A 57,671-nucleotide genomic window follows, 5' to 3' on the forward strand; every position below is an offset into this window, starting at 1 on the left:
ATAGTTGCAGGGCTACCAGTTCCCTTATTGGCTACTCAATTATTATGGATTAATCTAATTACAGATACTTTACCTGCGGTTGCCTTAGGTATGGATCCTGGAGATCCTTCGGTGATGAACGAAAAACCTAGGAAAACCAATGAAAACTTTTTCTCCCATGGGGGTGCAAGAAAAATAATCGTAGGTGGTGTTTTGATTGGTCTATTAACGATTATAGCTTTTTTAATAGGTTACTATGAACATGGCTATGACCCCTTTAAAGACGAAATTCCGGATGAAATTCACGCTTACGCAAGAACGATGGCATTTTTAACAATTATCGCTTCTCAATTATTTTATTCCTTATCCTTTCGAAATGAGAAAAAAACAATTTTTAATTCTGGAATATTTTCAAATAAATATTTAATCCTTGCAATTATACTTGGATTTGCATTACAATTACTTGTTTTATTTATACCCGTATTGAGGGAGTCATTTAAATTACATCTTATAGGACTCTATGATTGGTTAAAAGTTATTGGTCTTGGCCTTATTCCATTAATGGTAAATGAATTTTTCAAATTGATTTCAATAAGAAAAAATTAATCAGCAGCCTGTTTTTTGGATTTTTGAATTAATCTTTTCTGTTTTCTAAATTCCCAAGGTGCAGTAGGGTTTTTTAGGGACCAAAGGTTTTTTTTATTAATTCTTGCTTGCATTTCAGCGAAGGCATATTCTTCTGAATTGTCGAATTGGGTAAAATGCCATGCTAATCCAGCATTTAATAATTCTTTATTAATTTCCAGCGAGTCAGAGTAAACTTTCCCTATTGCTCTTTTGTAATGGTCGTATTTTAAAATATATATTATTACCTGCTTTTGAAAACATAATCCTCCCAGGTAATCTTTTGCAACTTGATAATAATCTTGACCTTTTTCGGGGCAATCTATACCATGCAGCCTGATTTTAAGTTGTTGATTTAAACTATCCAATACTGTGATTGTATCTCCATCTGAAATACGGACTACTTTACCCTTTAAAATTTGTTGGGCGATTAGGGAATGGTAAAGTAGGATAGAAAAAGATAATAGTATTAGTTTTTTAATAATCATGGCGCAAATGTAATCATAGAATTGATAAAAATTTTACTGGATTTCAAAAGCTATTATAATTGATTATTACATATCATTCTAAATATTATAAATGTTAAAATATGTTAAGCCAGCCATAGGTTTGAAGCGAATTCTTTTTTGCATGCGTTATACTAACATTATAAAAAATATAAGTAATTATATTTCATAATTTAGGTTAATAATTGGTTTAATAAAATCCTAAGGCTCCCCGCCTTGGGATTTTTACGTTTATGGGTATCTTTTAAAACATTTTAAAATACTCAATACTAAATACTAATTTCGTCTTATGCTAAAGAAAATACTTCTTATTGATGACGAAGAAAAACTTCGTCAATTATTGGCCCGCATAATTCAGTTTGAATGGCAAGATTTGGAGATATACCATGCCTCCACATTGAAATCGGGCTTTCAAATTTTAAAAAGCAAATCAATCGATATTATTTTATGTGATGTAAAATTGCCTGATGGGAATGGGGTGGAGGCCGTTTTAGAGATAAAGAAAATACAGCCATTTTCTGAGGTGATATTAATGACCGCTTACGGTCAAATTTCCGATGGAGTTCAAGCGATGAAAAATGGAGCTTTTGATTATATAACTAAAGGAGATGATAATAATAAGATAATTCCTTTGTTAAATAAAGCATTTGAGAAAGTTGATTTGGTTCAAAGGCTTCAAAATCTCGAACGTGCAATTGGAAAGAAATATTCATTTGATCAAATAATAGGTAAGTCAAAAGAGCTTTTAAAGGTTATTGATTTAGGGAAAAGAGTTTCACAGACTGATACAACGGTATTATTGTTAGGGGAGACCGGTACAGGTAAAGAAGTTTTTGCCCAGTCAATTCATTTTGAGAGTAAAAGAAGAGGAAGGGCATTTGTTGCCTTAAATTGTTCTGCAATTAGTAAAGATTTGTTGGAATCAGAATTATTTGGTCATGTTTCAGGATCATTTACTGGAGCTCTAAAGGATAAAAAAGGATTATTCGAAGAAGCGAATAACGGAACGTTATTTTTAGATGAAATTGGGGAAATGCCTATCGAGTTACAATCGAAATTATTACGTGTTTTAGAGACAGGTGAATTTTTGAAGGTTGGTGAAAGTAAGCCTACAAAGGTTGATGTCAGAATTATTGCAGCTACGAATAGAAACCTAGAGCTTGAGTCCGAAGAAGGAGGGTTTCGGTCAGATCTCTATTATAGGTTATCAGTATTTACTATAGAAATTCCATCCTTAGATAATCGAAAGGATGATATTCCCTTTTTGGTTAATTATTTTGTCGGATTACATTCCGTAAAATTGAATTTACTACCTCCAAAAATTTCAGATTCATATATTAATTTACTAGTTAATCACTCTTGGAAAGGAAATATTAGGGAATTAAAAAACATCATTGAACGTAGTTTAATCCTATTAGACGGAAATGTTTTGGATGAAAAGTCTTTGCCGTATGATTTTGGTATTAGCAATTTTACTTCAACTAGTAATTCTGAGACGTCTTTGTCAGTAATTGAAAGGAGGCATATTCTGAAAATTTTATCACATACAAATGGAAATAAAGCAGAGGCTGCAAGGTTACTTGAAATTGGAGTTGCTACTTTATACCGAAAATTAGAGGAGTACAGTATAAATCCTTAAACACTATTTACTTTTTCTCAAAAAGATAATAACCCTATCAAAATGATAGGGTTTTTTTATGGCCTAGATTTTAATAAAATGTATATCTCTCATATAATCAGTTAGTTAGATGTTGAATTTTCTGTTTGGAATAAACATTGGCAATTGGGTTAAAAATGAATATTAAAAAAATGGAAAAGATTACATCCCAAGAGATTAAACATTGCCTGTCAAGCATGGAGCATTTGTGGACCATTGATCATTGTAAAAGGGGAATTTCAAAATTACCTATTGAATTAATAAAAGTATATATCATTCAACCGAATAAATAACATGATTCTAACCTTGATTTTAATAGTAGTTGGACTGCTAAGTTTTGCCTTGTTAATTAAATGCGTTGATTTTTTCAAGGACATTTAGAGGAATGAGAAGGATAATACAATTATTTCCAAAGGATTTGCCACTTATACATATGAACAATTTTAGAAAATTAACGATATGATCCCATTATTAATAATCTCAATCTTGGTATTTATTTATACCATGTATGTTTTAATAAATCCCGAAAAATTTTAGAACAATGGATATGAACTCAGAGGTTTGGGGAATTTTTGCTATGTTTTTTATAACTATCCTCATAGCGATCCCCTTAGGTAAATATATTTCGAATATTTTTTCAGAAGGGCCTAATTATTTAGATAAATTATTTGCTCCATTGGAAGGGTTAATTTTAAGAATATCAGGAGTTAACTATCAGAAGGAAATGACTTGGAAGGAGAATTTGGTGGCTCTGTTAACAATTAACCTGGTTTGGTTTATTATTGGAATGTTAATTTTAATGTTTCAAGGGTATTTACCATTGAATCCAGATGGGAATCCTAATATGACACCTGATCTAGCATTTAATACGGCTATTTCATTTGTGGTGAACTGTAATCTTCAACATTATTCTGGAGAGTCAGGAGTAAGTTACCTTTCCCAAACAGGTCTAATGTTCCTACAATTTGTAAGTTCTGGTATTGGAATTACAGCAGCAATATTGCTTTTCAAGGCATTTAAAGGAAAGGGTGGTCAAAAGTTGGGTAATTTTTACACGATTTTTTTGAAGTCTTGTACTCGAATTTTGATGCCAATATCCCTTCTTGTTGCCATCATACTTTTGTGTGAAGGCACACCGATGACCTACTCTGGGAAAGACAAAATGATTAATCTAGAAGGTGACAGCATTGAAGTTTCTAGAGGACCAGTTGCAGCCTTCGTTGCGATTAAGCATGTAGGTACTAATGGAGGTGGATTTTTTGGAGCGAATTCAACCCATCCATTGGAAAACCCTAGTTATCTTACAAATATGGTTGAAATGGTTGCTCAGTTTATCATTCCAGTAGCCATGGTTTTTGCCTTTGGATTTTTTATCAAGAAAAAGAAGCTGTCATGGATGATTTTTTCAGTCATGACAATTGGATTTCTATGCTTAGCCATACCAAATACGATCATGGAAAGCCAAGGAAGTCCAACGATTGAGAGGCTTGGGCTTAATCAATCAGGAGGAGCGATGGAAGGGAAAGAAGTTAGAATTGGTGCTGCGGCATCTGGATTTTGGTCAATTGTCACTACAGTCATTTCAACAGGATCTATCAATTCTATGCATGATAGTAGCATGCCTCTATCGGGAATGAATCAAATGTTAGCGATGATGATCAATGGATTTTATGGAGGTAACGGAGTAGGTTTGTTAAATTTCTTTGTCTACATTATTCTAGCTGTATTTATATCAGGTTTAATGGTTGGCCGAACGCCTGAATTTTTAGGAAAAAAAGTTGAAGGCAGAGAGATGAAGATTGCAATGCTTGTAGCGCTCCTACATCCATTTTTAATACTGATTGGTACAGCAATAACAGTATCCTTTCCTTCGATAGGTTCTGATACTACAAATGATCCAGGATTTCATGGGTTTTCAGAAATGCTGTATGAATTTACTTCAGCATCAGCAAATAATGGAAGTGGTTTTGAAGGATTAGGAGATAATACATTATGGTGGAACATAAGTACAGGTATTGTCCTTTTATTCAGCAGATTTATACCGATAATAGGGCCAATAGCAATTGCAGGACTATTATCAGAGAAAAGATTTATTCCCGAAGGATCTGGAACATTAAAAACTGACACCGTCAGTTTTGGCTTCATGGTTTTTGCCGTGATAATCATTATTGCTGCACTTGCATTTTTCCCTACTCTTACTCTAGGGCCAGTTGCAGAATATTTTTCAATTAAAAAATAACAAGATGAAATCAGAAAATCCATTTTTTGATAATGAGCTATTAAAAGCTTCATTCAAGGAATCCTTTATCAAATTGAATCCAAGAATACTGATTCGAAACCCAATCATGTTTACTGTTGAGGTATGTGCAGGGATTATGGCTGTAGTATGTTTGGCTATATTAATAGGTGATCAATCACAAGGTAGTTTTACATATAATTTTATTGTTTTTTTGGTTTTACTATTGACTTTATTGTTTGCAAATTTTGCGGAATCAATAGCAGAAGCAAGAGGAAAAGCACAGGCAGATAGTTTACGAAAAACAAGAGAAGAAACCCCTGCTAAATTAAAGGATGGAAGGACAATATCTTCATCAGAACTTAATAAAGGCGATGAATTTATCTGTGTATCAGGAGATATAATAGCGAGTGATGGAGAGATCATTGAAGGATTGGCAACGATTGATGAAAGTGCAATTACGGGGGAATCTGCGCCAGTAATAAGAGAGGCTGGAGGTGATCGAAGTTCCGTTACCGGAGGCACAAAAGTCCTTTCGGACCGGATTATAGTGAAAGTTACAGCGGCATCTGGTGAAAGTTTTTTGGATAAAATGATTTCCTTAGTGGAAGGCGCAAAGCGTCAGAAAACACCTAATGAAATTGCCTTAACAATTCTGCTTTCTGGATTTACTTTGGTCTTTATCATAGTATGTGTGACCTTAAAACCATTTGCAGATTATTCCAATGTTTCAATTAGCATAGCGGCCCTGATTTCATTATTTGTATGTCTTATTCCTACTACGATTGGGGGACTATTATCTGCGATAGGAATTGCCGGAATGGATAGAGCATTAAGAGCGAATGTTTTGACAAAATCTGGTCGAGCAGTAGAAACTGCAGGAGATATCGATGTATTACTTTTGGATAAAACAGGAACGATAACCATAGGTAATAGAAAAGCAACCAAATTTCATTCGATATCAAACGTTGATTCTATAGAATTAATAAAAGCAGCAAGTTTATGTTCCCTGTATGATGAGACCCCAGAAGGAAAATCCATAATTGAACTTTCGGGATTAGGTAAATCTTCTTTTGCATTAGAGCAATCGAAGGTCATAAAGTTTATTGCAGAAACGAGATGTTCTGGGATAGATATCTCAAGTCAGAGGATTCGCAAAGGAGCCACCGATTCCATAAAAAGCTTGGTAGAGTCTGCGGGGAATATATTTCCAGAAGAATTGAAGAGCATCGTAGAGGAAATTTCCGGTAATGGCGGAACACCATTAGTTGTGTCTGTAAATGAAAAGGCTTTAGGAGCAGTTGAATTGCAGGATATTGTAAAACCAGGTATAAAAGAACGATTTGAAAGGTTGAGAAAAATGGGTATTAAAACGGTGATGGTGACTGGTGACAATCCATTAACTGCGAAGTATATAGCGAATAAGGCTGGAGTTGACGACTTTATTGCAGAAGCAAAACCGGAGGATAAAATGAATTACATCCGAAAAGAGCAAGAAGAAGGGAAATTAGTTGCGATGATGGGTGATGGAACGAATGACGCTCCAGCATTGGCACAGGCGGATGTGGGCGTAGCGATGAATAGTGGGACCCAAGCGGCAAAAGAGGCTGGAAATATGGTTGACCTTGATAATGACCCAACAAAATTAATTGAGGTTGTTGAAATTGGGAAACAGCTATTAATGACACGAGGAACCTTAACGACCTTTAGTATAGCAAATGATGTTGCTAAATATTTTGCCATCATTCCGGCCTTATTTGTTGCGTTTATTCCGGCATTATCTCCATTAAATGTTATGAAATTGCACAGTCCAGAATCGGCTATTTTATCTGCAATTATTTTCAATGCAATTTTAATTCCGTTTCTCATACCATTGGCGCTTAAAGGGGTGACCTATAAACCCATTGGAGCAACAGCCTTGTTAAGGAGGAATATAATGATTTATGGTTTTGGAGGTTTGATCATTCCCTTTATAGGAATCAAAATTATTGATTTGATTATTACATTATTTATTTAAAAAAATGAGAGCACATATAATACCGGCGATAAAATTGAGTCTATATTCCTTTTTATTATTAGGGGTCATTTATCCATTTATTATTTTGGCAATTGCACAGATAAGTCCAAATCAAGGTAAAGGTTTATTAATTGAATCAGGAGGAAGAACGTATTATAAAAATATTGGACAGAATTTTACGTTAGATGGATATTTTTGGTCACGTCCATCTGCAGTTGACTATAATGCAGCTGGTTCTGGTGGGAGTAATCTATCGAGTAGCAACCCTGAATATATAGCCGGAGTGAAAGCAAGGATAGATAATTTTTTAACCAAAAACCCTGATGTTGAATTGGGAGAAGTTCCCTCAGAGCTTGTAACAGCTAGTGGAAGTGGATTGGATCCTCATCTTTCAGTATCGTCTTTGGTTATTCAAGTTCCTCGGATATCAAAAGTTCGGGGATTGGCGGAGAAGGATATTTTTGAATTAATTGATAAAACAACTGAAAAGCCATTGTGGGGATTGTTTGGTCCGGAAAAAATTAATGTATTAGAACTAAATATACGATTGGATCAATTTTCTAAGGAGAAGGGAGTGAGGTATGCTAAGTAAATGGTTTTATAGTATGAGTTTTATTGTAGGTTTCGGGATAGCTGAAGGGCAAGAAATAAAGGATTCTGTGAGTGGTAAAATAGGTATAACAGGATACGTTGAGACTTATTATAGTTATGATTTAAATAGTTCTGAAAGGCATAATAAACCATCATTTATTTATAGTCATCATAGGACAAATGAATTTTCCGTTAATATGGCTATGTTAAGTGCAAAATATCGTTATGAATGGGTGCGAAGTGATTTAAGTATGGCTGTAGGGAGTTATATGAATGCCAATTATGTCAATGAAGAGGGAGTTTGGAAAAATGTTTATGAAGCAAATTTGGGTTTTAAATTGATGAAGAAGCAGAATTTATGGCTGGACATAGGAGTATTACCCTCTCATATAGGTGGCGAGAGTGCTATTTCTATAAACAATATAAGTTTGACACGGAGTTTATCGGCAGAAAATTCACCTTATTTTGAGACGGGTGCAAGGTTGTCATATACATCGGAAAATGGCAGACTTTATATTTCTGTTCTGGCCTTAAATGGTTGGCAGAGGATACAACTTCCCAATACAATTAGGAAGTTATCTTTTGGAGAACAAATTCAATATAAGCCAAATGAATCTATTATTCTTAATAGTAGTTTATATATTGGGGATGAGGGTCAGGATAGTACAAGATTGTTTCATGACTTTTATGCTCAACTTAACTTAAATAAGAAGCTGAATATTTTGGTAAACATAGATTATGGACTCCAAAAACAACCATCTATAGATAGAACAAATATTTGGTGGAATACAGGTATTCAGAGTAGTTATTTAATTAATTCAAGGATTAAATTAAATGGGAGGTTTGAATATTTTGGAGATGATGATGGAGTAATATTTGGTCAATTTGAGAATAAAGGTGTAAATATGTATGGGTATTCAGGCGGGATAGATTTCGAAATTTACAAGGGTTTGATTTTTAGGACGGAATTTAGAAAACTAAAATCCTGCTATTCCCTTATTGAATATGAAGAAGGAAATCGGAGGGATTTTACCTCCATTACTACATCATTAGGGTATCAGTTTTAAATATTTAGTCATGGAATTTCAACGGAAATCTGCTGAGCATTTTTTAGAACTTATTAAGCAATCTAGACGTGGTAAGTTTAAAATATATTTAGGAATGTGCGCTGGAGTTGGGAAAACCTATAGAATGCTTCAAGAGTCTCATGATTTGATAAGAAATGGTATTGATGTTGAAATTGCATACGTGGAAACTCATGGTCGTAGAGAGACAATTCAAAAATTGACAGGTTTACCATTACTACCCAGGAAAAAAATATATTATAAAGGGAATGAATTAGAAGATTTAGATGTTGACTTGGTATTACAGCGTCGACCTGAAGTCGTCATTGTTGATGAATTGGCCCATACGAATGTTCCTGGCAGTAAAAATGAGAAAAGATGGCAAGACGTCGTGGAGATTTTGGAGGCTGGAATCAATGTAATATCAGCTGTAAATATTCAACATTTAGAGGGGTTGCAGGCAGAAATAGGAGATTTACTTTCAGTACCAATAAACGAAAGAATACCTGATCAGGTTCTACAAAAGGCAGACGAGTTACTATTTGTTGATTTATCAGTTGAAGATTTAATAAATAGATTGAAGGAAGGAAAGATATACTCGTCAGAAAAAATTGAAACTGCATTAAGGAATTTTTTTCAACCTGAGCAGCTTTTATTTTTACGAGAGTTGGCGATCAAGGAAGTTGCAGTACATGCAATTAAAAAACATGAAAATGGTTCATATTCAGATTCAAGACGGAGGTCAGAGCGATTCATGATATGTATTGGCACAAATGAGCAAAAAGCGAAACGATTGATCCGTAAAACTTCCAGACTAGCTAGCTTTTATCAAGCAGATTGGTTTGTATTATATATTCAGACACCTAGAGAAAGAATGGATAAAATCCCTTTAGATAAACAGCGACATTTGATTAATAATTTTAAATTGGCAACGGAATTAGGGGGACAAGTTATTCAGGTTCAAAGCCAAGACATACCTTCAAATATAGTTAGCCAAGTAATAAGTAAAAAAATTACAACATTATGTATTGGTCGTCCACGAATATCTTTCTTGAGGGTAATTTGGTCGGTAAGTATTTTTCATCGCTTAATTAAGAAGTTGGATAAAATTGAGGTTGATTTAATTGTATTATCATGAAAATTAAAACGAAGTTATATTTAGGGATTGGGTTATTGTTTTTGATGATATTGATCCTCGCATCGGTTAGTACCTTGTTTTTAAATTCTTTAAAGAAAGATACGGAAAATGTATTGGCCGCTAATTATAATTCAATTGAATATGCTAGGAATATGTTGAGGGCATCAGACCAGATTAATTCGGATAAGGAGTCACTTAATGAATTAGAGTCAAATTTTAATAAGCAAAAATTAAATGTTACTGAGAAAGGAGAGGAAGGAATTACAGATCAACTTTCAATTAGTTTAGCAAAATTGAAAGAAAATCCAAATGATTTAGGTGCAGTTACAGCATTCAGATCAGATTTAGTGAGGCTAATGACAGTAAATATGGAAGCAATCGTTAAGAAGAGTGATCATGCTAAAGAAATGGGAAATCATGCATTTGTGTGGATTTCAATCATTGGGGCATTATGTTTTTTAATAAGTTTTGTACTATTTGTTAATTTGCCAAATAACATTGCTAATCCTATAAAAAAATTGTCCGAAAGCATTGGGGAAATTTCATTGCAGAATTATCATCAGCGATTATTTTTTGAAGGAAAGAGTGAATTTGCTGATTTGGCCAGGTCATTTAATATAATGGCAGAGAGATTACAAGAATATTCAAACAGTAAATTAGATGAGATTTTAGAAGAGAAAAAGCGGGTCGAAACATTAATAAACAGCATGCATGACCCGGTAATAGGGCTAGATGAAAATAATAATTTGATTTTTATTAATGATGAAGCTTTATTAGTTGCAGGATTAAAAAGATCTGAACTCATAAATTCTAACATACAAGATATATTAAATCAAAATGATTTATTGAGAAATGTTTTGAACTTAAATGGGTCTGATTCAACGATGAAGATTTTTTCAAATAATAAAGAAAGTTATTTTGAAAAGCAGATTATTCCTATGGAAATTACCCCTACAGGAGAGTTTGAAAGTCAGAAAATTGGAGAGGTTATAGTTCTAAGAGATGTAACCATGTATAAGGAATTAGATGTAGCAAAAACAAATTTTATTGCTACAGTTTCTCATGAATTGAGAACACCAATTGCATCCATACAATTAAGTTCAGAGATATTGAAGCATCCTCGGACAGGAACATTGACAGGTGAGCAGAAGAAATTATTAGAAGGAATAGAAGAGGATAGTTTTAGGCTTTTAAAAATTACGAGCGAGTTATTAAATATTTCCCAGGTTGAAACAGGAAATATTAAATTATACTCTCAAATTTCAAACCCAGAGCCAATCATTGAATATGCATTAAATTCTACACGGATGCAAGCTGAACAAAAACATATAGATATACAAACTTCAATTGGAGAAAACCTGCCAAAAGTTTATGTTGATGAAGAAAAAACAGCGTGGGTATTAACAAATTTTATAACAAATGCCATTCGATATTCACCAATAAACAGTGAAATTTTAGTGAATGTTAGGAAAGAGCATGATTTTTTAATATTTTCTGTTCAAGATCATGGGAAAGGAATAGATTCAGCGTATAAGAAAAAGGTATTTGACCGGTATTTTCAAATTCCAGGAAGTTTAAGGAGTGGTACAGGATTAGGCTTGTCAATTTCTAAAGAATTTATTGAAAACCAAGGCGGAAAAATAGGGGTTGAAAGCGAATTGGGTATTGGGAGTACCTTTTATTTCCGTTTACCTATCGTGAATGCCTAATCAATAATGTAGGTTTCAAAATGTGTTACAAACTCTTCAAACTCCAATAAGAATTTTTTATCTTCCTTATAATATCTAGCTTTTTCAAATTTCTCACCTGCAAATTCTTGGATACTTTCATAAGAATTCCATTCTGTAACAGTCATAAAATGGCAGATATCATGGTCAATTCTTCTTAGGACTTTTGTGGACAAATTGCCCTTAATACTTCTGTAATCTTTTATTCCCGTTTCAAAAAGATAGTTTAAATATGCATCTGCATCTTCTTTTTTTGTTATTCCATGCCAAATCCTAGTTATTATTTTCATGCCTTGAAAGTTAGGTTCAAATTATTAACATGTTCTAATTTAACAATAAAAAAATTGAACAACATTTTTTCAATTGAAAAAGCAGTTTTAAAAGGGGCATTTATTGTTGAAATCCTCTATTACCAAGCATCATTTTCTTGTTAAATCCCTATCAAAACTGATAAAATTAGCCTTAAAAAAATTCTGCAATTTCATAGAGGTTATTAAATAATTGTTAATTGAATTTTAAATTAAGTGTATAGCAAAAATATATGGATGTATCATATGGTGGGGGTATAATTAGCAGATCAGGCTCTAAAGACTAAGCTAAAATTTTTAATTTTTTTTGAATAATTAACCAATAATTTATGGGTTGAAGTGTCGTGTAATTGGATTACTTCATAACTGAATATATTAAATAATAAGAATAAATGTAATATTTCTATGCTATAAGTTTGCATCGGTATTTGATAACAATTTATTATTATTTAATGTTTAAATCATTAACTAAAATGAAGGGATTGACGGTTAGTCTTTTCATTCTTTCAGGAGTTCAGTGTTCATTCGCTCAAGAGATTGAGATTAAGAAAGATACGCTAGTAGTCCAAAGTAAGGATCCTTCGCAGTTGATCCTCAATCCATTTAAGGACAATTGGTTTATCACCGTTGGTGCTGGGGTTCAGCACTATTTTGGTGATCACAACAGGCAGGCAAAGGTCGTCGAATTAATTACACCTTATTTTGGATTTAACGTTGGGAAGTGGTTTTCTCCAAATATTGGAGTCCGAGCTGGAGTAGGCGGATTTTCAATCAATGGATTAACACAAAATAATGCTCATTCTGAAGACGAGGTTTATGATGCCTCTCAAGGTTAGGAAATTGAAAAGTTCAATTATTATCATCTGAGTGGAGATGTTATGTATAATGTGAGCAATTTAATTGCTGGCTACAAAGAGAATCGGATTTATAATTTAAGTCCTTATGTTGGATTGGGATGGATGGTTGCTACAGACGAACCAATTGCGAAAGAAATAAGTGCAAATATAGGATTATATAATTCCTTCAAGGTTTCAGATGGATTAGATGTTGTTTTGGATTTACGAGGAGCAATGGTGAATGACCGGTTTGATGGGGAATTAGGCAAGCGAAAATATGAAGGGGTATTATCTGCAATGGCTGGTGTGACCTATAAATTTAAGAGAAGGAATTGGGAAGGTCCGAAAACCAGGATTATAAAATATGATGAAGAACAACTAAGAAATCTAATAGCTCGTGTTGAAGAATTGTCTAATGATAATGAATCATTAAAGAAGCAGTTGGAAAATGCAAAAAGTCAAACAATAACCGATATACAAGTTGAAAATAAAGTATTAGCGGCACCAGTTTTAGTTACTTTTCCAATCAATCAAAGTGAAGTACCAAGAGAAACTAGGGTTAATTTAGGATTTTTTGCAAAAGTAATCAAAACAGGCAGTCCTGATATCGTATATAAAATTACTGGATATGCTGACATGGGAACTGGAACTGAAAAAATTAACGAAGAGTTGAGCAAAAAGAGAGCTCAAGCTGTTTACAATATCCTAGTAAATGAATTTGGTATATCAGCATCCCAATTGAGAGTAGTTCATGCCGGTGGTGTTGAGAATATGTTCTATGATGACCCAAGATTAAGTAGGGCAGTAATTACCATGGCGGAACAATAAAATCTAATAAAAATCATGAGAAATAAAGGAAAAATTAAATACTCTGCTCCACGCATAGTTGAGTTTTGTATTGAACTTGAGCAAGGTATTTTGGCTTCATCAGCAACTTTTACACCAGGAAATGGTACAGATGGAAATTCATATCCATCGGTAGAATCTTGGTATGATGATACAGAACGTCAAGAAATGGATCTATAAAATCATATAAAACATTCATAATGAAAACAAATTATAAAATAAATATTAGGATTCCATTAGCCATATTAACAATCGGATTTTTTTTAATGGGATGTAAAAAGGGTTCAGAAGATGTTGTTGAAAATCTTTCAGGAGATGCGTATTTAAGTATCAAAGTGGAAGGAATCAAGGAGGTTGCAGGCGATCCGGCAATAATGTCAGCAACAGGAAGAACTGATGAATTAAAAGGAAATTCTAAAAGAACTGCTGTTGTTAAGAATAATTTATTAAGGAAATCTTTTCAAGGATTTGATGCTAATATCCAATTAAAAAATGAAACTCTTGAGAATAAGGTTGTGTCAACATCGAAAAGGTCAAGTTCTTCAAGTGATATAAAAGCTGCCGCATTAACGAATATTCCAATGGCTCAAGGGACCAAATATAAGATCTTATTATATAGAGCAGGAGGGTATGTTAAGACTGTTTCAGCAATTGCGGGTTCATTAATTAAGGTTGAAGTTGAGAAAAATGTTGAATATAATTGGTATGCCTATACCTATAATACAGCAGATGATTTGCCTGATGTGGCTAATACAGCAAATCCAGTTATCGAATCATTAACTGATAAGGCATTATATTACGCAAGTGGCACAGTCATGGTAACTGGTGAAGGTGTTGTTAATAAGCCCTTGAATTTAGAATTTGACCATAGAACGTCTAGAGTAGGAGTAGAAATAAGTGCTAGAGGTATGTTTGCGGGTATTCAAACTATTCAAGCAACCTTGGCAAATAATACTTATGTTAAAAAAGGTGTTTTGAATTTGTTCACAGGTCAATATGAAAGTACAAATACAGTTGACGTAGGCCCACTTACATTTTCTAGTATTTCTGGGGCAACGAAGGATACTATTAAAGTAGCTTATTATTATACAGCAGGTCAAGAAGCCATCACTCCATTCGTTGTCAATGTTCAGTCTATTACATTAAAACTGGATAAAGGTGATACAAGAACATTTTCTAGTGGATTTCAGTATTCAAATAATTTAAGTACCATGACCTGGGGAAATAGGATGACTTCAGCCATTGACTTGGTAGAATCACCCTTGACAGTTGCGGGTGTTGAATGGGCTAGAGCAAATTTATACTTCAGTTCAGCAGATAAGGCCTATCGTTTTAGACATCAGATAAGTTCTTCATATGGCAGAGTGGATGAAGAATATTGGAATTTTAAAGCACCTTTTCCGAATGGGGCAATCGGTGCACAAGATCCATGTACACGTGTCTATCCATTAAACACTTGGAGAATGCCTAGTCGTAATGAGACGGAGGCTTTAATCAATGTTACTTCAGGAAGAACCTTAGATCCTGATTTTGTAGAATATGCTGCAACAGGAACAGGAGCTCCTTATCCAAGCAATAGGCTTCGTATAAATAAAATGGGATATTTTAATCTTGTATTAGGGATTTTCGGTGTCAATGAAGATGGTGTTAATGGATATTTCTGGACTAGCGATACAGGTATTTTTGGAGGTTTAGTTACGGGTGTATATTGCTATAGGGTTAGTGATAATAAGGAAAATGGGATTTTTGGAGGAGATAACGTTTGGTTGCATACCGCTTTATCCTCTTGGGGAGGTAGTGAGAACATCCGATGTGTAAGAAATAATTAACAATAGTCATTTATGGGGAAAGGTTGTCCAATTGGACAGCCTTTTTTTGCGTTTAATAAATTGAGAATTTTGATTCAATTTATAATGAAATTGCACTGTAGATAATCATTTACAAATTATTTTTATGTCAAACTGAATTTATTGTTAAATAAAAATGTTATGAGTAAATTTGTATCGTTAAATGATATATTTATTTCACAGAGATGATATAAAATAAATAAATTTTAAAAAATTGATGAAAATATATAATATTGACGTTTTCTAAAATTAATTAAAAGTAAAAATTTGCTATTCATTTAAATTTGCAGCTGATAAAATAGGATGTATATTCGTATTGTTGTTCAGAGAGATTTGAAAAGTAAATAAAGGATCACACTAACTATTGATTTTTCAAAAATATATTTTAATTATTTAAAAGTCAGTTCGTTGCCTTTAAATAGTCTTAGATTCAGAAGCGAATAAAAAGAAGCGATTAAAAAGATTTTATCAATTATGAGTTATAGGTAAGATCAACTTCTTTTTGAAACATAAAACAACATTAATGAAAAAGTTAAGTAGTATAATTTTAGCAACATTGTTTGCATTAGTAGGTTTCGCGAAGGAGCCTGGAGACAAAGAACCTTGGAAAACATCTTTTATAGCGAAAAAAGCTTTCCAAGAAAACACAGAATTAAAGCACTGGTTTGTTGGAGCGAATGTAGGTGGCCAAATATATTTTGGAGATCATGACAAACAGCTTTCTGTAGGAAAAAGAATTGCTCCACATTTTGAAATATATGGTGGAAAATGGTTGAACGAAAGGTTTGCAGTTAGATTAGGTTTGAATGGTATTAACTATAAAGGTGTTACTCAAACTAAGATGTATAGCACTGGAAAGGTATTGAATGCTGCTCAAGAGCTAGAATATCAGAAATTTAATTACATAAATGTTCACGCAGATTTTATGTTCAATTGGACAAATGATGCGTTAGGATATGATCCAGGACGATTGTATAATCTTATTCCTTATGTAGGAATTGGTTTTGGAGCTGTTTTATCAGATCCAGGTTCAGTAAAATTTAGTCCAAATTTGGGATTATTGCAAACGTTTAGATTGACAGATGCATTAGATCTTACTTTAGATGTCAGAGGAAATCTTTATGGAGATGAATTTGATGGCGAAGTTGGAGGAAGAAATTTTGAAGGAGCTGTATCCACTTCGGTAGGAGTGAAGTACACCCTTAATAGATAAGCTTAGATTCACTAACTATTAATAATTAGCCTTGGTATCGCCCGATATCAAGGCTTCTTTTTTTCTTTAATAAACGCAATACTGTATAAAATTCTATTCTATTATTTACATTTTCTTTTATTTAACTTGCAATGGTATGATTTTTAACAACCATAATTATCATTTATAATAAATATGCAAGTAATTAAGAATTTTCTTTTGATCTTATTTTGTGTTAGTATAATATCCTGTCAACAGAATAAAAAAACAAGTGAAGTAGCAATCACTGATAGTACTAAAGTAAGTTATGCTCCTCCGAAAGCCCCCACTCATATTGAAGGGGATGAAGGGAAGATTAATTATGTATTTAATCATTTTTGGGATAACTTTAATTTTAGAGATACTGTGAAAATATTTGATCCTCAGTATGGGGAGCAGGCTATTGCAGATTATATAGGGTATTTTCCATTAGTTCGTCTTGATACGCTAGCAGAAGGAATTGAATCTGTATTTAATGAAGCGAAAATTGAACCTTCTGTCTTTGAATTTTTTAAATTTCAATTTGAAAATTATCTCTCAAATCCGAATTCTCCAATGCGGAACGATGAATATTATGAAAAAGTAGTTGAATATTTGATTTCTTCAGGCAAAGTTACTCCGGACGATAAAATTAAATATGAGACCTTATTACCGCTTTTAAAAAAGAATAAACGAGGATCAATAGCAACTGATTTTAACTATCTCTCTGTTGATGGCAGCAACTCAAAATTTAGTACGATTGAGTCTCCATTTACTTTATTAATATTTTATGAGCCAGGATGTAGCAATTGTGAGGAGACGATTGAACAGATTAAGGCTAATCCAGGATTTAATTCAGTTGTTGATAAAGGAGCTTTAAAAATAGTAGCTATTTATCCCGATGGAAATATAGATATCTGGAAAAATTATCAAAAAAATATTCCTTCAAATTGGATCAATGGTGTTGATGTTGAACAAGAAATCTTAAACAAAGGATTATATATTATAAAAGCTACTCCTACCATTTATCTGATGGATAAAGATAAGAAAGTCATTCTGAAAGATACTAATTTGAATCAGGTCATTCAATTTTTTCAAAATATATAAAAAGATTAAACGGTATTTTAAAGAAAGGGGTTAAAGAGGTAGCTCCTTTCTTTTTTATGAATATTCGAATTAAATACTATTTTTTGGTGGTTACTGTATATGATTTGTAGACAGCCAAAAAAGTTATCGTATATGTTTTGTTCTCTTGAGAATGCATGAATTAACAAATCAGCTATCGATCTTTACCATATTATTAAATTTTAAAATATTATGATGAAGAACAAGTTTAATTTTCTGATTTTATTATTCAGCATACTGATAACTGCAGCATGTACTGGACAAAAAGGAGATATGACAAAAGATCCTAAGTATGCAGATATTGCGAATAATATATTTCTTACAAAAAGTCAGACCTATTATTATCATTACACTCATTCTGAAGGAGGTAAATCTGGAAATTTTTTATCCGCAGAAAGCGAAATGCCAAATGCCGAATTAAAAGCTGAATTTCCCGCGGGGAGTCATGTGAAAATTTCACAAGTTTTAGAAGTACCCCAAAAGGATGGTAGTTTTAAGGTAATGGTTAAAGGGAAAGTATTTAGCGATAACGGAAAAGAGGAGATGGACTACATGGCTATGTATGATGATATAAAATCTGCATTGCAGTTAAAATAAAAAACAATTCTTTAAGCTAAATTTTATTTCAGTCCGAGTGACCGTAGTATTGAACCCAAAGGCAAGCGGAATTTTATCCTATTAGAATGGACTAAATTCCGCTTTGTCTTTTCGGAAAAGTGTAACTCTTGAATCTTGACATTCCAATGCTTTAACGTTGGAAACAATTTTTAACAGAAAACCCGTAATTATTTGGAATGATAATAATTCTTGAAATTATGGATGAACAAAATTTTAACCATTACATTTGTTCAGTAAAATGCGGATTCCAATAATCACATTGATTAATTAGATACTTCGTATTTTGAATCATTATCAAATGTATATGCCACAAAAATCATTTACTTACGATCAATCGAAAACTACCTATCCAATATTAATAGCAATCGCGCTAGCACATATGTCCAACGACATGATTCAGGCCATAATTCCGGCATCGTATCCAATGTTGAAGGACAATTTTAATTTATCATTTGCCCAAATTGGAGTAATAACATTTTGTTTTCAAATTTCTTCTTCTTTGTTCCAACCCATAGTCGGGGCATATACAGACAAATATCCAAAGCCATATTCTCAAATAATAGGCATGTTTTTCAGTATTATTGGGGTTATTGGGTTGTCATTTGCGAATAATTATTATTCAGTTCTCTTTTCAGTTACAATGGTTGGGGTTGGATCTTCTATTTTCCATCCGGAATCTTCAAGAGTTGCATATTTATCTTCCGGGGGGAAGAGGAGTTTAGCACAATCTATTTTTCAAATCGGAGGAAATACAGGATCTGCACTTGCACCATTACTATTGGCATTATTTGTATTGCCGCATGGGCAAAGGTTTATCCTTTGGTTTCTGCTTATTGGGGTATTTGCTCAAATTTTATTGTCATATATAGCGATTTGGTATAAAAAAGTTCTTCACTCGGTTAAAGGGCAGGCAAAAAAATTGATAAAGATTCCGGATCTCTCGGAATCGACAATAAATTATTCAATTGGGATTTTATTGCTGTTGATTTTTTCAAAATATGTCTATATCGCCAGTATAACCAGTTACCTTCAATTTTATTTGATGGAGAAATTTGCAATTTCAGATGTACAAGCGCAGGTATATTTATTTTATTTTTTGATAGCAGTAGCATTAGGAACACTCTTTGGGGGTTTTCTGGGAGATTATTTGGGTAGGAAATATATTATTTGGTTATCAGTATTAGGCTGTGCTCCATTTACTTTGTTACTTCCATTTGCGAGTTTATTTTGGACAGGTATTTTAGTATTTATAATTGGATTAATCATGGCATCTGCCTTTCCATCTATCCTTGTGTATGCTCAAGAATTGTTGCCACGGAAATTAGGGATGGTTTCTGGTTTATTTTATGGATTTGCCTTTGGAATGGGAGGATTAGGAGCAGCAATTTTAGGATATTGGGCAGATTATACCTCTTTGGAAAATATTTATTTGGTATGCTCTTATCTTCCTTTGATTGGAATAATTGCTTATTTTCTTCCCGATATGAAAAAGGTAAAATTTTTAGAAGTTAATTAACACGTTGAGCTAACCAGATTGTAGCACCACCACACAAAGGGTCTTCAACAACATGGTTAATCACGTGGAAGTTATTATTTTGAAGAAGGATTTTATAATCGCTTTCCGACATTGAGGCATGGAATAAATCTTGACCATTAATTTTTCCCCATGAAATTCCATTCTCCGGCCCAGAAGTAAATAATAATAATCCATTTGGGTTTAATAGGTTAGATAATCTAGGAATTAATTTTTCCTGGTCATCAACAGGTAAGTGAAAAAAGCTATGCCAGGCAATAATTGCATCAAATTTCCTTTCTATATTCAAGTCCCTCATATCCATCAGGTAGAATTCATTATTTGGAAAGTTTGATTTTGCAATTTCTAACATTTTCCAACTTGCATCGACCCCAGTTACGCGACAATTTTGAGAAAGAAAATACTCCATAATTGGTTTTCCTGTACCACAACCTAAATCTAGAATTTCCGATCTCTCCGGCAAATGGGATAATAATTCCTGTAAATATTTTAATTCAATTAGATCTTTACTTCTGTTTTCATTATACCATTCACTGACATTGTCATAAACTTTAAATACATTTTTATCCTCACGATTCATTTCAAAGGTTTACCTGAAGGTCAATTTTACTTTAGTATATCCCAATCCTTCTAACAAAGGTTTTAACACATGTGTTGCATTATTCTGTGTTTGTGCCAGGATGTCTGATTTTTTAACTTGATTTGTAATTTCTTCTTCTGCCGCTTTAAATGCTTCATCAACTAAAGTAGCTTCTCTAAAGAATGCCATTTTTGTATCATAAACTTTTGAGTCTTTATGATCAATTTTAACATAACAAATTTCTGCTTTTGGAAGATTGATCGTAACAGAATCATTAATGACTTCAACATCATTAGCGTTTAATTTTGTTAAATCAATACATCCCACAGCATCCGCTTTAATAATTAAAAGCACACTAGCATCGGGTAAATAAGCAGTCATGTTTTTATGTTCCACTACATCACTGAAGCGATATTTAACCAATTCAAGTTTACCCATAGCTTCAATCTTTTCAACAAGAATTTGATGATTGGTCTCTTTTGTAGGTCCTGGTTTAATTCTTTCCCATACAAACCATGTAACACCTATTAATAAGGCAAGGACGATAAAAACTTTAAGTAATTTTGTCATAAATAGCATTTCTCAAATTATAGACCATAAATAGAATCTAATGTCAAGGAAAAGTAATGCTAATTTAAAAAACGGTTTGGTAACTAACTAATTACAATTTTAAAAGATAGGGAGTCATTTCTAAAAATTTATATCTACAGTTTATATATGTCAATACCTAGAATAGCATTCTCAGCTAATATTTTATTATTTTTAATTATCTGATCATGATGAAATAAAATGTTGAAAAATAAACTGTCTAAAAAATTCAAGAAATATTTATTCCTTGTGAATGTTCGATTAGGGTTAATTGTATGTTTTGCCATATTCTTAAACATATCATTAGATGCCCAGACAATATATACTATTGAAAGTGTTCCAAGTCCAAAAGAAAGAGGTCAGAATTATTTTGTGAGCAATCCTGATGCTGTATTGGATAGTTGGACAGTGGATAGTCTGGATAGATTGTCGACTGAAATTGAGCGAGTTAGTGGTTCTGAATATGCGATAGTCGTTGTAAATGATTATACGGGTGATGATGATTTTCAATTTGCTCTTGATCTATTTAACAAATGGGGAATAGGTAAAAAGGAGGTAAATAATGGTTTACTGCTATTTATTTCTAAAGATAAGAGACAATATCGTTTTATTTCTGGTTACGGGATGGAATCAATATTTCCTGATATTTATTTGAAGAGAGTAGGAGAAAAGTATCTGGTTCCAAATTTCAGAAATGAGGATTATAACAAAGGGGTTTTAGAAGCAAGCGAGTTTATTGCGCATATACTTAAGTCACCTGATTCCGTCAAAGAATTAGAATCCCTCATGCCGGAGGCAATCCCATTTTTTAGTCTTCGAAATACAATATTTAGAAATACTCTTTTAGTTTGTGGTTTTTTTTTGACCCTATATTTGTATATCCATTTTATCAGCAAACAATTTACCGCTAAAGGTCAAAAACTTAAACCGATAGTCCCAATTTTTTATGGTTTGGGTTGTATGGGATTGCTCATGTTTTTGAGTGTATTTTTATTTGCCTTTGTATTTAAAAACCTTGAGGAGGTCTATCAAGTTAAAAATATACCCTATTTTGCTTTTGTTCTAGGGGGGATAATTTTAGCGATGAAAATGAATGATTCCCATGATGCCATATTAAAGAGCTACAATGATGAACAAGAGAAAGGAAATGCCTTAAAGAAATTTGCTGCATTTACTTTTCTTCCTTCCATATTAGCACCCTTGGCCTTATTCAATATGGGGAGTATATTTAATAAACTAAATAGGGATAAAAATCGTTTTGATCCACCAGACAATTCCGGCAATTGGGAAAGGATAAATCGGACAAGCAATAAATCTGAGACTAGTAAGTATTTGGATAAGGGCAATCTTAATGAAGAAAAGATTGGATCCAGGAAATATGAAATTTGGAAAGATAAACTATCTAATAAAATAATGTTAGTGCCTTGGGAAATTAAGAAAAGATTTCATCAATGTCCAAAATGTCATTTTTATACTTTAGAGAAAGATAAAAAGAAACAAATAAAAGCTGCAACATACTCATCTTCAGGAAAAGGTGAACTTGTTGATGATTGTAATAACTGTGATTATTATGTAATTAATGATACATATATCATTCCTAAATTAACACGAAGTTCAAGTGGAGGATCTTCAAGTGGCGGAGGTTCATCTAGTGGTGGAGGTAGTTTTGGCGGAGGTTCTTCAGGTGGAGGTGGAGCTGGAGGAAGATGGTAGTTTAAAAATTTTTGCTCATCCGATTTTTCTACAAATCATTTTTTGGAGATAGAGTTGCTTAGCTGCTAATTTTATTTGCTAAAGTCATAAAAATAAAACTATATCAATTATTTAATGTTGAGTAAATAGCATTCAGCTATTTTACATCACATTAAATATTTTATTTTATGGCACTTAAAGAAATTATAGGATCACTTACTGAGCAAAAAGATTCACCTAGCATTACAATTTCATTTAATACATTTTTGACATATCCCGATAGTGAGAAGAATGCTATTACTTTAAAAAATCTATCTAAGGAAGCAGAATCAAGAATTATTGAAGAATTTGGGAAAAGAGAATCTGAAGGTATCCTTGAAAAAATTGCAGGAATTCCTGAGAAAATTGAGGAAATACAATTAATGAAAAGCCTGCATGTGTTTATTTCAGAAAACATAGAAGAATTAGTGGCCTCACCCTGGCCCGTGGATAAAGAAGGAGTATTTATAGATGATTCATTTGCAGTTAAACCATTAATTAAGGCAATGAATAGAACTAAGGACTATATGATACTATCAATATCACAAGGCGGCGCTCATCTATTCCATGCCTTAAATGATACGATAGAAAGTGAAATTACGAATGATGATTTCCCTTTTGATGCAAATCCACTTGACGTTTCAGGATCTGATAATAATAAAATAGAAAATCGTCTAAAGGAATATTTTAATCAAATTGATAAAGCTGTAGTTGCAGTGCATAACACGAATGGTTTAGATGTAATTGTTATTTCAACTGAACCAAATTTTGCTATGTTACAAGAAGTTGCTGATTTACCAAAAATGTATATTGCACATGATAACAAAAATTATGATGCTTCAGAACCCGATAAGATGGCAAAGCAAGCATTTGAAACTATTAAAGATCTGCAGAAAACAGATAGGACTGAGGCTATTGGTAATCTAAAGCAAGGTATTTCAAATGGTCAAGTATTAACTGATCTTCAAGATATTTATCAAGCGGCCATAGATGGTAGAGGAGAGCTTCTAATTGTTCAACAGGACTTTGAGCAGCCTGTAAAAATGACTTCCGATCGGACCTTTGAAATTGTAGGTGATCCAAAAGAAACAGGTGTTGTTGATGATATCGTTTCTACGATTGCTTGGGATGTAATTTCAAAAGGTGGAAAGTCATATTTCTCCAATCAGGAGGAATTAGGTGATCTTGGTAAAATTGCGTTAAAGGTTAGATATTAAACCAAATAGTAGAAAGGACCACATGATGGTCCTTTCTTATTTATTCCAATTATTTTACTAAATCTTTGTTATAGAGTTTGCTATGAATTTCTTTTAATTCATTTGCGGGAATCTTAATGACTTTTCTATCATAAGTCATTAAACCATTCGTTTCAATTTCAACATCGGTAGTTTGCGTATATACCCCTGCAGAAAGTCCCAGAGGGATTAAATTACTGAGATCAGTAACCACTTCTTGATATCTTTTTTTCAATTCATCAGCATTTTTGAATGATTGGTAACCCCAATTATCTTTTTGTTGCCAAGTGTGTCCATCAACAGGTAATCCAAGGCCACCATATTCTCCTAATACGAGTACATATTTGTCGCCAAATAATTCAGGACTAGGCATTGCAGCATCAGGATAATTGTGAATATCAAAGATATGTCCTGGAGCTCCAAAGTTTCCGCCTGAAGCACCATTTACTAATCGGGAAGGATCGTTTTGAATGGTCCAGTCTACAATTTCCTTAGATTTAAACTGTCCCCATGCTTCATTAAAAGGAACCCAAACAACTATTGAAGGGAAGTTGTGTAGGGTTGACATTATAGCTTTCCATTCTTTCTTATAAATTGCTTCTGATTCTGGTGTACGATCTTTGTCGTGTTTACCAAATCTAATTTTTCCAGGGTTCATATCCCATATATTTCCACCTAAGTCACCGCTTGGCATATCCTGCCACACTAATACGCCGATACTATCACAGTGTCGATACCATCTTGCAGGCTCTACTTTAATATGCTTTCTAATCATATTAAAGCCCATTTCTTTCGTTTTAACGACATCAAATTTTAGAGCTTCATCAGAAGGAGCTGTATGTAAGCCATCTGGCCACCAGCCTTGGTCTAAAGGACCATAGTGGAAAACAAATTTGTCATTTAAGTACATTCTTTGAATTCCATTAGCATCTTTTTTCAAGCTGATTTTACGCATGGCAAAATAGGAATTTGCTTCATCCACAACCTTACCTTTTCTTAGCACCTTCACTTTTAAATCATATAATTTAGGCGATTCAGGTGACCATAATTGAGGGTTATTTAATTTTAATTGAGCCTCTTCTCCGGGATTAGATTTGATTTCGGCAATTTTGTTGTTATTATCATAAGCTTCAACAAGAATTTCATCTCCTGGCTTAACTGAGGATATTTCAGTTGATATTTTAAGAACAGATTGATCTACATCAGGAGTTTGTTTAGTGCTGACAATATGAGTTTCAGGAACAGACTCTAACCAAACTGTTTGCCATATACCAGAAACTGGCGTATACCAAATTCCATGAGGATCATTAATTTGTTTACCACGAGGTTGAGGTCCGTCAGAGGTAGGATCCCATACACGAATAGCAATGTCTTGACTTTTTCCTTTTTTTATCGCATTAGTGATATCAATGCTAAATGGATCGAAACCACCTTGATGGTTAGCAACATGTTTACCGTTGACATAAATATCACATTCCCAATCAACCGCTCCAAAATTGAGGTATATCTTGCCTTTATTTAATTTTTTATCAATAGTTATTTGATTATTATACCATAGAGCATCATCTTTAGTTACCCTTTTAGCGACACCTGATAAAGCAGATTCCACTGCAAATGGTACCAAAATATCTCCATCCCAAGAGGAAGGAATTTCTTTTTGATCTTTATTGGTAATTTTATATTTCCATAAACCATTTAAGTTTTGCCAATTGTTTTGTCTTTCCAATTGTGGTCTAGGATACTCACGATGTGCATTTTGAGGAGTAACCTGCTCTGCCCATGGTGTTAAAATTTTATCCTTAACGGGAGCCCAACTTTGAGCATTACTTTGAGTTGCAGTAGCGGCAATTAAACATGCAATAGCAATTGTTTTCTTCATCATATTATTTTTGTATTTGTTTTTGGTTAGTTATTTATTATTAATGATTTGGTTTAAATACTTAAATATACTTATTTAACCTGATGTATGTTAGGGTCATATAAAGCTTCAGTTATTCCATTTATCTTTACAGCAACTCTAGCAAATAGGGTTGGATTGGATTGCAGTTCAGATCCAATATCTAAGGATAGGGTTATATTTCCTTCAGAATCACCGCTTTTAATTTCTCTTTTAATGAAAAGGCCAAGATCAACAAATTTTGTTTTACCGATTAACAAGCTTATATCATCCAAAGATTTTGTTGGATCTAATTTTTGAATATTCAATGTTGCTATAAGATTGTTACCATTTAGTTGATATTTTACATCTTTTAGACTATAATAAAGTTCAACCGGGAATTCAATATCCGTATTTCCGTTGACATTAATATCCAAAGTGTCTGTAACTATTTTCCAGGGACCATTACCAGGAACAGTTATTAATTTATAGTTGCCATTAAACAATGCAGCAGAGAATGAACCATCCTGAGTAACATATACGTCAATCGGATTTTTTAATTCAAATCCATTTTGCCACAATTGAAGCCTTACAGAATTATTAGAACCTCTTACTCCAACAGGTGTACCATTGTATGTAACTTTTCCAGTTAAAGTAGCATTTGGTGCTTCATAATTATCCTTTCCACAGGAGAGGAGAAGAATAATCATTAAAATAGAACATATTGATAATATATTAATTCTTTTCATCTTTTTATTGATAAGGGTTTCGAACTAGTTTAGGGTTTTTATCAATCCATTCTTGAGCGATAAAATTGTAATAGTTTTGAAATCTAAAATATCTCGGATACATAACATGGCTAGATTTTCGTTTTTCAAAAACCCATTTTCCATGATTAGGATTTCCAGGAGCATAGATTTTATATGGAAACAGAACAAACATTGTTGAAGTAGCATTTCCTTGTTGCCCATTCCAAATTGTATGTGCAATTCTCCATCTTTTAAGGTCCCAATAACGATGATCTTCGAATGCTAACTCAACTCTTCTTTCTTGGACAATATCATTAAATGTTACAGTGGAAAGCTTTTGAATTCCCGCTCTGTCTCTTAATTGATTAATATAGCCAGCAACTTCAGTTTGAGGTTTGCTTAGTTCTAGAGCAGATTCAGCGGCAATTAATACAACTTCAGCAAGCCTAAAGCGTACAAACCACATATCACTTCCTCTACCGCGAGTAGAAGCATCACGATTTTCTTCGACAAATTTTCGGATATTGAATCCTGATTTATTTACGAATTGGTCGTTCGAAGTAGTAGGCCCATCCATACTTGTAATTAATCCGAATGGCGTTTCTGATTTTCCAGGTTCTGCAGTTTTAATTTTCCAGGTTCCACCCTCTAAATATCTAACACCAGCTTGATAGGTAATTGTTGATCCCAGAAAATCCGCACCAGAATAAATGATGGTACCATATAATCGAGGGTCTTTTTTTGAGAATACATCAGATGGATTGTTGTAATAGATAAATTCTCCAGAAGCATTGGTTAATTTCAGGGCTCCATTTCGACTGTCAGTATATTCAAAATCTTCTACGAGATTTAATACAGGCGTAATAATATTGGCGTCGATATCACCACGTACAGATGAAGCAATAACATTATTAGTAAATTGGTGGGTCTGGCCAGGGTATTTATAATCTCTTGCCCAAATAACTTCTGTACTGGTTTTACTACTTACAGCTTCATAAAAGTTTCGGCCTTTATCTGCATTTTTATTATAGATCTCATAAGGACTATTTTGTAAGATTTCTTTTGCTGTTTCATAAGCAGTGGTATAGAATTTTGTTGCTTCATTTGCAGGAATTCCAACTTCTCCACCAGCTGTTTTTACTTCAGGTGTTTTGTAATTGTACTTTGCAATTGAACCTGCATAAAGTGCTGCTCTAGCTTTTAATGCCAATGCTGCCCATTTATTAGCTCTTGCAGAGTTGGTGTTTTTGTTGGCACTTAAAAGTTCGCTAATAGCCGTACATTCATTGATGATGTAATCATAGGTTTCTTTTTCTGTAGATCTAGGATATTGTAAAGTGGTAATATCTATTCCAGCTTGATAGTCGAATACTTCATCTTTAATGATAGGAACTCCACCTAAGGATCTTGCCATGTTAAAATAAGTCCATGCTCTTAGAAAGCGTGCTTCACCTTCAAAATTATTTTGGACCTCTTTACTGAAAGTTGAGTTTTTCACACCATTAATGAACAAATTCAGATCTCTTAATAGCGTATAGTCGTAAACTCTCCAGAGATCATCCGCATAATCTTGCATATTATTAGGTCCCCCTGACGAAAATGCAGCTTCATCTAATAGAGCCATACTACCGGTATTGGCAATATGTTGTCCCCAACTTACTCTACCATAGTAATTTGCTAGAACCGACATGACCATTTTTTCGTCAGAATAGACTTGTTGATCAGAAAGAATTGATTCGGAATCTCGATCGAGAAATTTATTGCATGAGGCTGAACTAGCCAATAATACAGCAGAAAGTATATATAGTTTAAAATTCTTCATGATTAAAAAGTTAGGTTTAATCCCACGTTGATTACCCGGTTTGTTGGATATTGTACTCCAGATTCAGCAGTTATTTCCGGGTCGATTTTCATTTTACCAAGATTGTCAATGCTAAATACATTTTGCATCATTGAAAAGACCCTGATATTTTTGAATCCCCATCTTTCTGTTAATTGACTTGGTAGGGTATATCCAAGCTGAAGATTCCTTAATTTTAAATAAGTCACATTCATCACCCAAAAATCACTATGCCAATAATTGCTATGATTTTGGTTTCCTCGAATTAGGGTTGGGAATTTACCTGGAATTAATTCACTATTTGGATCCGTAATATCTGAAAGCATCCATTGATTCTCCATATAATATGCGGCATTATTTCCACCATCATGGAATGGAAGCATACCTTCCCAATTTGCTCTATAGGATGCAAACGAAGCACCGGTAAAGTCAGCAGCAATATCAAACCCTTTGTATCCGAAGCCTAAATTTAGAGCAAAGTTTAAATATGGTAATCCACCTTGTCTATATCCGATTGGCCTCTGATCTAAGCCATTGATGACCTTGTCTCCATTTACATCGTTATATTTAATATCGCCAGGTCTTAAACTCGTATTCCCTTGTCCGTCATTATCGACATCATAATTTCTAATCTCGTCCCAGGATTGGAATTGACCTAAAGATTCATATCCCCAATTTAAGAAGGCATATCGGTCTAAGATTGAGTTTCTGTATTGATCATATGCATTTCCAAATCTTGGTTTATATTGTTGACCATCAATTTGTCTGGCAAAAGTGAAATTTCCTCCAATATTATATCGAAAATCTTTCATTGTACTTGTCCACATGATGCTACCATCCACACCGCGATGCATATCTGAATTTAAATTTTCATAAGGAAGTCCGAATCCAACTTCCATAGGCATTAACACATCATATCTGGAAGCCGGTAACCCTGTTCTTTTTCTATTAAAGTAATCTAACGTACCATTTAATTTTCCGCCAAATAGAGAGAAATCAATTCCGACGTCAAAAGTATTAGCCCGAATCCAAGATAGAGTAGTTACAGGAAGTCCTCGAGGTTGAGCACCCACCACATAATTTCCACCAATTGTAGAACCACCTACCTTATATGTATAGCCTGGCATAAATCCGAAGGCAAAATAATTCCAAGGATCAAGGTTGTCATCACCAAGTACTCCATAAGATCCACGAATTTTAAAGTCAGAAAACTTGGATCCAAAATTAGAATCCTTCCAAAAATCTTCCTGAGAGATTCGCCAACCTGCAGATACTGATGGGAATAGCCCCCAACGGCTATCCTGTGGAAATTTCCATGATCCATCATACCTTGCAGCTATTTCAAGAAGGTATTTCTGTGCAAAATCATAATTTATACGACCAGCGAAACCAGCTCTTGCTTGGGTGTCATTACCATAATCATCAAACTGGTCCATTGTTTGGAAGTACATCAATGATAAGGCATTTGATGCAGGCCTGTCATGGGCCCAAAATCTTGGTGTATCTCTTTGTATGGCTTCTGCGGCAAATACTGCATTGAAATGGTGATCTCCGAAACTCTGGTTATAGGTTAATGTTCCTTGATAGTTTAATTCTTCGATCATTCTAATATCGCGTTCGCGCCATGGATTATCCATGCTGAAGACTACAGGATATGTATCTGTTGTCTCTTCATAACCATACAATTTATATGTAAATTCTTGGTTATCCATCCAGCGATTTGCAAGATAGTAACCCATTAATCCGTTTAGTTTAAGGTGGTCATTTATTTTATATTCTGCATTAAAGTTAAGCTGCATCACTCGCCAAGTATCCTTAAATTCACCAGATAAATCATAGTTTAACATTGCGAAGTTTGTCTCAGTATTTGAAGCCGTTCTTGCTGGATAAAGTGGGTTGTCATTGGCATAGGGTCTGGCAGTAGGTAAGTTTCTGTATATCGCAAATAGAGCTTGCCATGTATCGTCAGCACCAGGGACACCTGGTTGTCTACGTTTTTCGATTCTACCGTTTAAATTTCCGCCAATTTTCAGTTTTTCAGAAACATTTGCTTCGATATTTAATTGAACATTTGTTCTTTTAAAGCCACCATAATTTCTAATAATTGAAGCTTGATCTAAGTGGCCTGCGCTTAAATAATAATTGATTTTTTCAGATCCCCCAGACACATTGCCTGAAATGTACTTTTGAGGACTTGTCTCCAAGATATAATCATACCAATCCCATGGCCTATAATTTTTTTCTGTTCCTTGTTCCCATTTAGCTAAATCATCTGGGGTATATTGAGGATTTGGAATTCCTAAAATAGCGTCTGATTGAATATAACTTTTTACATAGGTTGCAGCGCTTGCAGGTCTTGGGAATCTAAACATGCTCTGCCAGCCGTAATAAGAATTAATATTGAATTCGTTCTTATCACCTCGAGCTCCTTTTTTGGTCGTTACAACAACTACACCATTTGCAGCCCTGACGCCATAAATTGCAGCTGAAGCATCTTTTAATACCGAAATACTTTCAATATCATTAAAGTCTAAATTATTGAACTGACCTTCGTCTTTTTGCACACCATCAATAACATATAATGGTGTACCCATATTTCTAATATTTATACTTGTTGAGGCTCCGGGTCTTCCGTCGGGCATACGGCTATTAACACCAGCGATTTTACCAACCAAAGCTCCAGATGTTGTTGCGGCGACAGATCTTGATAAATCCTTTGATGTAACAGTTGAAATAGCTCCTGTAAGAGATTCTTTCTTTTGGGTACCGTATCCTACGACAACAACTTCTTCAAGATTGTCATCCGAAGTAACTAAAACAACGGTCATTGGTTGAGTGCTCGCAGGTATTTCTTGGGTTATATAACCAATATTTCTGAAAACAATAGTTTCATTGCTGGAATTTACCTGTAGTGTAAAATTTCCATCTATATCAGACACTGTTCCAGAATTAGAATTTGATTTTGGTAATATGGTTACCCCCTGTAATGGTTCTCCTTGTTGATTTCTGACGGTCCCTTTTATCTCTTGCTGTTGAAAACTAAGAATTAGGAGAGGAAAGGTTTCTGCTTGCCCTAACATTGGAACCAATGGAGTCGATATACATAGCATCAATAAATATCGAATGTGTAAAGAATTTAGGAATCTTTTTTTCATTGGATGATTGGTTAGTTTATAATTGATAACCAAATTTAGGAAGGGTAAAAATCTTTAAATTGTAGATTTATCTCAATTTATATCCATTTTGTATCATAATTGGTTTATGTAATGGTTAAACTTCTAGCGGATATATCTTTTCAATAAATTTACTAACTTGAAATTTGCTAAGACCTTACAAATGAAAAACCTATCCTTATTACTATTCTTTTTTTTCTGTTTATGCATTAAAGGGTATTGCCAGGGATATAATTTTGATCATTTTACGATCAATGAAGGGTTATCTAACAATGCAGTGTTATGCAGTGTACAGGATAAAAACGGGTTTTTATGGTTTGGTACAAAAGACGGGTTAAATCGTTTTGATGGCTACACTTTTAAAAAATATTTCAGTGATATAGATGAGAAGAATGGATTAGGGACGAATTATTTCACTTGTTTATTGGTCGACCAAAAGAATAGACTTTGGGTGGGGACAGATAATGGCCTTTATAAATTTCTAAATGAGAAAGACAGTTTTGTTTTAGTGTTGGCTACTAAAATGAAGGAAATTACCGAAATACAGCAGGATAAACATGGTAAAATTTGGTTTATATCTAATTACAAGTTATTCAGCTTTGATCCTAATAAAAGTACTGAACCTAAGCTTGAATGTAATGGTAAAACAGTTACTTCCATCACGAAGAATAAAAAAGGGGAAATTTGGTTTTCAACCCATGAAGGGATCTTTCATATAAATCAATCTCAAGCTATTCTTTTCAATACCCTTAAGAACATTAAATCGATCAATGTTGAGGTTCTTTTTTTCGATATAAATGACAATTTGTGGATTGGTTCTCAACATCATGGCCTATTAAAATTTGATCAGAAAAATCAAAAGTTGGAGCTGGTTCTAGCAACTGTAAAAAAAGGCACTAATTTATTTGTAAGAGATATTAAGAGTTATAATCCAAGTGAGCTTTGGATAGCTTCTGAATCCGGTCTTATCGTTTATCAAAAAAATACAAATAGGATTAAAGTTTATACCCATGAGCATGACAATCCGTGGTCAATTGCAGATAATGCGGTTTATTCTATATTGAAAGATCATCAAGGCGGAGTTTGGGTAGGCTCTTTTTTTGGAGGCCTCAGTTATTTCCATCAAAAACATAATTTATTTGAAAGGAGATACCCAAGGAATGACCCTAATTCCATTTCTGGAAATGCTGTTCGGGAAATACGGGAAGACTCTAATGGTAATCTGTGGGTAGGTACTGAAGATAATGGGTTGAACTTATGGAATAAAAAGGAGAATTCATTTCAGCATTTTTCTACTAAAACAGGACTTTCCCACAATAACATTCATGGTTTAGAAATTGTTGGCGACAGCTTATTAATCGGAACCTTTAATAATGGGCTGGATATATTGAGTATTAATGGTAAAAGAAGGATTGCCCATTATAATCAGGAGAATACTGATTCAACTTTAGGCTCGAATTTTATTATGAGTGCCTATAAGACTAAAAATGGTAGGATATTTTTGACAAGTCCGCAAGGGCTTTATCAATTTATACCCGGTCATGATAAATTCCTTAAGGTTCTAGTTGTTCCAGATTCCATATTTTACACCTCGATTTTAGAAGATAAGAAGGGAAGAATTTGGTTGACGACATGGAGGGATGGAGTCTATACTATCGACACAAACTTAAAGAAAAGCAGGGTTTTTAAGCATGATTCAAAGGATGCAACTACCATAAATAGTAATAGAACTAATAAAATTCAACAGGATTCCGAAGGGAAAATATGGATTGCCACAGAAAATGGATTAACTATTTGGGATGAGAATTCTACGCCAATCAAAAGTTTTACAAAATCTGATGGGCTTCCTAGCAATTTAATTCTTTCGATGCAGGAGGACTCTAATAAGAATATGTGGCTTTCTACAACCAATGGGTTAATCAGTATAGAGGTGAATAAACTAATATTAAGTGTTTATAATAAAGAGTTTGGCATGTCTAACTTACAGTTTAACTATAATTCGATGCATAAAGATAAAGATGGCTTTATGTATTTTGGATCTACGAATGGCCTAATAAAGTTTCATCCTGATAGTTTGTTAAAAAGTAGAAATTCAGAAACAAAAGTTCCTATTTATTTTACATCTGCAAAATCATCAAAACGTCCAATCAATATTCATGATGCTTCAATTTTAGGGGTGGACTCTAAATTGACTTATAATAAGTTGGTTTTGGATTATGATGAATCAACCTTAGAGGTTGATTTTGCAGCATTGAATTATGTTGATGCAGCTTCGACATCCTATATGTTTAAGTTAAAAGGATTTGATAATGATTGGATATTGAGTCGAAATAATATGGCTTATTATACGAAATTACCAACAGGAAACTATAGCTTATTGGTAAAGGCAATAGATAGTCAAGGAAGGATTATTTCGGATGAGATATGTATTCCAATTGAAGTAAAGAGGCCATTTTGGGCGAGTAATATAGCAATCATTATCTATTCTATCGTTTTGATATTAATCATCTTCTTTGTCTATCAATTTTTTGATGGAAAAATTAAGGATAAAAATAGAAGGAGATTACTTGAGATCAATGCTAATCGGGAAAGGCGCCTTTACCAGTCAAAATTGGATTTTTTTACACAGGTAGCTCATGATATCAAAACTCCATTAACATTAATTAAAGGGCCATTGGAAAAGCTGGTTGATCATAGGGAGCTAGGTGAGGATCGCACAATTCGTTTACTTACGACGATGCAAAAAAATACAGATAAGTTGGTGAAATTAACGAATAGTATTCTAGATTTTAGAAAGGTAGAAACTGGAGTTAATCCTCTTGATTTGAAGAAAATTGATATCTCAGGATTAATTCAAGAATATGTTTATGATTATCAATCTTCCTTTCAAATCGAAAACCTAAACTTTCAATATCATATTACTCCGGGTATTTATGGTTTTGCTGACGAGGATATGATATCGAAAATAATTGAAAATCTATTTTCCAATGCTTTAAAGTACTCGGATAAATTCGTTGAAATAAATTTGTTTTTAAAAGAAGATTTAAAATATTGGATTCTTGAGGTTAAGAATGATGGAGCTATACTAAATAATCGAGAAATTGAGTATTTATTTAAACCATTTCATAGATCTATCAAGCATAGTCAGATTGAAGGTTCAGGACTGGGATTAGCTTTATCACATTCATTTGCCTTGCTCCATGAAGGTGATTTGCGATATATTGATAATTCCGAAAAATTAAATATATTCGTTTTAGCTATCCCATTAAACTTGAATTAAAATGCCTATTGAAGCTGATGTCCGGAAGATAATCTTGTTAGTGGATGATCATCAAGAGATTCTAGATTTTTTAACTGATGATCTATGCGACGATTATGATATCGTTCAAGCCCATAATGGACATTTAGCTATTGAAGTATTATTAAGGCAGCATATTGATCTAATCGTTTCGGATGTGATGATGCCGAAAATGGATGGATTTGAACTTTGTTCAATTATTAAAAAAAATCCGAATTGCCAGCATATTCCATTTATTATTTTGACTGCTAAAAATAGTTTACAAGCCAAAATTGAAGGATTGGAATATGGAGCTGATGCATATATTGAAAAACCTTTTTCACCCTCATTTTTACAAGCTCAAATTCGCAGTTTAATAAAAAATAGAATGTTTTTAAAGGAGCATTATTCAAGTAATGATAATGCTGGAACTATAAATCCTCCCACAATTGAAGAGGATTTTATGGATAAAATACAACAATTAATTATCGATCATATTGATAACACCTCTTTATGTGTAGAGTTTTTAGCAGATAAATTAAATGTGAGTCGCCCGACACTGTATAGAAAAATCAAGATGACCTCGAATCTTTCTCCAAATGAATTAATCAATAATCTTCGTTTAAAGAGGGCTACACAATTATTAAATAATGGTTCCTACAAAGTGTACGAAATTTCTAGCATGGTTGGGTTTAGCTCAAGTTCTCACTTCATTCGAAATTTTCAGAAACATTTTGGATACAGCCCAAAAGAATGGGGATCAAAATTTCAATCTGAACGACAAGTTCAATTTAGGTTTGGATAATAATTTTTCCATAATAATATAACAAAAAATGGTCAATCGTAAGTTGACCATTTTTGTTTTAAAATAGGTAGAATTCTATTTGAAATTCATCAATTGTTTGAATTGACCAATTCTCATAGATGTAGGGTTGAATTCATTATTAGCACAATTCATAATATGTATTTATGACGTTTAATAAAAAATCGTGTAAATATAGAATAACACTTATTATATATGTGTAACATTAGTTACTTAATGAGGTTAATACTTCTTATCATACATCAATGAAATGGCATCAGATATTAGTCATCTTTGTATAACAAATATTTAAAGATAAAGACAACAATAAAACTGAAAGGAAAATAAAATGAACAATAAAGTATTAGGGCTTCATCATATTACTGCTATAGCAAATTTAGCCCAAAGGAATTTTGATTTCTACACAAGAGTTTTAGGATTAAGAATGGTTAAAAAAACCGTGAATTTTGATGATCCTGGGACATATCATTTCTATTATGGTGATGAGAAAGGAAATGCTGGAACTATATTAACTTTTTTTCCATGGGAAGGAATTGGCAAGGGTAGGAATGGGGCTGGTATGGCTACTGAAATTGCTTATTCAATTCCAAAAGATAGTATTGATTTTTGGATGGACAGATTTGGACAAAATAACGTTCTAACTGGAGAGTCCGTTGAGCGATTTGGTGAGATTTATTATCCATTTCTAGACCCAGATGGTTTAAACTTATCTTTAGTCTTATCAAAAGGCAATGATGAAAGAACAGGATGGTCTACTAATGAAGTCTCTAAAGATCATGCGACTAAGGGTTTTCACAATAGTACATTGACTTTACGTGAGTTAGATCCAACAGCGAAAGTTCTGACTGAATTGTTAGATTATAAACATGTTGGCCAGGAAGGTAATCGGTTTAGGTTTATCAATGAGAATATAGATACAGCCAACATTATCGATATTCTAATTGATGAAAATTCATCTCGGGGAATTAATACTGCAGGAACCAACCATCACATTGCATTTCGAGTAAAGAATGATGAGGACCAAATGGAATTGCGCGAGAAAATCATGAGTTCTGGATTACAGGTAACTCCACAGATCGACAGGGATTATTTTCATTCTTTGTATTTCCGTGAACCAGGAGGTGTTTTATTTGAAATTGCTACTGAAAATCCTGGCTTTGATGTAGATGAACCATTATTAGAATTAGGTTCAAGCTTAAAATTACCTAAACAATATGAAGGACAAAGGAGTGCAATTGAAAAGGTTTTGCCAAAGTTAACATAGTCTCCAAGGTTTGGAATGTCAATTATTGCTTAGTTCATATTTGATAAAAATTTAAAATTGATACAGCATGAATACAAAGATATATCAAGGTGGTAATTTAGAGAATCCACAAAATGCATTGATAATGATCCATGGTCGGGGAGGTTCAGCACAGGATATCATGGGGCTTTCAGAATATTTAAATGTTAAAGATTACTTATTGTTAGGTCCCGAAGCTGATCAAAACACATGGTATCCCAATTCTTTTATAGCACCTATTTCAACAAATGAACCCCAATTAACTAGGGCCATTGAAATAATTTCGGAAGCCGTAAAAATTGCAAATGAGAAAGGTGTATTAAATGAGAATATATTTTTATTAGGATTTTCTCAAGGTGCTTGTTTAGCTTTAGAGTATAGTACAAGAAATGCAAAAAGATTTGGAGGCATTATTGCATTCACCGGAGGATTAATTGGTGATAAATTATATAATGAAAACTACTCCGGGAATTTTGAAGGAACTCCTGTTTTTATTGGAACGAGTGATCCAGACTTTCATGTTCCAGTCTCAAGAGTTCAAGAAAGCACATCATTAATGCAGGAAATGGGTGCAAAGGTTGATGAACGGATATATAAAAATATGGGTCATACAATAACCCAGGAGGAAATCCAAATTGTAAACGATACGATTTTTATTTAAATTTTTGAATAATAAGAAAACCCCTCTAGCCTAGACTATTGGGGTTTTACCACTTAATAAACTATACTATACAATTTTAAATCTAATCCTTGTAAATTTTAGGAAACTAAAATTCTGTTTTATAAGGTATTGACCTAATCAACGAAACTATTATAACTTCTCAATACATCTTGAGCTGAGTTATCTAAAGTTGTTAATGCTGATTCGGATAAGTTTGTTCCGGCTTCTAATTCACGTAATACCACACGCATTTTTCCTAGGAAATCATTTACTGAATCATTAAAGGAACCAAAGCTTCTCTCTCTATTTTTATATTCCTTTGGAATAGTATCTCCTTTGTTCTCATTATATAACTTTTCTATTTCATTATATTTCTTTTGAAATTCAGTTTTTAGTTGAGAAATATCTTGAGTTTCAAATGCTAATGAATTAGTTCTTTCAACCTCATTTAATAATTTCTTTGATCTTAGGAACTGATTTTTTATCGGACTTCCGTCTAATGTTGTTTCTTCAGCTTTTTCCACGACTGGTGTTAATTTATCAAAGATTTGATTGGAGGCATCCCGATTCTTTTTAATTTCTTGCATTGCCTTGTCTCTGAATTCCACCATTTTCTTCCCATTATCCTCTTTCCAATCTTCAGCTGATTTGTAGACATCAATATCTTTATTTAGGGCTTTTAGAGCTTCAAAACTTTCGTTCATTTGATCTATTAAAGGCTTATATTCTTTTGAAAATCCATCTGGATAAACAATTCGATCCATATTATTTATAGATGGTGGTGTTACCATTATAGGTGCAATTGTATTAAATCCATCCGGATTAGATATTCTACTTTTAATATATTCGTCTAATCGCTCGAAATTGTCTGTAAATGCCTTTATATTGGAACTTTGATTATTATCAGCTTTTACAATAAGGTTATTAAAAGCAATTATTTCGTTTGCTTCCTTCTTATCATCTTTTTTACTGAAAATGCTTGAACTATTGCTGTCAGATTTGCCTTTTTCAGAACTATTGCAACTGAACAATAATCCCATAGCTAAAAGGCCTGAAGCATAATAAATATGTTTTTTCATCTATAATAGAATAGTAGTGTAGAATCAATTTTAAATCATAATATTATCCAATAAATTGGAAGTTATTTGCCGCCCAGTTTCCAATAATTGGTAAAGGTTTTTGGACACCATTTGAAGCATTGATTATTCCTAAGATTAATAAAATAGGTGTGATCAATCCTAGGTAACCTATAAAATAGATCCCTGTTGTATACATGATGATATTTAAAATAATTGAAAGGACAACACTAAATACGAATAGACCAAATGCTTGTCTTAAATGGTATTTTAAATGGTTGTCAGCTTGGTCTTTACCTGAAAAATAAGCTATTAACCAACCTATAAATGTAATATAAGCTACAATTGATAATGTTTTGTTGTTCATGATATTTGTTTTATTTTATTTAAATGAATGGACTATAATGCTTATTAAAAAGAATACAAATAGGATAGAAATTAAAGCATAGGTGTAAAACGGTGTTTTCACTTCTTTTTTTAATCTTATTCCTTCCAATTTCATATCAGGAGTAAATTCTGAATATCTCCGTTGCTGTTTGCAATGCACACACACTGATCTTATCTCTTTCCAAAGCGGAAATAGGGGAATCCAAAAAAGATGGAAATAATTTTGATATCCGATGTAAGCCAGAGAGCTAGGGTTTGAACAATATGGACATTGCAACTCTGAAACTTGAGTGCCAATTCGACTTTTACGGATTCCAAATAAGAATATCATATAACTCCTTTTGATTTCTCAAAGGTTTAAAATCCTTTTCAAGAAGGCAACCTTTGTTAATCTACAATGTTTATACGTCATTAAAATTCATATATACAAAGTCTCTACATATTAAAACAAATGATTGATAAACAAGTGTTTGTGATATTTAAACTTGAATTTCTAAAATTATTAGTAGAGAAATTGCGTGGGATTATTTGAATATTGTATTTAGGATACAATGAAGTAAAGAAATCCAATTGATGGGTTTTCGATCCTGTATTTTATAAGGATTCAGAGATAAATAAAAAATAAACCTTTTATAATGAGGAAGTTTTATTGTTTATTGAAAAAAAACTTCAATTAGATTGGGAATTTATATGAAAAAGCCTACCTTTGCATCACTTCAAACAACGAAGGGTTCTTGTTAAGAGAACAACGATTCCGTAGCTCAGCTGGTAGAGCAATACACTTTTAATGTATGGGTCCTGGGTTCGAATCCCAGCGGGATCACAAATAAAAGCTCAATCTTTCGATTGGGCTTTTTTTGTGCCCGCGGATGAGAACCCGGGTTCGAACTATTTTTTTTAGTTTAGTAGTTAGACCTTTTTAGTATAACAGGGATCAGTTTCAAAAGGATTGGGATAAATCTAAAAACGATGGATTTGTTTATTTATTTTATAATAAAAATGAAATTCTGATAGGTAAAATTAATTTCAGAATTTAAGGTCATATCTGCGAAATAGCATATCTTAGATAAGTAATCATTCGTAAATGTCTCAGGTTTAATTATGAAAGAATTTTATTTAAAGGAACATTTAAGTATCCCTGGAATCAGTTCAGCGTCTGGGGTAGAATTTTCAGAGGGTCAAATATACCTCATATCAGACAATAGCAATTACCTTTATAATTATCAGATTTATAACCAGCAGCTTAATAGGCACATACTATTAAATAGTCCGCAGATGGAACACGTTGAAAAACCACAAAAGCTTGATCTGGAAACTATGGTTCTTAATAATGAAAAGATCTATACTTTTGGATCTGGATCAACTACATCGAGGGAAAGAGGATTTTCATTTACCAAAAATGATTGGAATATTACCGAGCTTGACATGAGAAATTTGTACATGGCCATGAAGAGTTCAGCTAATATTAAGTCTTCTGATTTTAATATCGAAGGCGTAGCGGTTTATGAAAATAGCTGGCTTTTCTTGAACCGTGGAAATGGTCCTGGTGGACGTAATGTAATTTTCAAGGTAGTTGGAGATGATCTAGTCAACGACTTCAAGGTCACTAGTTTTGAAATCAGCCTCCCAGAGATTGATGGATTGTTTTTTGGATTTTCAGGTGCTTCTGTAATAGATAATTCACTATATTTCATCGCAACTGCAGAAGAGGGACTATCAACTTATGACGACGGAGTAATTGCCGGGACAATATTAGGAGTCCTCAATTTGAATACAATGGAAATTGATTATTATCAAAGAATTTCGAAAGATCAAAAATTCGAGGGAATTTCAGTATTAGAAATACAACCCCAAAAGATTTCATTCATATTGTGTGAGGACAGCGACGAAAGTTGCGAGATTACTACTATCTACAGACTCGATTTAAAACTTTCATAAATAAATACACCATTTTCCTAAAACATCTTTTCAGCATGATTTTAAATCGAATAATTACTCTTATTATCTTTTTTTTAATATGCCTAGTAAATTTATCCTGTGGTTCTTCTTCAAATAAAATTGCTAAGGATTATATTGCAATTTCTAAAAGGGATACTGCATTTTTGAATCTTTCAATTTATGGTGATACATTTTTCGGGAAAATGATTGTTTCTAAACCAGGGAATGTTTTGGACTCTGGTGAGATTGAAGGTAAGGTCGCAGGGGATACCTTGCTTGGAAGCTATTTATATCGTCCTTATGGAGCAAGGCATTATAAGCGAGTTCCCTATGTACTTCTACAAAAAAAGGATTCCTTAATTCAAGGTCATGGATTGGTAAGTATATATATGGGTGTGCCGACTTACCAAATGAATTCTATTTCTTTTAAAAATTCAAGATTTGTTTTCTATCCACATCCTTCTAAATAATTAATTCAAAATATTCCTTATACATTAATCCTATTTTGTCACAAAATAATAGGATTTCATATTATACATGAAAGTGCAGGATGGAGTTAATATTTAAATAGTTAACTTTAGTAATAGCCGATCACTTAAATCTAGGGCTAATCATGTGTAAACCGAATCGGATAAATATTTCTAATCTATTCAAGTATTTTATACTAATATTATTTAGTATCCTTTCTAGAATGCATATTTATGCACAAGAGGTCTTGAACGAATCAGCTGAAGTTCCAGTTGAGGCAGTTCAACCATGGTGGCTTTTTGAGTTTTTAGGAAGAATTCATCCCCTGATGGTTCATTTTCCAATAGCATTATTGGTTATTGCAGGATTTATGGAGCTTGCAAAAATTGGGAATTTTCATTCTAAGTTACGTGCAGGTATTAATTGGCTTGTGGCAATAGGTAGTATAAGTGCTGTGGTTGCAGCTGTTTTGGGCCTAATGCTTGCAAATACGGGTGAATATGCTGGTGATAATTTTGAATGGCATCAATGGTCAGGGATATCCACAGCAATACTTTCATTGATTACCGGAATTTTACTAAGCCTTATTATCAATAAAAATAGAAATGGTTTAATTGGCCTTTATAGAGGGGCATTATTTATTACAGTTTTATCTGTTTTTATTGCAGGTCATTTTGGAGGTTCATTAACGCATGGACAAGATTATTTGTTAAGCGTAACACCGTGGGCTCCAAAATCAGATGAAGGAGCAATTGATGCAGCTTTGTCATCAGCTAATTTTGATTTTGCATCATATTCGAATAGCACAGATAGTTTAAGTATCGAGCAGCAAGTAGACCTGAATCTTTCTGTTCGAGCCATTCTTGCCCATCATTGTTTTCAATGCCATAGTAGTGATAAAACTGAGGGGAAATTGAGATTAGATGACAAGGAACTGCTATTTAAGGGTGGAGAATCTGGTGTGGTAGTTAAAGCGGGTGATTCCGAGCATAGTGAAATGTATAGAAGGATTACCCTTCCGGCAGGGCATAAAGATGCGATGCCAGGTAAAGGCAAGCCTTTAGGAGAAAAGGATATTGCATTAATAAAGCTATGGATTGATAAAGGGGCACCTTGGCCAGATCAGGCTAAAAGTATATTTAGGGTAGCTGAGTTATCGCCTAGGAAACCAGAATTGCCAAATGCTGTTTCCGGGTTGGAAAATCCTATCGATAGAATTGTAAATTCTTATTTTATCAAAAATAAGATTCAATGGCCGGAGGTTATTGATGACCGTACTTTTTTAAGAAGGATTTATTTTGATTTAATCGGATTGCCGCCTACAGAAGAAGATATGAAGCGGTTTGAAGCTGAAACGTCAAATGATAAGCGGTCCAAAATAGTAGAACAATTGCTTGCTAGAAATGATGATTATGCCACACATTGGTCAACCTTTTGGAATGACCTATTAAGGAATGATTATACAGGAACAGGATATATTACAGGTGGTAGATTTAATATTTCTGAATGGTTATATAAATCATTAGCTTCCAATAAGCCTTATAAACAATTTGCCATGGAATTATTAGATCCTACAGAAGAGTCGAAAGGATTTATTAAAGGAATTGCCTGGCGTGGAGCTGTAAACAGTAGCCAAACTACCGCTATGCAAGCTGCACAAAATGTATCTCAGGCCATGTTGGGAGTAAACTTAAAATGCGCTTCCTGCCACGATAGTTTTGTGAGTGATTGGAAACTAGATGATGCTTATGCATTTGCGAATATTTTCTCAGAGGAAACTTTGGAAATAAATCGTTGTGATATTCCTACTGGGAAGATGGCAGATACTCGGGTTTTATGGCCGGAACTTGGCGAAATATCCAAAAAAGGCACGGTTAAAGAGCGGTCTAAACAACTTTCAGAAATCCTTACCCAACCTGAGAATGGTAGGCTCTATCGCACTCTTGTTAATAGAATTTGGGCTCAGCTAATGGGTAGGGGGATTGTTGCACCTACTGATGAAATGGACCGAAAACCTTGGAATCAGGATCTTTTGGACTGGATGGCTGTAAACTTTGTGGAAGAGGGATATGATATCAAGAAATTACTCTATTTAATTACTACTTCAAAAACCTACCAGCTTTCTTCAGTTACCATTAAAGACCCATTGAAAATAAATTCGGAAGATTTTTTATTTACTGGTCAATTGAAAAGGAAGTTGACGGCAGAACAATTTGCAGATGCTTTAAGTTTGTTGGTTTATCCTGTATATTCTGAGAATGATCTGAAATATAATCCTTTTGCTGATGTAAAAGCTTTTAAGGATTCTGGAAATATGGTTCGTGCTTCTCTTGTTCAAAATGATCCATTTTTGACAGCCTTGGGAAGACCTAGTCGTGAGAATATCACAAGTGTAAGGGATGGACAAGCAACGCTTTTGCAGGCAATGGAATTGACCAATGGCACTAAGCTAAATGAAACATTAATCCATGGAGCGAAGAATTGGGTAATAAAATATGCTCAACCTGACCCATTAATTCATGCGATCTATAATCAGAGCCTTAATCGTAAGCCTACTGAAAAGGAATTTTCAATAGCAAAAAAAATAATAGGGAATAAAGTTGAGGAAGGTTCGGTTCAAGAACTATTGTGGGCAATAGTATTGTTACCTGAGTTTCAGTTCATAGAATAAAAGTTCAGTAGCAGCATGATTTCTGTTATTTATTATGATTAATAAGGATGAAGATGAAAAGTACTTTTAATAGAAGAGATTTTTTAAAAACAGCTAGTTTGGGAACTCTTTCTGCGTTGGCAGCTGGAGCTCCATTATCCGGTTTTTTAGCTTCATGTAAGGGGAGTGTTCAATCAACTGCCGATACAGTGATTTTATTATGGATGGCAGGAGGAATGGCACATACTGAAACCTTTGACCCAAAGCTTTATACTCCATTTGAAAAAGGGCTTGATTCTAATAAAGTGTTAAGTACTTTCAAATCTATACCTACTGTTTTAGATGGGATAAATTTTTCAGAAGGGCTTGAATCAATTGCTGGCCTGATGGATAAAGGGACATTGATTAGATCATATGTAGCAGCAGATTTAGGACATATTCTCCATTCCCGCCACCAATATCACTGGCACACCTGTTATGAACCACCTCAAACAGTTGCAGCTCCACATATTGGTTCATGGATTGCTCAGGAATTAGGGCCCAAGAATCCTGTTATTCCAGCCTTTATTAATATTGGGCAGAGGATGACCGTTGGTGAGGCCGAAGAATTAAAAGCATTTCACACTGCTGGTTTTTTGGGTAGCGAATTTGGACCATTTATGATTCCAGATCCATCTTCAGGCCTTGATGCCGTGAAACCTCCTCCAGGGATGTCATTTAGTCGTTTTGAAAGACGAAATCAGCTTTATTCTGAACTATTGAATAATAATCCCATTGGAGAATATGGGAGTGACTATCAAAAGGAATCATTTAAACGTTCGATGGAGCAGGCTTATGCATTATTGAAATCCCCAGAGGCAAAGGCATTCGATTTAACGGAAGAACCAAAAGAGAGCTATTCAATCTACAATACTGGCAAGTTTGGTTTGGGATGTTTAATGGCAAAAAGGTTAGTTGAACAAGGAGCAAGATTTATCAGTGTTACCTCGGAATATGAGCCTTTTATGGGGTGGGATACGCATGAAAATGGACATACACGTGCTAAGGATATGAAAAAATTGATTGATGCTCCAATCGCTCAATTGATAAAAGATCTTGATAAAAGTGGTCATTTAGATCGTACTTTAATTATTCTGGCTAGCGAGTTTAGTAGAGATATGGTTATGGAAGGTCGTCCAGGAGCGGAAGTATTACACCAAGTTGATCAACCAGATGTAATTAATGACATCAAGAATTATGGTATGCATAGGCATTTTACTGATGGCTGTTCGGTTTTAATGTTTGGTGGAGGAATTAAAAAAGGATCTGTTTATGGAAAAACCTCCGATGAACGACCATGTAAAACAATTGAAAAACCAATTCGAGTGGAAAGGATTCATCAATCAATTTATCATGCACTTGGAATCGATCCACAAAAACATGCAATTGTTGAGGGTAGGCCATTCTATACGACACCAGATGGCGTGCATAAAGCCGAATTAGAATTGTTTATTTAAAATGATTCATGTTTTTTAGCTGCCATTATTTTTATTTCTTCCAATAATTCATTTTTTCTGGATATTCCTCTTTTTCCGCATTAGTCTTAAATAAATTCCCTTTATTTATTTGACAATTTCTTTTATAAGCTAATTCTTGTATCCATAATATTGTCTAACTAATCCAAATTGGTTAATTGTCAATGCATACCATATTATTTTTAATTTGGAAATTATATTAGAATATTCATATATTTATGATATCAAAATAATATCATTTTAACTTACTAATTATGGAAAAGATTATTAAACCTACATCCGGTTATTTGGCCTTGGTTATCCTGCTTTTTAGTATTATTGGATTTGTTTATTCTTTTATTGGGATAGCAACAACTAATAATCTGACATTCATTATTTTATCAGTTATTTCTTTTGTTGTTTTTATAGTGATTGTAAAAGGGTTAATTATAGTAAATCCGAATCATTCACGGGTGTTAAATTTATTTGGAAAATATGTAGGCACTATAAAAGCCAATGGACTGTTTTTCATCAACCCATTATATACTGCTCAAAAGATTAGTTTGAGGTCTGAGAATTTACAAGGCCAGACTTTAAAGGTGAATGACAAATTAGGTAATCCAATTGAGATTGCTGCTGTCATCGTGTGGAAAATCGGAGATACTTATAGAGCGGCTTATGAAGTTCAAAGTTATATGGATTATGTAAGAGTACAGAGTGAAGCTGCGGTCAGACATTTAGCTGTAAGTTTTGCATACGATAGTTTTGAAGATGAAAATGCAGATTTAACTTTAAGAGACGGGGGTGAGGATGTCAATAAAATATTGGTAAGTGAATTATCTGAAAGATTGGCAAAGGCAGGTGTTGTGGTTGAAGAGGCAAGGATAACGCATTTGGCATATGCTCCAGAAATTGCAGGCGCAATGCTTCAACGTCAACAAGCATCAGCAATTGTTGCGGCAAGATCTAAAATTGTTGAAGGGGCGGTAGGTATGGTTGATATGGCACTTCAAAGGTTATCCGAACAAAATATTGTAGAACTTGATGACGAAAGAAAAGCTGCAATGGTAAGTAACCTCATGGTTGTCTTATGTGGAGAAAAAGCGGCACAACCAATTGTAAATACAGGAACCCTTTATAGTTAAGGGTTAATTCCATAGTAAGAGAATATTTATGAAAAAGAGTTTTGTGATAAGGATTGATGAAGAAACCTTTAAACTATTGGAAAACTGGGCACAGGATGAATTCAGAAGTGTAAATGGTCAAATTGAATTCTTAATTCACCAAGGGCTTCAGAAATCAGGAAGAATGAAAAAAAATAAATCAACACAAATAAATAAGTCAGTCGATAAAAACGACTGACTTATTTTTAATCTCTACGGATATATTCTCGATCTTCATCTGTAAGATCATCCTCATTTTTTAAAAATTCAGCATCTTCATCAGTTGTTTGGTAGCTGTTTGATACTCCGTATTCTTTTGGATGTTTTGGTTTTCTTCTAAACAAGATTCCGCCAACAATTACTCCCAAAAGAAAAAAAATCCCTAGAATAAGTAATTTTGATGTCCTGATATCTCCAAATAGCCAAAACGATGCTTCTTCTTTGTTGTTAAACAAAATGATAACTAATAAGGCAAGGAGCACTGAAATGATTATTGTTTTAGGTTTCATAAATGATGTCTTTGGACAAAACTAAAAATTAATTATTGTAATGCAATTTATACATTCGATCGCTATAATATGTAAAGGTTATATATTATTTTACAGGTCAATTGTATTGCATATTATCTTATTTTTAAGGCAAAATACAATATTATTTAAAAAAATATAACTTTTTCCGATTACCTAATTGGATATCTGCCTGAGATTTAAACTTTAAACGCTTTTGAAGTGTTATAACATATAGAATAATTTTTGTTGAAAAACGTTTTAAATAAAACGATAAACAGTATTATAATATTTAGAACTATTGATAAAGGAATTTATTGGGAATACTCCATTGCGGAAAGATGAATATTTGTCTAAAAAATATAAGGCAAATATATTGGTTAAGGAAGAGTTTTATAATCCGGGCAAATCTTCAAAAGATCGGGCAGCATGGTTTATGCTGGAAGATGCTATTAATAAAAATAAAATAGTAGATGGAGGCACATTTGTTGAGGCAAGTAGTGGGAATACTGGGATTAGTATTGCTCTTATAGCTAGTGAGTTAGGTTATAAATCTAGGATTTTTGTTTCCTCAAGCTGTTCCGAAGAAAAGATTAAATTATTGAAGAAATATGGCGCTGAAATAGAACGATGTGATAATTCAAATGGTTTGCATGTTTTTAATTCGACTCAATATTTAGCCCAAAACTATAGCTCAAATCATCCCAATACCTACTTTACCAATCAATACTATAATTCAAATAACATCAAAGCAAATTATAAGACTACTGGCCCTGAAATATGGAAACAAACGGCAGGGAAAGTTACCCATGTTATAGTTGGTGTGGGAACAGGCGGCACGATTTCAGGATTAGGGCGTTATTTAAAGGAGCAGAATCCGAATGTTAAAATATGGGGTGTTGAGCCAAATAATTCAGTTTATGAACTTTATATGGCTGGTAAAAATATTCCGGATACAGAAATTAATTTTGATTCGATTGAGGGGATAGGCAGAACATTTATACCTGGGGCATTTGACCGTAAATGTGTTGATAAAATTTTTCAAATCAGCAAGGATGATACCATAGCAATGGCCCATTTATTTAGAGCAGAAAGACAAGACTTATTAGGATTTTCAAGTGCAGCTGTATTAGCAACTCTTGATCGATATGTTGAAGAAATGGAATTAAAAGAATCCGATGTAGTTGTTTTATTCTTTCCGGATCATGGTAGTCGATATATTAATAAGTTATATAAAGATTTTGCTCCAATTACTGAATTAAAAGGAAATTATAATGCATCAATATAATGACATAGCAATTCCAATTGCATGGCCAGATCAAACAGCAAGAGGTGATGAATTATGGATGGCCATATTAAAGAAGTTAGGAGTTGTGAAGAATCTTAATTTTAAGGTTGGTCATGCTGCGATTGTTTTAATTGAAAGAAAGACTGGAAATCTGAGATATTTTGATTTTGGAAGGTATATATCACCACGTGGATTTGGTAGAGCCAGGTCTAGTATGTTTGATCCTAGACTAGAATTAGAAACAAAGGCAAAATTCAATGAGGATAATTCACTTCAAAATTTTGAAGAAATTTTAAAAGAACTTCAAATCAAGGAGTTTGCTACTCATGGCGGAGGTAGATTGTTATGCTCAATTTGTCGAGGTATTTCATTTTACAAAGCTGTAGAGTTTGCTGAAGAAATAGTTGAGAAAGGTCCAATTTTATATGGTGCTTTGGCTCCCAATAATAATAGTTGTTCTAGATATGTTGCTCAAATTTTAGTTAATTCTCTTCAAAAAAGTGATAAAAGGATTAATAAGATTCTCTTTCCAGAAAGCCTAAAAGCTAGTCCAACAAGCAATGTTGTTAATGCAAATGAGGAAAATGAGGTGTATTGTTTTAAAGATTCCAAGCTTGAAAAGTGGAAGATGGGTAGGTGGGATTCATTAAAGTTTCAAATAAATTTATTGCATCCGAATTTTTTTAAATCAAAATCTCATCAATTACCTGATGATTTATTTTTAGGATTTATAGATGAACCAAACAGGCCGAAAAATTTGCCTGAAAATGCACAATGGTTAGGTGGATTGGGGGAAGGTTGTTGGTTTTCTATAGATTGTTTCAATGAAGAAGCAGAAATTACTAGATATAATCATCAAGGTGAAATTGATTACTCAGTAATATCCTATTCTGATGAATCATTTAATAAATTGAATGATTTTAAATTCAGTTATCAAGTTCATCAAAACCAGCATGTTGTTAAACAGAATAATAAAGAAATAATATTTAAAACATTAAATATTAATAACTTAAATTATAAAAAATCTATCTAAAAAATATAATAATAAAATGGAATTAAAAATTTTAAAAGCAAAAATTCATACTGTAAAAGTAACCGAAGCGAATGTGGAATATAATGGATCTATAACTATTGATGCAGACCTATTAGATGCTGCAGGAATTGTTAAATATGAGCAGGTTTACATTAATAATGCAATTAATGGCAGTAGAATTATGACTTATGTGTTACCAGGAAAAAGAGGAAGTGGTGAGGTTTGTATGAATGGTGGTGCAGCATTGCATGCTAAGGTTGGCGATACTGTCCATATCTTGTCGTTTGTTAATTTAACCCCAGAAGAGGCTGAATCCTATCAACCAACTTTAGTTTTTACAGAAGGAAATAATCAAATCAAATCTGTTGAAAAATATGATTATTAAATAAAATGGGTATAGAATGGAATTAAATTTCATATGATTTATTAACTCCATTTCAAATTCAGAAATAACAAGGGTCCGCTATTTGGCGGACCTTTTTTATGAATAATATTTTAAGAGTTTTGATTGATTACTGTGCACATATTAGAGCATCGCAACCACAATTTATCTACGAATGTCGAAATAGGTATATTTCTTTAGTTTTATTATATAATTTTGGCACAGCTAACTCTTAAAATAGAAAGTATATTTATTATGTTTAAAAAATCACTGAAATCAGTGACTATTCATCAGTTTTTTGTTAATAACTTCAAAAACTGAATAAAGTGGAAGTATAGGTTTTATAATATGTTGATAATGATTAAGAAAGTGATTTTTTCGGTGTTCATGTTAATTACATTATGTTCATTAAGTTCTTGTTTTGATGTTGTTGAAGAAATCAATATGAAGACAAATGGAAGCGGTTCTATCACCGGAACATTGAATTTGAGTAAAAGTAGAACGAAGGTGTCATCGCTAATGAAACTTGATAAAATTGATGGTTTTAATATTCCTTCTCAAGCGGAAATTAGAAAAGAGATGGCTACGATAGTTCAGATTTTGAAAAATACCAAAGGAATAAGTAATGTTGATTATAAGCTGGATTTTACAAATTACATTGCAAGTGTTTCTTGTGATTTTCAAAATGTCAATGCATTAAATTTATATACTGAAACATTAGCTAAACACTTTAAAACTAAGCTTAATACTTATTCTAATTATAGTTATAATTCAAGTACAAAAACATTTATTAGAAATTATAAACATAACCCTGAAGCTATCAAAGAATTCAATAAACTGAAACCAGAAAATCAAAAATCATTTGATCAGGCATTTTATACAAGTATTTATAGGTTTCAAAATACTGTCAGTAAGCAGGATAATTCTTTAGGGAAGATTTCAGGAAATAAGCAAGCTGTAATGATCAAGGTACCGATCCCAAATTTAGTAAGTGGTCAAGCTAAATTAGGCAACACGATCATTCTTAAATAATAAAAATCTAATTATACATATATGAATAACTTGAAACTTGCCATAGCATTATTGGCGGTTAGTCTTGGAGGAAAGGCATATTCTCAAGATTTATTATCAAAGATTCCTGAGGACTCCAAATTTGTGGTGGCATTAAATGGTAAAGGCTTTTTTAAGCATGCTAAATTAAGTCAGTTAAACGATATTTTTAAAAGAGCAGGTCTTTTTAAGGAATTAGGTGAGGAAAATGTAAATTTTAAAACTGAAAATATTGAAGATTTTGGAATTGATTTTCAGGCAAAATCATATATACATTTCAATGTCAATGACAGTATTCAATATATTGGAGCCTTGATACCATTAAAAAGTAAAGAGCAATTTGAATCGATCTTACCAGAAGATTCGGAAATCAAGGTTGTAAATGGTTTAAATACTATTTATTCTGATGATAAAAGAGTAAGGGTTAGCTGGGATCAACAGACCATCTATATTTTAGGTGCTGCCGAAATGAATAATTATTTTTCTAAGGATGAAATCAAGGAGAAGTATGGATTATTGGCATTACCAGAATATGCTTGGGCAGACGAAGCTGCAATCGCAGTTCCAGATACTTTAGATTGGGCAGGAGAAGATTACAATCAAATTGAAACATCAATAGATTCTGCAAAACAAATTGAGGAAGAAATTGTGACAATTGAAAGTGCAGAGGAATTTGAGCAGGAGGTTGAAGGTGAAATCGTCAATATTCCTCCTCCGACAATTAGGAGGGGTGATGATTTTTCATCTGTAGATTCAACTTTAGAACGAGAGGAATATCAAGATGATTATTATGATAAATATGCTGAAGTAAATCGACATAACGATTCTATCGTGAATATTTTCGTAAATGATCATGTCAATTCCTTCATGAATGACATAATTGATGGGAAGTTTAAATCTTATAAGTCCAAATCTATTGTATCAATGAAAGACAATGAATTGATGCGTATGGAAATGGGAAAATTTGATCAGTTATTGATGTATTATTATCCAACAGATTTGATTTATGGCACTTTAGGTAGACCATCGATGGATTATGGTTATGAATCAATAAACAGTTCTGTCATTGTTGATGGAAATAGGATGAAACTGGTTGGTGATATGTCATTTGATAAGGAAATGACTAGATATTACAAGGAAATGTATTCCAAAAAAATGAATCCTAAATTCTTAAAATTTATCAATGATGATGCCTTGGCTTTTGGTTCATTTAATGTAAGCACTGAAGCTTATTTGAAGCATATGCCAGCTATTGTTCAGCGTGTATATGGTGGTATGGATGTTAAAGTTGGAAAAATTATTGATCTTTTCACTACCGCTTTTGATGTAATCGTTGACGAAAAAGCAGTTGCAAAAGTGTTTAAAGGTGATAATCTACTTGTGTTAAACGGTGTATCTCAAAAAGAAGTAAAATACATTGATTATGAGTATGATGAGGATTACAATTATCAAGAAATTGAAAAGACTAAAATGGAGAAAATTCCGAACTACTTATGGATGTTTTCTTCAGATGACACCAGAATCTTTGAAAAGATATTTGCAATACTCGAAACTGAAGGGAACTTAATAAATCACGAAGGGATTTATGAAATTAAGAATGGTAAAATCGATGAGTTTGCGCCATATATTCTAATAAAAGAGGGAATAGTTTTTCTAGGAAATGACCTTGATCAAATTCAAAAAATAAAATCTAATGAATATAAAGTTTCTTCTGGTAATCGATATAGTTCAATCGCCAAAAAGAACAAATTCGCATTAGTTTTCAATACAAAGAAGATTCCAGGCTTAGTGGATGATTTGGATCTTCCTGTCCATCGTTCAATGGAGGCTGAGGTAAAAAATTTAGCACAATATGGTGATATTTATATGATCAGCAATGGTATGAAGGGAAATAAATTTAATTATGAAGCAGGAATAGATTTTCCAAGTGGGAATGAAAATGCACTTGATTTCATAATCCATACTCTTGATAATATAAGTAAGTCATTAAAAGACTAACCCATGCTTTGGATAAAGAGAATACTCTTAGTTATTATAGGACTTATAGCCATATTGGCTATAAGTCTTTTTGGTTTTAAATATTACCGGTCCTTAAAATCAGATGAAATTAAAATTCCAAAAAACTCATATTCTGTCATTCGAATAAAAATTGATAATTTGGCAATAGACCTTTTCAAAAATTCAATATCGAATTATTCTGAATATTATTCTAGAAAAAAAGATAGTACTCGAGTTTTTAATCAAAAAAATATCTTGGATTTAGGAGTCAAAATTCCAGCTGATTTATATCTTTTTAGCTTAAGTGACACATCAACAACATGGTATTCGATTTTAGATATCAGCAATGAAAAAAACATTGATGATTTCTTGAAAAATAAACTTGATTTGAAAGATTCAATTTTTGAAGATAGCGATACGTCCCAAAGAATATTTGTTAAAAAATCACTTGGAGCAATGATGGGCAATGGTAAAATGATTATTTCTTTTGGACCTGATCCTCAGTTCAATTTAATGAAGGAATTAATTGGATCTAACCAAAGTGATTGGATTTTAGCCAAGTCTATGGTTGCTGGGATTTCCAAGATTTCGGATTCTAAAGTGAGTTATTCAGATCAAATGAAAAATTGGGCCAAAGTAGACTTTAAGAAAGGAAGTATTAATATGGAAGCCTATATAAAATCCCAATTATTTAAATTCCCAACAACAGCAAATGAAATAGAAGATCAAAATAATCAAGTATTGAGTTTTGCTTTTAATTCAGACCTATCTTTACTTTTAAAAGATAGGCAGGATCAATTAGAAAAGTTAAAACTACCGGTTGATAGTGTTTACAAATATGTAGGTAATTTTGTTTCCATCCGATTGGATGATGGTTATGTCATGGAGACCGATACCATTATAACCTATGACTATGATGATAATTTCAATATGGTTGAGAAGAAAGAGATTCAGAAGATTGAAGTTCCTGACTTAGCATTTAACATCATGGCATCTCCCCATCTCGTCGGATATCTGCCAGATAAGATGTTTTACAAATTCTCTAAGGAATATAAACAAGGTATGATTAATTTGTTCACAGGAACAAAGAAAGATCATGATCTTAATCTGAAACCTTCTGATTATGTATTATCCATGAATTATCGTAAGTCAACCTCAACAGGCAAATATTTAAACTGGATTCCAAAATTTGAGGCACTTGAATCTGGGGAAGTAAGGGGAAAAGCAATCAGTGAAAATGAAATAAATCTAACAGGAGAATTTATTTTAGTCGATTCAGAATTAAATAGTTTATATCAGCTATTGGTAAATTGATAAAATATTGATTATTAATGTTTAAACAAACAGGTTGTTTTGTTTTAGTCAAAATTTAAACGTTTGGCTTAGAATTTGGTCTATTGTTTAGGACAACAGACATTATTTATGAAAAGATTATTAGGATTAATATTAATTGCCTTTATGGCATTCAGTGTTTCGTCATGTTACACACATCACCATCATCCGCATGGGATGCCTCCAGGTCAAGCCAAGAAAAAGTATGGAGGTAAATCTGCGAAAAGATATGCTCCAGGTCAACAGAAGAAAAAATATAAAAATCATAAAAAGGGTAGGAGTAATATTCCGGGACATCGATACGATGTATATTTTCCTAACTAAAAATAAAATAAAGAGGCCGAATTCATTTGAATTCGGCCTCTCTATTTTTTTATCGATTAAAGCTTATTCAGCAACAACTTCGAAAGGGATTTGTACTTTAACTTCCTTGTGTAAGTTCAAGTTAGCAATGTACTCACCTAATTGCTTAGGTTCAGTTTCGAAAGTGATACGACGGCGGTCAACATCATAACCTTGAGCTTTAAGAGCATCAGCGATTTGAATACTGTTAACTTTTCCGAAGATCTTGCCTGACTCACCAGCTTTAGTGCCAATAGTTAATTTTACTGACTCTAATTTGCTTGCTAATTCAGAAGCATCTTTCTTAATTTTTTCTTGTTTGAACTGAGCTTGTTTAATGTTCTCAGCTAAAACTTTCTTTGCAGATGGCGTAGCCATGATTGCAAATCCTTGAGGAATTAAGTAGTTACGGCCGAAACCTGGTTTTACTACTACGATATCGTCCTTTTCACCAAGGTGTTTTACATCTTGTTTTAATATAACTTCCATTGTCGTTTCCTCCTTATTTTAATGAATCAGTTACGTAAGGCATTAATCCGATGATACGAGCACGTTTCACGGCTTGAGCAACTTTACGTTGAAATTTCAATGATGTTCCAGTTAATCGACGAGGTAAGATTTTACCTTGATCATTTACGAACTTCAAAAGGAAGTTAGCGTCTTTGTAGTCGATGTATTTAATACCGTTCTTTTTGAAACGACAGTATTTCTTACGGTTGTCCTCTACTTTAGGGGCAGTTACGTATTGGATGTTTTCGTTTGCCATTAGTTTGCTACCTCCTCAGTTTTAGTTTCAACTTTCTTGTTGAATGCACCGCTACGTTTTTTCTCATTGTAAGCAACTGCATGCTTGTCTAATGAGATGGTTAAGAAACGCATCACACGCTCATCACGTTTGTATTCAACCTCTAATTTTTTAATTAAATCACCTGGAGCCTTGAATTCAGTTAAGTGATAAAATCCAGTTGTTTTTTTCTGGATTGGATACGCTAATTTTCTCAAACCCCAATTATCTTCAGCGATAATTTCGGCTCCGCCTTCTTTTAAGATGTCTGTGAACTTTGCGATTGCTTCTTTCGCAGCATCTTCTGAAAGCAACGGGGTAAGAATGATTACAGATTCGTACTGTTGCATTTTGTAAATAATTATGTTTATTAATTTTACTCCGTAGGTATGTTAACGGAAGTGCAAAGATAGATAATTCTATTTAATTATACTAAAAAAGGTTGACTATTTTTTTATGTAAGCCTTTGGTTCTTAACAGCTACATTTATTCTGAACAATTAATTAATCACAAGTAAAAAAAATATTAACATAATTTCCCTGATTGACATTCAGGGTTTTAAGGAATATTGTAGTTTTCTAGCTACAATATTCCTTTATGAATTATTGCTTTTTGCCATTCTTTTATCTAAAATTCTCATCTTTGCGCCTGCAAAAATTATTAAAAAAAAAGACATTGAATTTTATTGTTAAAATGCCTCTTTGGGCAAAAATATTAATCTCGATAACAACAGGGGTGATAATTGGTTTTTTAATATCAAAATTAATCTATTATTCCTTATTTATTTTCTAACCACTTTGGACATTTGTTTATTATGAGTAAGGCTCAGTCAGAAATGATTGGGCTTTTTTTGTTCTATAAAAAAACCGACCTAAGAATTGTCTTGGTCGGTTTATGGATGAAATATCTTTTTATATCCTATTTCAATTTACCTAATGCTTCCTTTATTCTTTTTAAGGCCTCAATAAGGTTTTCATCTGAAGCAGCATAGGAAAGTCTAATATAGTTGTTGTTTCCAAATGAATCACCACCAACAGTTGCCACATGACCAAAATTTAATAAATATAAAGCGAGGTCAGCAGAGTTGTTTATCACATTTCCATCTGGATCTTTTTTACCAAAGAAAGAGCTAATTTCTGGAAAGAAATAGAAAGCTCCGTCAGGAAGGTTTGTTTTTACTCCTGGAATATCATTCAGCAAATCATAAACCAATTGACGGCGACGAGCAAACGCTTCTTTCATTTCTAAAACAGATTCTAATCCTTGTTCATAGGCAATAATCCCCGCACGCTGCGAGATTGAACATGTTCCAGAAGTCGTTTGACCCTGCATTTTTTCATTTGCTGCAGCGATTTCTTTATTTGCCGCAATATATCCCAAACGCCATCCTGTCATTGCAAATGCTTTTGAAAACCCGTTGATTATTATAACGCGATCTTTAATTGATGGGAACTGAGCGATAGATTCATGTTGGTCTACAAAGTTAATATGTTCATAGATCTCATCAGAAATAATATAGATATCAGGATGCTTTTCAAACACCCTTACTAATCCTTCTAATTCCTCCTTAGAGTAAACAGATCCTGTAGGATTACAAGGAGAAGAGAACATGAAAACTTTTGATTTTGGAGTAATCGCAGCTTCTAATTGTTCAGGGGTGATTTTGAAATCAGATTCAATGGTCGTGTCAATAAATACCGATTTACCTTCAGCCAAAACTACCATTTCAGAATATGAAACCCAATAAGGAGTTGGGATGATTACTTCATCACCTGGATTTACTAAGGTTAGTAAGACATTTGATAGAGATTGTTTTGCACCAGTAGATACGACAATGTTCGAGATATCATAATCTAGGCCATTTTCATTTTTCAACTTGTTAACAATCGCTTGACGAAGTTCAGGATAGCCTGAAACCGGTGAGTAACGGGTCCAATTTTCATCCAATGCCCTTTTCGCAGCATCTTTTACATGCTCAGGCGTATTGAAATCGGGTTCACCTACACTTAAACTAATTACATTGATGCCTTTAGCCGCGAGTTCGCGACCTAATTTAGTCATCTTTAACGTTGCTGATTCGGATAGATTATTGATTCTATCGGA

At 33.2% G+C, this 57,671-nt stretch carries 51 protein-coding genes and 1 tRNA gene (2 of these 52 cut by a window edge); 37 read left to right on the forward strand and 15 right to left on the reverse strand.

From position 1 onward, the window contains the following. On the forward strand, window positions 1-585 hold the final stretch of the coding sequence (locus E0Y80_RS15325; RefSeq protein WP_156308552.1) for a calcium-translocating P-type ATPase, PMCA-type. The gene continues 2,091 nt to the left of window position 1, outside the view; the window shows 585 of its 2,676 coding nt (coding positions 2,092-2,676); the start codon falls outside the window, past its left edge; its stop codon occupies window positions 583-585. On the opposite strand, the gene E0Y80_RS15330 is transcribed toward E0Y80_RS15325, so the two are convergent. Then, window positions 582-1,091: a thermonuclease family protein gene (locus E0Y80_RS15330; protein ID WP_156308553.1), complete on the reverse strand. Its 510-nt coding sequence runs from the start codon at window positions 1,089-1,091 to the stop codon at window positions 582-584. The genes E0Y80_RS15325 and E0Y80_RS15330 overlap by 4 nt on opposite strands. 307 nt (window positions 1,092-1,398) lie before the next feature. Between E0Y80_RS15330 and E0Y80_RS15335 the strand changes: the two genes are divergently transcribed. From E0Y80_RS15335 to E0Y80_RS15370, 8 genes are all read left to right on the forward strand, one after another. After that, a complete protein-coding gene (locus tag E0Y80_RS15335) occupies window positions 1,399-2,748 on the forward strand; it encodes a sigma-54-dependent transcriptional regulator (protein WP_156308554.1) in 1,350 nt (449 codons plus the stop codon). A gap of 477 nt (window positions 2,749-3,225) precedes the next feature. Further along, the gene (locus tag E0Y80_RS21015; protein WP_156308612.1) at window positions 3,226-3,303 is read left to right on the forward strand and encodes a potassium-transporting ATPase subunit F; all 78 of its coding nucleotides are present in this window, start codon (window positions 3,226-3,228) and stop codon (window positions 3,301-3,303) included. 10 nt (window positions 3,304-3,313) lie between these two features. Continuing rightward, window positions 3,314-5,005 (forward strand): potassium-transporting ATPase subunit KdpA, encoded by a 1,692-nt coding sequence (gene kdpA / locus E0Y80_RS15345; RefSeq protein ID WP_156308613.1) that lies wholly within the window; start codon window positions 3,314-3,316, stop codon window positions 5,003-5,005. Between the two features lie 4 nt (window positions 5,006-5,009). Continuing rightward, the gene (kdpB, locus tag E0Y80_RS15350; RefSeq protein WP_156308555.1) at window positions 5,010-7,019 is read left to right on the forward strand and encodes a potassium-transporting ATPase subunit KdpB; all 2,010 of its coding nucleotides are present in this window, start codon (window positions 5,010-5,012) and stop codon (window positions 7,017-7,019) included. A 4-nt stretch (window positions 7,020-7,023) separates the two neighbouring features. Continuing rightward, window positions 7,024-7,611, forward strand: a complete 588-nt coding sequence (gene kdpC / locus E0Y80_RS15355; protein WP_156308556.1) for a potassium-transporting ATPase subunit KdpC — start codon at window positions 7,024-7,026, stop codon at window positions 7,609-7,611. Between the two features lie 13 nt (window positions 7,612-7,624). Next, complete coding sequence (locus E0Y80_RS15360; RefSeq protein ID WP_197091622.1) at window positions 7,625-8,677, forward strand: outer membrane beta-barrel protein; 1,053 nt, start codon at window positions 7,625-7,627, stop codon at window positions 8,675-8,677. 10 nt (window positions 8,678-8,687) lie between these two features. Then, window positions 8,688-9,812, forward strand: coding sequence for a sensor protein KdpD (locus tag E0Y80_RS15365; RefSeq protein ID WP_156308558.1), 1,125 nt, complete (start codon window positions 8,688-8,690; stop codon window positions 9,810-9,812). Continuing rightward, window positions 9,809-11,521 (forward strand): ATP-binding protein, encoded by a 1,713-nt coding sequence (locus E0Y80_RS15370; RefSeq protein ID WP_156308559.1) that lies wholly within the window; start codon window positions 9,809-9,811, stop codon window positions 11,519-11,521. The genes E0Y80_RS15365 and E0Y80_RS15370 overlap by 4 nt, the downstream gene beginning before the upstream one ends. On the opposite strand, the gene E0Y80_RS15375 is transcribed toward E0Y80_RS15370, so the two are convergent. Beyond that, the gene (locus E0Y80_RS15375; RefSeq protein WP_197091623.1) at window positions 11,518-11,829 is read right to left on the reverse strand and encodes a hypothetical protein; all 312 of its coding nucleotides are present in this window, start codon (window positions 11,827-11,829) and stop codon (window positions 11,518-11,520) included. The genes E0Y80_RS15370 and E0Y80_RS15375 overlap by 4 nt on opposite strands. Window positions 11,830-12,299: 470 nt before the next feature. Between E0Y80_RS15375 and E0Y80_RS20790 the strand changes: the two genes are divergently transcribed. The 8 genes from E0Y80_RS20790 to E0Y80_RS15410 all read left to right on the forward strand — a co-directional run bounded on the left by E0Y80_RS20790 (window position 12,300) and on the right by E0Y80_RS15410 (window position 19,845). After that, window positions 12,300-12,683 (forward strand): hypothetical protein, encoded by a 384-nt coding sequence (locus E0Y80_RS20790; RefSeq protein ID WP_231596066.1) that lies wholly within the window; start codon window positions 12,300-12,302, stop codon window positions 12,681-12,683. Window positions 12,684-12,734: 51 nt separating this feature from the next. Then, the gene (locus E0Y80_RS15380; RefSeq protein ID WP_231596067.1) at window positions 12,735-13,511 is read left to right on the forward strand and encodes an OmpA family protein; all 777 of its coding nucleotides are present in this window, start codon (window positions 12,735-12,737) and stop codon (window positions 13,509-13,511) included. Window positions 13,512-13,526: 15 nt separating this feature from the next. After that, a complete protein-coding gene (locus tag E0Y80_RS15385; protein WP_156308560.1) occupies window positions 13,527-13,709 on the forward strand; it encodes a hypothetical protein in 183 nt (60 codons plus the stop codon). A 20-nt stretch (window positions 13,710-13,729) separates the two neighbouring features. After that, a complete protein-coding gene (locus E0Y80_RS15390) occupies window positions 13,730-15,358 on the forward strand; it encodes a fimbrillin family protein (RefSeq protein ID WP_156308561.1) in 1,629 nt (542 codons plus the stop codon). Window positions 15,359-15,899: 541 nt separating this feature from the next. Then, window positions 15,900-16,589, forward strand: coding sequence for a hypothetical protein (locus E0Y80_RS15395; protein ID WP_156308562.1), 690 nt, complete (start codon window positions 15,900-15,902; stop codon window positions 16,587-16,589). A 174-nt stretch (window positions 16,590-16,763) separates the two neighbouring features. Further along, on the forward strand, window positions 16,764-17,693 hold the full coding sequence (locus E0Y80_RS15400; RefSeq protein WP_156308563.1) for a DUF5106 domain-containing protein: 930 nt from the start codon (window positions 16,764-16,766) through the stop codon (window positions 17,691-17,693). Window positions 17,694-17,903: 210 nt separating this feature from the next. Beyond that, complete coding sequence (locus tag E0Y80_RS15405) at window positions 17,904-18,308, forward strand: hypothetical protein (RefSeq protein WP_156308564.1); 405 nt, start codon at window positions 17,904-17,906, stop codon at window positions 18,306-18,308. A gap of 325 nt (window positions 18,309-18,633) precedes the next feature. After that, window positions 18,634-19,845 (forward strand): MFS transporter, encoded by a 1,212-nt coding sequence (locus tag E0Y80_RS15410; RefSeq protein ID WP_231596068.1) that lies wholly within the window; start codon window positions 18,634-18,636, stop codon window positions 19,843-19,845. Here E0Y80_RS15410 and E0Y80_RS15415 read toward each other — a convergent pair. Next, complete coding sequence (locus E0Y80_RS15415; RefSeq protein ID WP_156308566.1) at window positions 19,838-20,443, reverse strand: class I SAM-dependent methyltransferase; 606 nt, start codon at window positions 20,441-20,443, stop codon at window positions 19,838-19,840. The two genes, E0Y80_RS15410 and E0Y80_RS15415, sit on opposite strands and share 8 nt — an antisense overlap. 9 nt (window positions 20,444-20,452) lie before the next feature. Further along, window positions 20,453-21,013 carry a DUF4230 domain-containing protein gene (locus E0Y80_RS15420; RefSeq protein WP_156308567.1) on the reverse strand — a complete coding sequence of 187 codons (561 nt, stop codon included), beginning with the start codon at window positions 21,011-21,013 and terminating at the stop codon, window positions 20,453-20,455. 219 nt (window positions 21,014-21,232) lie between these two features. On the opposite strand from E0Y80_RS15420, the gene E0Y80_RS15425 reads away from it, so the two are divergent. Next, entirely contained in the window at window positions 21,233-22,744 is a 1,512-nt protein-coding gene (locus E0Y80_RS15425; protein WP_156308568.1) for a TPM domain-containing protein, read from the forward strand. 167 nt (window positions 22,745-22,911) lie between these two features. Continuing rightward, window positions 22,912-23,979, forward strand: coding sequence for a baeRF3 domain-containing protein (locus E0Y80_RS15430; protein WP_156308569.1), 1,068 nt, complete (start codon window positions 22,912-22,914; stop codon window positions 23,977-23,979). A 49-nt stretch (window positions 23,980-24,028) separates the two neighbouring features. Here E0Y80_RS15430 and E0Y80_RS15435 read toward each other — a convergent pair whose 3' ends face one another. From E0Y80_RS15435 to E0Y80_RS15450, 4 genes are all read right to left on the reverse strand, one after another. Then, window positions 24,029-25,879, reverse strand: a complete 1,851-nt coding sequence (locus E0Y80_RS15435; protein ID WP_231596069.1) for a glycoside hydrolase family 2 protein — start codon at window positions 25,877-25,879, stop codon at window positions 24,029-24,031. Between the two features lie 68 nt (window positions 25,880-25,947). After that, window positions 25,948-26,622 (reverse strand): DUF3823 domain-containing protein, encoded by a 675-nt coding sequence (locus tag E0Y80_RS15440; RefSeq protein WP_156308570.1) that lies wholly within the window; start codon window positions 26,620-26,622, stop codon window positions 25,948-25,950. Window positions 26,623-26,626: 4 nt separating this feature from the next. Beyond that, entirely contained in the window at window positions 26,627-28,444 is a 1,818-nt protein-coding gene (locus E0Y80_RS15445; RefSeq protein ID WP_156308571.1) for a RagB/SusD family nutrient uptake outer membrane protein, read from the reverse strand. Between the two features lie 2 nt (window positions 28,445-28,446). Continuing rightward, window positions 28,447-31,617: a SusC/RagA family TonB-linked outer membrane protein gene (locus E0Y80_RS15450; RefSeq protein WP_197091624.1), complete on the reverse strand. Its 3,171-nt coding sequence runs from the start codon at window positions 31,615-31,617 to the stop codon at window positions 28,447-28,449. Window positions 31,618-31,798: 181 nt separating this feature from the next. Between E0Y80_RS15450 and E0Y80_RS15455 the strand changes: the two genes are divergently transcribed. From E0Y80_RS15455 to E0Y80_RS15470, 4 genes are all read left to right on the forward strand, one after another. Further along, window positions 31,799-34,915 (forward strand): ligand-binding sensor domain-containing protein, encoded by a 3,117-nt coding sequence (locus tag E0Y80_RS15455; protein ID WP_156308572.1) that lies wholly within the window; start codon window positions 31,799-31,801, stop codon window positions 34,913-34,915. A 1-nt stretch (window position 34,916) separates the two neighbouring features. After that, window positions 34,917-35,717, forward strand: coding sequence for a response regulator transcription factor (locus E0Y80_RS15460; RefSeq protein ID WP_156308573.1), 801 nt, complete (start codon window positions 34,917-34,919; stop codon window positions 35,715-35,717). A gap of 346 nt (window positions 35,718-36,063) precedes the next feature. After that, window positions 36,064-36,999 (forward strand): ring-cleaving dioxygenase, encoded by a 936-nt coding sequence (locus E0Y80_RS15465; protein WP_156308574.1) that lies wholly within the window; start codon window positions 36,064-36,066, stop codon window positions 36,997-36,999. Window positions 37,000-37,066: 67 nt separating this feature from the next. Continuing rightward, on the forward strand, window positions 37,067-37,678 hold the full coding sequence (locus tag E0Y80_RS15470; protein WP_156308575.1) for an alpha/beta hydrolase: 612 nt from the start codon (window positions 37,067-37,069) through the stop codon (window positions 37,676-37,678). Between the two features lie 134 nt (window positions 37,679-37,812). Here the strand turns inward: E0Y80_RS15470 and E0Y80_RS15475 are convergent, their stop codons facing one another. Both E0Y80_RS15475 and E0Y80_RS15480 read right to left on the reverse strand, forming a co-directional pair. Then, window positions 37,813-38,757 (reverse strand): DUF3829 domain-containing protein, encoded by a 945-nt coding sequence (locus E0Y80_RS15475; RefSeq protein WP_156308576.1) that lies wholly within the window; start codon window positions 38,755-38,757, stop codon window positions 37,813-37,815. A gap of 43 nt (window positions 38,758-38,800) precedes the next feature. Continuing rightward, entirely contained in the window at window positions 38,801-39,121 is a 321-nt protein-coding gene (locus E0Y80_RS15480; RefSeq protein WP_156308577.1) for a magnetosome magnetite crystal formation protein family, read from the reverse strand. Window positions 39,122-39,891: 770 nt separating this feature from the next. Here E0Y80_RS15480 and E0Y80_RS15490 point away from each other — a divergent pair. The 7 genes from E0Y80_RS15490 to E0Y80_RS15520 all read left to right on the forward strand — a co-directional run bounded on the left by E0Y80_RS15490 (window position 39,892) and on the right by E0Y80_RS15520 (window position 47,052). Further along, window positions 39,892-39,964, forward strand: a tRNA-Lys gene (locus tag E0Y80_RS15490). A gap of 278 nt (window positions 39,965-40,242) precedes the next feature. Beyond that, window positions 40,243-41,079, forward strand: coding sequence for a DUF6929 family protein (locus E0Y80_RS15495; protein WP_156308579.1), 837 nt, complete (start codon window positions 40,243-40,245; stop codon window positions 41,077-41,079). 35 nt (window positions 41,080-41,114) lie between these two features. Next, window positions 41,115-41,549 carry a hypothetical protein gene (locus E0Y80_RS15500; RefSeq protein ID WP_156308580.1) on the forward strand — a complete coding sequence of 145 codons (435 nt, stop codon included), beginning with the start codon at window positions 41,115-41,117 and terminating at the stop codon, window positions 41,547-41,549. A gap of 221 nt (window positions 41,550-41,770) precedes the next feature. Further along, a complete protein-coding gene (locus tag E0Y80_RS15505) occupies window positions 41,771-44,218 on the forward strand; it encodes a DUF1549 domain-containing protein (RefSeq protein ID WP_156308581.1) in 2,448 nt (815 codons plus the stop codon). Between the two features lie 53 nt (window positions 44,219-44,271). Then, window positions 44,272-45,693: a DUF1501 domain-containing protein gene (locus tag E0Y80_RS15510; RefSeq protein WP_156308582.1), complete on the forward strand. Its 1,422-nt coding sequence runs from the start codon at window positions 44,272-44,274 to the stop codon at window positions 45,691-45,693. A 272-nt stretch (window positions 45,694-45,965) separates the two neighbouring features. Beyond that, window positions 45,966-46,835 carry an SPFH domain-containing protein gene (locus E0Y80_RS15515; protein ID WP_156308583.1) on the forward strand — a complete coding sequence of 290 codons (870 nt, stop codon included), beginning with the start codon at window positions 45,966-45,968 and terminating at the stop codon, window positions 46,833-46,835. 28 nt (window positions 46,836-46,863) lie between these two features. Then, a complete protein-coding gene (locus E0Y80_RS15520; protein WP_231596070.1) occupies window positions 46,864-47,052 on the forward strand; it encodes a type II toxin-antitoxin system antitoxin in 189 nt (62 codons plus the stop codon). Between the two features lie 7 nt (window positions 47,053-47,059). Here the strand turns inward: E0Y80_RS15520 and E0Y80_RS15525 are convergent, their stop codons facing one another. After that, window positions 47,060-47,362 carry a hypothetical protein gene (locus E0Y80_RS15525; protein ID WP_156308585.1) on the reverse strand — a complete coding sequence of 101 codons (303 nt, stop codon included), beginning with the start codon at window positions 47,360-47,362 and terminating at the stop codon, window positions 47,060-47,062. A 298-nt stretch (window positions 47,363-47,660) separates the two neighbouring features. Here E0Y80_RS15525 and E0Y80_RS15530 point away from each other — a divergent pair, with 298 nt between their 5' ends. The 7 genes from E0Y80_RS15530 to E0Y80_RS15560 all read left to right on the forward strand — a co-directional run bounded on the left by E0Y80_RS15530 (window position 47,661) and on the right by E0Y80_RS15560 (window position 54,766). After that, window positions 47,661-48,647 carry a PLP-dependent cysteine synthase family protein gene (locus E0Y80_RS15530; RefSeq protein WP_156308586.1) on the forward strand — a complete coding sequence of 329 codons (987 nt, stop codon included), beginning with the start codon at window positions 47,661-47,663 and terminating at the stop codon, window positions 48,645-48,647. Continuing rightward, window positions 48,634-49,680 carry a DUF6695 family protein gene (locus E0Y80_RS15535; RefSeq protein WP_317163560.1) on the forward strand — a complete coding sequence of 349 codons (1,047 nt, stop codon included), beginning with the start codon at window positions 48,634-48,636 and terminating at the stop codon, window positions 49,678-49,680. Before E0Y80_RS15530 ends, E0Y80_RS15535 begins: the two co-directional genes overlap by 14 nt. Window positions 49,681-49,696: 16 nt before the next feature. Beyond that, window positions 49,697-50,065: an aspartate 1-decarboxylase gene (panD, locus tag E0Y80_RS15540; RefSeq protein WP_156308588.1), complete on the forward strand. Its 369-nt coding sequence runs from the start codon at window positions 49,697-49,699 to the stop codon at window positions 50,063-50,065. Window positions 50,066-50,419: 354 nt separating this feature from the next. Then, window positions 50,420-51,094 (forward strand): hypothetical protein, encoded by a 675-nt coding sequence (locus tag E0Y80_RS15545; protein WP_156308589.1) that lies wholly within the window; start codon window positions 50,420-50,422, stop codon window positions 51,092-51,094. A 21-nt stretch (window positions 51,095-51,115) separates the two neighbouring features. Beyond that, complete coding sequence (locus E0Y80_RS15550; protein ID WP_156308590.1) at window positions 51,116-53,110, forward strand: hypothetical protein; 1,995 nt, start codon at window positions 51,116-51,118, stop codon at window positions 53,108-53,110. A gap of 3 nt (window positions 53,111-53,113) precedes the next feature. Further along, window positions 53,114-54,424: a hypothetical protein gene (locus E0Y80_RS15555; RefSeq protein ID WP_156308591.1), complete on the forward strand. Its 1,311-nt coding sequence runs from the start codon at window positions 53,114-53,116 to the stop codon at window positions 54,422-54,424. 108 nt (window positions 54,425-54,532) lie between these two features. Next, window positions 54,533-54,766: a quinol oxidase subunit 4 gene (locus tag E0Y80_RS15560; protein ID WP_156308592.1), complete on the forward strand. Its 234-nt coding sequence runs from the start codon at window positions 54,533-54,535 to the stop codon at window positions 54,764-54,766. Window positions 54,767-54,829: 63 nt separating this feature from the next. Here the strand turns inward: E0Y80_RS15560 and rplI are convergent, their stop codons facing one another. The 4 genes from rplI to E0Y80_RS15580 all read right to left on the reverse strand — a co-directional run. Then, a complete protein-coding gene (gene rplI, locus E0Y80_RS15565) occupies window positions 54,830-55,273 on the reverse strand; it encodes a 50S ribosomal protein L9 (RefSeq protein WP_156308593.1) in 444 nt (147 codons plus the stop codon). Window positions 55,274-55,286: 13 nt separating this feature from the next. Then, entirely contained in the window at window positions 55,287-55,550 is a 264-nt protein-coding gene (gene rpsR / locus E0Y80_RS15570; protein ID WP_093096199.1) for a 30S ribosomal protein S18, read from the reverse strand. Further along, window positions 55,550-55,918: a 30S ribosomal protein S6 gene (gene rpsF / locus E0Y80_RS15575; protein WP_156308594.1), complete on the reverse strand. Its 369-nt coding sequence runs from the start codon at window positions 55,916-55,918 to the stop codon at window positions 55,550-55,552. The genes rpsR and rpsF overlap by 1 nt, the downstream gene beginning before the upstream one ends. Before the next feature lie 568 nt (window positions 55,919-56,486). Further along, window positions 56,487-57,671, reverse strand: partial view of a pyridoxal phosphate-dependent aminotransferase gene (locus E0Y80_RS15580; RefSeq protein WP_231596071.1) — the 3' portion only. 21 nt of this gene lie beyond the right edge of the window; only the last 1,185 of its 1,206 coding nucleotides appear in the window; its start codon lies off the right edge, out of view; the stop codon is at window positions 56,487-56,489.

Source organism: Sphingobacterium endophyticum, from assembly GCF_009733535.1.
Classification (GTDB): Bacteria; Bacteroidota; Bacteroidia; order Sphingobacteriales; family Sphingobacteriaceae; genus Sphingobacterium; species Sphingobacterium endophyticum.

Coding starts and splice junctions, on each gene's coding strand:
- E0Y80_RS15375 (WP_197091623.1), bottom strand. CDS start 11,829: ATGAAAATAATAACTAGGATTTGGCATGGAATAACAAAAAAAGAAGAT.
- E0Y80_RS15520 (WP_231596070.1), top strand. CDS start 46,864: ATGAAAAAGAGTTTTGTGATAAGGATTGATGAAGAAACCTTTAAACTA.
- E0Y80_RS15445 (WP_156308571.1), bottom strand. CDS start 28,444: ATGAAGAATTTTAAACTATATATACTTTCTGCTGTATTATTGGCTAGT.
- E0Y80_RS15455 (WP_156308572.1), top strand. CDS start 31,799: ATGAAAAACCTATCCTTATTACTATTCTTTTTTTTCTGTTTATGCATT.
- kdpA (WP_156308613.1), top strand. CDS start 3,314: ATGAACTCAGAGGTTTGGGGAATTTTTGCTATGTTTTTTATAACTATC.
- E0Y80_RS15495 (WP_156308579.1), top strand. CDS start 40,243: ATGAAAGAATTTTATTTAAAGGAACATTTAAGTATCCCTGGAATCAGT.
- E0Y80_RS15555 (WP_156308591.1), top strand. CDS start 53,114: ATGCTTTGGATAAAGAGAATACTCTTAGTTATTATAGGACTTATAGCC.
- kdpC (WP_156308556.1), top strand. CDS start 7,024: ATGAGAGCACATATAATACCGGCGATAAAATTGAGTCTATATTCCTTT.
- E0Y80_RS15560 (WP_156308592.1), top strand. CDS start 54,533: ATGAAAAGATTATTAGGATTAATATTAATTGCCTTTATGGCATTCAGT.
- E0Y80_RS15410 (WP_231596068.1), top strand. CDS start 18,634: ATGCCACAAAAATCATTTACTTACGATCAATCGAAAACTACCTATCCA.
- panD (WP_156308588.1), top strand. CDS start 49,697: ATGGAATTAAAAATTTTAAAAGCAAAAATTCATACTGTAAAAGTAACC.
- E0Y80_RS15390 (WP_156308561.1), top strand. CDS start 13,730: ATGAAAACAAATTATAAAATAAATATTAGGATTCCATTAGCCATATTA.
- E0Y80_RS15425 (WP_156308568.1), top strand. CDS start 21,233: ATGTTGAAAAATAAACTGTCTAAAAAATTCAAGAAATATTTATTCCTT.
- E0Y80_RS15510 (WP_156308582.1), top strand. CDS start 44,272: ATGAAAAGTACTTTTAATAGAAGAGATTTTTTAAAAACAGCTAGTTTG.
- E0Y80_RS15420 (WP_156308567.1), bottom strand. CDS start 21,013: ATGACAAAATTACTTAAAGTTTTTATCGTCCTTGCCTTATTAATAGGT.
- E0Y80_RS15395 (WP_156308562.1), top strand. CDS start 15,900: ATGAAAAAGTTAAGTAGTATAATTTTAGCAACATTGTTTGCATTAGTA.
- E0Y80_RS21015 (WP_156308612.1), top strand. CDS start 3,226: ATGATCCCATTATTAATAATCTCAATCTTGGTATTTATTTATACCATG.
- E0Y80_RS15335 (WP_156308554.1), top strand. CDS start 1,399: ATGCTAAAGAAAATACTTCTTATTGATGACGAAGAAAAACTTCGTCAA.
- E0Y80_RS15465 (WP_156308574.1), top strand. CDS start 36,064: ATGAACAATAAAGTATTAGGGCTTCATCATATTACTGCTATAGCAAAT.
- E0Y80_RS15415 (WP_156308566.1), bottom strand. CDS start 20,443: ATGAATCGTGAGGATAAAAATGTATTTAAAGTTTATGACAATGTCAGT.
- E0Y80_RS15450 (WP_197091624.1), bottom strand. CDS start 31,617: ATGAAAAAAAGATTCCTAAATTCTTTACACATTCGATATTTATTGATG.
- E0Y80_RS15500 (WP_156308580.1), top strand. CDS start 41,115: ATGATTTTAAATCGAATAATTACTCTTATTATCTTTTTTTTAATATGC.
- E0Y80_RS15360 (WP_197091622.1), top strand. CDS start 7,625: ATGAGTTTTATTGTAGGTTTCGGGATAGCTGAAGGGCAAGAAATAAAG.
- E0Y80_RS15440 (WP_156308570.1), bottom strand. CDS start 26,622: ATGAAAAGAATTAATATATTATCAATATGTTCTATTTTAATGATTATT.
- E0Y80_RS15535 (WP_317163560.1), top strand. CDS start 48,634: ATGCATCAATATAATGACATAGCAATTCCAATTGCATGGCCAGATCAA.
- E0Y80_RS15405 (WP_156308564.1), top strand. CDS start 17,904: ATGATGAAGAACAAGTTTAATTTTCTGATTTTATTATTCAGCATACTG.
- E0Y80_RS15435 (WP_231596069.1), bottom strand. CDS start 25,879: ATGATGAAGAAAACAATTGCTATTGCATGTTTAATTGCCGCTACTGCA.
- E0Y80_RS15370 (WP_156308559.1), top strand. CDS start 9,809: ATGAAAATTAAAACGAAGTTATATTTAGGGATTGGGTTATTGTTTTTG.
- kdpB (WP_156308555.1), top strand. CDS start 5,010: ATGAAATCAGAAAATCCATTTTTTGATAATGAGCTATTAAAAGCTTCA.
- rpsF (WP_156308594.1), bottom strand. CDS start 55,918: ATGCAACAGTACGAATCTGTAATCATTCTTACCCCGTTGCTTTCAGAA.
- E0Y80_RS15475 (WP_156308576.1), bottom strand. CDS start 38,757: ATGAAAAAACATATTTATTATGCTTCAGGCCTTTTAGCTATGGGATTA.
- E0Y80_RS20790 (WP_231596066.1), top strand. CDS start 12,300: ATGTTTAAATCATTAACTAAAATGAAGGGATTGACGGTTAGTCTTTTC.
- rplI (WP_156308593.1), bottom strand. CDS start 55,273: ATGGAAGTTATATTAAAACAAGATGTAAAACACCTTGGTGAAAAGGAC.
- E0Y80_RS15385 (WP_156308560.1), top strand. CDS start 13,527: ATGAGAAATAAAGGAAAAATTAAATACTCTGCTCCACGCATAGTTGAG.
- rpsR (WP_093096199.1), bottom strand. CDS start 55,550: ATGGCAAACGAAAACATCCAATACGTAACTGCCCCTAAAGTAGAGGAC.
- E0Y80_RS15400 (WP_156308563.1), top strand. CDS start 16,764: ATGCAAGTAATTAAGAATTTTCTTTTGATCTTATTTTGTGTTAGTATA.
- E0Y80_RS15460 (WP_156308573.1), top strand. CDS start 34,917: ATGCCTATTGAAGCTGATGTCCGGAAGATAATCTTGTTAGTGGATGAT.
- E0Y80_RS15330 (WP_156308553.1), bottom strand. CDS start 1,091: ATGATTATTAAAAAACTAATACTATTATCTTTTTCTATCCTACTTTAC.
- E0Y80_RS15480 (WP_156308577.1), bottom strand. CDS start 39,121: ATGAACAACAAAACATTATCAATTGTAGCTTATATTACATTTATAGGT.
- E0Y80_RS15505 (WP_156308581.1), top strand. CDS start 41,771: ATGCATATTTATGCACAAGAGGTCTTGAACGAATCAGCTGAAGTTCCA.
- E0Y80_RS15470 (WP_156308575.1), top strand. CDS start 37,067: ATGAATACAAAGATATATCAAGGTGGTAATTTAGAGAATCCACAAAAT.
- E0Y80_RS15365 (WP_156308558.1), top strand. CDS start 8,688: ATGGAATTTCAACGGAAATCTGCTGAGCATTTTTTAGAACTTATTAAG.
- E0Y80_RS15515 (WP_156308583.1), top strand. CDS start 45,966: ATGGAAAAGATTATTAAACCTACATCCGGTTATTTGGCCTTGGTTATC.
- E0Y80_RS15550 (WP_156308590.1), top strand. CDS start 51,116: ATGAATAACTTGAAACTTGCCATAGCATTATTGGCGGTTAGTCTTGGA.
- E0Y80_RS15430 (WP_156308569.1), top strand. CDS start 22,912: ATGGCACTTAAAGAAATTATAGGATCACTTACTGAGCAAAAAGATTCA.
- E0Y80_RS15525 (WP_156308585.1), bottom strand. CDS start 47,362: ATGAAACCTAAAACAATAATCATTTCAGTGCTCCTTGCCTTATTAGTT.
- E0Y80_RS15545 (WP_156308589.1), top strand. CDS start 50,420: ATGATTAAGAAAGTGATTTTTTCGGTGTTCATGTTAATTACATTATGT.